Origin of the sequence: Streptomyces sp. NPDC057249 (assembly GCF_042669245.1) — a bacterium.
In the GTDB taxonomy this organism is placed as follows: Bacteria; Actinomycetota; Actinomycetes; order Streptomycetales; family Streptomycetaceae; genus Streptomyces.
The window spans coordinates 335,877-391,504 of sequence record NZ_JBHUXS010000003.1; the positions used below are offsets into that span (position 1 = coordinate 335,877).

The window sequence follows — 55,628 nt, forward strand, 5'->3', positions numbered from 1 at the left end:
GCGAAGAACCTGCTGGAGTCCGTCCGGCTGCTCGCCAACGCCTCCCGGCTGCTCGCGGACCGCACGGTGGACGGGATCACCGCGCACGCCGAGCGGGCCAGGGAGTACGCCGAGTCCTCGCCGTCCGTCGTCACCCCGCTGAACAAGTACATCGGGTACGAGGAGGCGGCCAAGGTCGCCAAGAAGGCGCTCGCGGAACGCCGGACGATCCGTGAAGTCGTCCTCGCATCGGGCTACGTGGAGCGCGGAGACCTGACCGAACAGCAGCTCGACGAGGCCCTGGACGTGCTGCGCATGACCCGCCCCTGACGGGCGCCGCCGTGCCCGGGCGGCGCGCTCCGTAAGATCTCTCCATGACGGGTACCGGAGAGACCGAGCGCTGGGCGCCGGGTGACCAGATCCTGTGGCGCTACCGGGGCAACGGCCCCAGACGGCCGGATTCCGCCGCTCACGCGTTCCACATCTGCCGCCCGGTCACGGTCGTCCAGGACACCGAGGACCTGCTCGCGGTGTGGGTGGCGCCCGGCACCGAGTGCGTCAAACCGGTCCTGGCGGACGGCACCGACGTGCACGCCGAACCGCTCGCCACCCGGTACACCGCCCCGCGCACGACGGCCCGTTCGCTCTGGCTGGGCAACGGCGTGCTGAAGCTGGCCCGGCCCGGCGACCCCTGGTCCGTCTGGCTGTTCTGGGAGCGCGGCTGGCAGTTCCGCAGCTGGTACGTGAACCTGGAGGAGCCGCGCAGCAGGTGGGCCGGGGGCGTCGACTCCGAGGACCACTTCCTGGACATCTCCGTCTACCCGGACCGCAGCTGGCTCTGGCGCGACGAGGACGAGTTCGAGCAGGCCCAGCGGGTGGGCCTGATCACACCGGACACGGCGCGCCGGGTGCGTGAGGCGGGGCGCGCGGCGGTCGCGCTGATCCGCTCCTGGGGGTCGCCGTTCCAGGACGGCTGGGAGGACTGGCGGCCCGATCCGGCGTGGCCGGTGCCCGAACTCCCGGACGACTGGGACCGCCGGCCGGACGGCTCGGACCGTACGGCTTCCGCCATGCCGTCGTGAGACCCTTGATGCACCCCAGGGGGGCAAACGTAGGATCGTGCCGAGGAGCGCGGCTCGGCCCCAACCGGCAGGCGGGGTGCAGAACCTGACCGCAAGTCATCGGCTCGTCGCGTGGACCGCGCCCTCATGGGCCGCATCGGCGTCACGAGTCGCACGAGTTGCCCGCATCGCTTGAGCCACTACGAGGGGGTGGAGACGTGTCCGCTGACCGCTGCCGCCCCCGCGGAAACGTTGTCACCGGCATCCTGATCGGACATCGCGTTTCGGCCCCGTACGACGGGGAAGGCGATGTCAGCCGTTGTTATTGCCGCTCCTGCCGGGGCACAGTAGCGCCCCACAAGGTGATTGCCTCATACAACCGGCCCGGACGGACGGAATCCCACGCGTGACGGAGCACCCCACCTCCCACGAAGGCCGGCAGCCTCTGGCCGCCCGGCCGCAGGAACGCACCCGGCCGCGGCAGCGGGACGCCGCCGTGGCGGCCGCCGCTGCCGCCACGGCGATCCCGGCCCCCGCCAAGGGCCCCGCGGCCGCGGCCCCCGACCCACAGGCGGCGACGCGGCGCGAGGGCGACCGGCTGCGCTTCGTGGGGGCCGCGACCCGGCGGATCGCCCGGGGCATCGACCTGGACGAGATCGTGCTCGGGCTGTGCCGGGCCAGCGTGCCGACGTTCTCCGACGCCATACTCGTCTACCTCCGCGACCCGCTGCCCGTCGGCGACGAGCGGCCGGTCAGCCCGTTCGTGCTGCGGCTGCGCCGCTCGGACCGGCTGCGGCTGACCGACGAGGAGACCGAGAGCCTGTCGGAGACGGAGCGGCTGCGGCTGCCCGCCGTCGACCCGCAGGCCGACCTGATGCCCGCCGCCGAGCTGTGCGAGGTGCGGCCCGGGAGCGCGCTCGCCGAGGTGCTGCGCGGGGTGCGGCCGGTCTTCGGCGACTCCGCGGCGGCCCGCGTCGCGCTGCCCGAACTACTGGGCGCCGACCGAACGGTCCCGTCGGGCCACCGGGTGATCCTGGCCCCGCTGCGCGGCCGGCGGCGGGTGATCGGGGCGGCGGTCTTCCTGCGCGGCGCCGAGCGCCCGGCCTTCGAGGCCAACGACCTCCTGGTCGCCGCCCAGCTGGCCACGCACACCGCCCTCGGCATCGACAAGGCCGTGCTCTACGGGCGCGAGGCGTACATCGCGGACGAGCTCCAGCGCACCATGCTGCCCGACTCGCTTCCCCAGCCGACCGGCGTGAAACTCGCCTCGCGCTACCTCCCCGCCGCCGAGACGGCCCGGGTCGGCGGCGACTGGTACGACGCGATCCCGCTGCCCGGCAGCCGGGTCGCCCTGGTCGTCGGGGACGTCATGGGCCACTCCATGACCTCCGCCGCGATCATGGGCCAGCTCCGGACCACCGCGCAGACCCTGGCCGGGCTCGACCTGCCCCCGCAGGAGGTCCTGCACCATCTGGACGAGCAGGCCCAGCGCCTCGGCAGCGACCGCATGGCCACCTGCCTGTACGCGGTGTACGACCCCGTCGCGCACCGCATCACCGTCGCCAACGCGGGCCACCCGCCGCCCGTGCTGCTCCACCTGGGCGGCCGCGCCGAGGTCCTGCGGGTGCCGCCGGGCGCCCCGATCGGCGTCGGCGGAGTGGACTTCGAGGCCGTCGAGCTGGACGCACCGGCCGGTGCGACGCTCCTGCTGTACACCGACGGGCTGGTCGAGTCGCGGCTGCGGGACGTGTGGACGGGGATCGAGCTGCTGCGGGAACGGCTCGCCGCGACCGCCCGGCTGACCGGCCCGGACCACTCGCCGCCGCTGGAGGCCCTGTGCGACGACGTGCTGGACATGCTGGGGCCCGGTGACCGCGACGACGACATCGCGCTGCTCGCCGCCCGCTTCGACGGGATCGCGCCGAGCGACGTCGCCTACTGGTTCCTGGACCCGGACGAGTCCGCCCCCGGCCGGGCCCGCAGGCTGGCCCGCAGGGCGCTCGGCCGGTGGGGCCTGGACGACCTGTCGGACTCGGTGGAGCTGCTGATCAGCGAGGTGGTGACCAACGCCGTGCGGTACGCGGAGCGCCCGGTCACCCTGCGGCTGCTGCGCACCGAGACGCTGCGCTGCGAGGTCGGCGACGACTCCCCGCAGCTGCCCCGGCAGCGCCGCGCCAAGGACATGGACGAGAACGGGCGCGGCCTGTTCCTGGTCAACCGGCTGGCCCGGCGCTGGGGCGCGACACGGCTGTCGACGGGCAAGGTGGTGTGGTTCGAGATGCCGGTGCGCGGGTAGCGCCCCGGCCCCGGGAGACGCGAACGGGCGGTGTACGAGGCTCCTCCTCGTACACCGCCCGTTGCCGTGGCCGGCGGCGGCCGGTCAGCCGGTCACCTGTCGTCGTTGTCGTCGCTGTTGTCCGGCCGCTTGTTCCCCGAGAGGTCCGGGAGCTCCACGGAGGACGAGGGGTCCGGGTCCGGCCGGTTCGAGGGGCTGGGCGGCGGTTCGCTCGACGCGCCGCCCGAGGGCGAGGCGGGCGGGGAGCTCTGCGGGGACTCGCTGGCCGGCGGCGACTCGGACGAGGGCGACGTGGACGGCGAGTGGGAGGGCGAGGGGTCGTCGGAGGGCGAGGTGCTCGGGCTCGGCGAGTGGGACACGGGCGGCGGGCTGACCGCGGCGCCCATGTCGGTGTCGAGGTCGAACTTGCGGGCCTTGCCGACGGAGTGCCCCATGTAGTCGGCCCAGATCTCGGCCGGGAAGCCACCGCCGTTGACGCGTCCGCCGCCGCCGGCGCCCTGGAGGGTCACCTGCGCGGTCTTGTGGATCTTCTTGCCGTCGTCGCCGGTGCGGTCGAAGGCGGCCTCGCCGAACAGGCCGACCGAGGTGACCAGGTCGGGGGTGTAGCCGGTGAACCAGGCCGACTTGTTGTCGTCGGAGGTACCGGTCTTGCCGGCGATCTCCCTCTTGGCCAGCCCTTCGGCGTTGCGGACCCCGCGGGCCGTTCCGTCATCCACCACGCCCGTGAGCACCGAGGTCACGGAGTCCGCGGCCTGGCGCGAGATCACCTGGTCGCCGATGGCGTCGGGCAGGTCGAGCGGGGCGTCGCCCTGGTGCACGGCCGACTTCACGAGCTGCGGGGTGACCTCCTTGCCGTGGTTGTCGAAGGTGGCGTAGACCCCGGCCATCTCCATCGGGCTCGCGCCCATGGAGCCGAGGGTCATCGCGGGCGTGGCCTTCAGCCCTTCCACGTCCATGCCGAGCTTGCCGGCGGTCTTCATCACCTCGTCCATCCCGACGTCCACGCCCATCTGCGCGAAGACGGAGTTGACGGACTTGTTCATCGCGTCCTGGACGGTGATCTGCCCGTAGTTCTGGTCGTCCTCGTTCTCCGGGTTGAACGGGATGTCGCTGCCGACGACCGGGCGCTTGCTGGTGCCGTCGTAGCGGGTGTTCGCCGTGATCCGCTCGCCGTCCTGCGTCTTCGACTCCTCGTCGAGGGCGGCGGCGAGGATGACCGGCTTGAAGGTGGACGCGGGCTGGAAGTCCGAGCGGGTGGCGTTCGACGTCCAGTGGACGTTCTGGCCGCGCCCGCCGTACAGCGCGACCACCGCGCCGGTCTTCGGGTCGACCGAGACCGCGCCCGCCTGGACGTCCTGGTCGAGCTTGCGCTTCTTGGTGTCCAGCTTGTCGAGCAGCTTGGCCTCGACCGACTTCTCCAGCTGCTGCTGCTTCTTCTTGTCGATGTTGACGGTGATCGTCCAGCCGCCGCGGTCGAACTGGTTCTCGGTGAGGCCCGTCTGTTCGAGCACGGCCTTGCGGGCCGCCTCGACGATGTAGCCCTTCTGGCCGGCCGTCCCGTTGAGCGGCTTGGGGTCGTGCGGCACGGGGAACTTCAGGCCCTGCCGCTTTCCGGCGTCGAGCCAGCCCTCCTCGACCATGTTGTCCAGGGTGTAGGCCCAGCGCGCCTTGACGAGCCGCTTGCCGTTCGGACCGGCGACGGCCCAGTCGTACTGGCTCGGTGCCTGGAGCAGCGCGGCGAGGTAGGCGCCCTGGGAGACGTTCAGGTCCTTGGCGTCCACGCCGTAGTACGCCTGCGCGGCGGCCTGGATGCCCCAGGCGCCGCGGCCGAAGTAGCTGGTGTTGATGTAGCCGGCGAGGATTTCCTTCTTGGTCTTCTTCTGGTCCAGCTTCAGCGAGATGACCAGCTCTTTGAGCTTCCGGGTGACCGTCTGGTCCTGGTCCAGGTAGTAGTTCTTGACGTACTGCTGCGTGATGGTCGAGCCACCCTGCTTGCCCTTGCCGGACAGAGTGTTGAGCAGGCCGCGCGCGGTGCCCTTGAAGTCGACGCCGTGGTCCTCGTAGAAGGACTTGTTCTCGGCGGCGACGAAGGTGTCCTGCACCTCCTTGGGCACCTCCGCGAGGCTCACGACCTCGCGGTTGACCTCGCCGGTCCTGGCCAGCAGGCTGCCGTCGGCGTACTTGTAGACGTTCGCCTGCAACTCCATCTCGGGGTTGCCCTCGGGCACGTCCACAACCATGTAGAGCACGGCGAAGGCGCCCATGCCCAGCAGGATCACCCCGAGGGCGGTGCCCAGTAGTTTGCGCCAGGTGAAGAGCCTGCGTATGCCGCCGCTCTTCGCAGCCCGCCGCTGGGCTCGTCGCGCTTCCGCTCGACCCATCGCTTGGTCGCTCCCGTTTCTCTGCTCTGCTCTGCCGAATCAGCCCGGACCTGCCAGCTAACACCGTTGGCAAGGCCGAAAAGCCGACGTTCCGAGGTTTTACGGACGTGACAATCAGCACCCGCCCCCGATGGAACCGACTCCTGAGGGGTGCGCAAGGTTGCGAGAACCGTTAATGTGTAATCACATTGCTAGCGACCGGCTAGCTGACCATCACGGGGGCCACCATGACCGATCCGCACGACCTCGACACCACCGCCCAGCCGTCCGCCGGACTTGCCCCGGACGCGCCGGAGATGCCGGAACCGCAGGTCCGGGAGGTGAAGGCGCACAGCATCGCCGGCGGCCTCGGGCTGCTGCTGACCGTGCTCGGCGTGATCGCCGGCATCGCGCTCGCCATCGTCGGGGGCGTCATCGGCAGCGGCGGGAACAACGCCGTGGGCATCCCGGTCTGCATCCTGGGCGTCCTGCTCGCCATCGCCTCGTTCTTCTGCATGGGCGGTGTGAAGATGGTCGCACCGGGCGAGGCTCGGGTGATCCAGCTGTTCGGCCGGTACGTGGGCACCATCCGGACCGACGGACTGCGCTGGGTCAACCCGCTGACCTCCAGCCGGAAGATCTCCACCCGCGTCCGCAACCACGAGACCGCCGTCCTGAAGGTCAACGACGCCTACGGCAACCCGATCGAGCTCGCCGCGATCGTCGTGTGGAAGGTCGAGGACACCGCCCAGGCGCTCTTCGAGGTGGACGACTTCCTGGAGTTCGTGGCCACCCAGACCGAGTCCGCCGTCCGGCACATCGCCCTGGAGTACCCGTACGACGCCCACGAGGAGGGCGGCCTCTCCCTGCGGGGCAACGCCGAGGAGATCACCGAGAAGCTGGCCGCCGAGCTGACCGCCCGGGTGCAGGCGGCGGGCGTGCGGATCATCGAGTCGCGCTTCAGCCACCTCGCGTACGCCCCCGAGATCGCCTCCGCGATGCTCCAGCGCCAGCAGGCCGGCGCGGTCGTCGCGGCCCGGCAGCAGATCGTCGAGGGCGCGGTCGGCATGGTCGAGATGGCGCTCACCCGGATCGCCGAGCAGGACATCGTGGAGCTCGACTCGGAGCGGAAGGCGTCCATGGTGAGCAATCTGATGGTGGTCCTGTGCGGTGACCGCGCGGCCCAGCCGGTCCTCAACACGGGCACGCTCTACCAGTGACCGAGGAGAGCCCGGGGGAAGCGCCCCGCGCCCGGCCGCGGCAGCGCAAGCAGATGCTGCTGCGGCTGGACCCCGCCGTGCACGACGCGCTGGCCCGCTGGGCGTCGGACGAACTGCGCAGCGCGAACGCGCAGATCGAGTTCCTGCTGCGGCGGGCGCTCGCCGAGGCGGGCCGGCTGCCGGGCGGGGCCGCGCCCATCCCCCGCCGGGGACGCCCGCCGAAGGCCGCGCCGGAGTCGCCGGGCGAGGAGTGAGACGGCCGGGGCCCGTTCCGCGAGGGACGGGCCTCTCACGTGCGCCGTTCGGGTGTACCCCCTGCGTATACACGGCAGGTATACACACCATGTAGAGTGCCGGGCATGTCTATCGGCCACACCCTGCTCGGACTCCTGGAGTCCGGCCCACGCCACGGTTACGACCTCAAGCGGACGTTCGACGAGAAGTTCGGGCACGACCGCCCCCTGCACTACGGGCAGGTCTACTCGACCATGTCCCGGCTGCTGAAGAACGGCCTCGTCGAGGTCGACGGCGTGGAGAGCGGGGGCGGCCCCGAGCGCAAGCGGTACGCGATCACGGACGCCGGCATCACCGATGTCGCCGCCTGGCTCGCCCAGCCCGAGAAGCCGGAGCCGTACCTCCAGTCGACCCTGTACACCAAGGTCGTCCTGGCCATGCTCACCGGCCGCAACGCGGGCGACGTGCTGGACGCCCAGCGCTCCGAGCACCTGCGCCTGATGCGCATCCTCACCGACCGCAAGCGCCGCGGCGACCTCGCCGACCAGCTGATCTGCGACCACGCCCTGTTCCACCTCGAAGCCGATCTGCGCTGGCTGGAACTGACCGCCGCCCGCCTCGGCCAGCTCCAGAAAGTGGTGGCCCCGTGACCCCCGCCGGCTCCCTCCTCTCCGCGCACGACCTGCACAAGACCTACGGGTCGACCCCCGCGCTCGACGGCGCCTCGTTCTCCGTCCACCCCGGCGAGGTCGTCGCCGTGATGGGCCCGTCCGGCTCCGGCAAGTCCACGCTGCTGCACTGCCTCGCCGGAATCATCACCCCGGACTCCGGCACCATCACCTACGACGGCCGCGAGCTGTCCGCGATGTCCGACGCGGAGCGCAGCGCCCTGCGCCGCAGCGACTTCGGGTTCGTCTTCCAGTTCGGCCAGCTCGTGCCCGAGCTCACCTGCGTGGAGAACGTCGCCCTGCCGCTCCGCCTCAACGGCACCCGCCGCAAGGACGCCGAGCGCGCCGCCCGCTCCTGGATGGAGCGCCTGGAGGTCGAGGACATCGGCGCCAAGCGCCCCGGCGAGGTGTCCGGCGGCCAGGGCCAGCGCGTCGCCGTGGCCCGCGCGCTCGCCGCGTCCCCGAAGGTGATCTTCGCGGACGAGCCGACCGGCGCGCTGGACTCGCTCAACGGCGAGCGGGTCATGCAGCTGCTCACCGACGCCGCCCGCTCCGCCAACGTCGCGGTGGTCCTGGTGACCCACGAGGCCCGTGTGGCCGCCTACTCCGACCGCGACGTCACCGTGCGCGACGGCCGGGCCCGCGACCTGGAGCACGCCGTATGACGCTCCTGGACGAGAAGCGGACCCCGGCGCCCGCGCCCGCGCCGCCGCCGGCCCGCCCCTCCCGCACCGCCCCCTGGCTGCGCGACCTCGCCCTCGGCGTCCGGTTCGCCGCCGCCGGCGGCCGTGAGGGCTGGATGCGCACGATGCTCACCGCCGTCGGCGTCGGCCTCGGCGTCACGCTGCTGTTCCTCGCCGCCTCCGTGCCGCACGCGCTCGACGCGCGCAACGACCGCGACACGGCCCGCAGCGAGACCAGGATCTCCGAGAACCCGGACGCGCAGGGCGAGAAGTCCGACACCTCGGTCCTGCGGATCGGGGCGGACACCGAGTATCACGACCGCAGCATCACCGGCTATCTGATGCGGGCGGAGGGCGCCCACCCGGTGCTCCCGCCGGGCATCGACGCCCTGCCCGCGGCCGGTGAGATGGTCGTCTCCCCCGCCCTGAAGAAGCTGCTGGACGACCCGGACAACGCCCTGCTCAAGGAGCGTTACCCGTACAAGATCACCGGCACCATCGCGGATGAGGGACTGCGTTCACCCAACGAACTGTGGTTCTACGCCGGCAGCGACACCCTGACCCCGGCCTCGGGCGGCCACCGCGTCACCGGATACGGCGACCCCGAGCCCACCCCGCCGCTCGCCCCGCTGCTCGTCGTACTCGTGATCATGGGCTGCGTGGTGCTGCTCGCGCCCGTCGCCATCTTCATCGCCACCGCCGTCCGCTTCGGCGGCGACCGCCGCGACCGCCGGCTCGCCGCGCTGCGCCTGGTCGGCACGGACATCAGGTCGACCCGGCGGATCGCGGCGGGCGAGGCCCTGTTCGGCTCCGTGCTCGGCGTGCTCATCGGCCTCGCCCTCTTCCTGGTGGGGCGGCAGTTCGTGAGCCACATCGAGGTGTGGGACGTCAGCGCCTTCCCCGCGGACCTCGCCCCCGACCTGCGGCTGGGCCTGCTCATCGCGGTCGCCGTCCCGCTGACCGCCGTCCTGGTCACGCTGTTTGCCATGCGCTCCGTGGTCATCGAGCCGCTCGGGGTGGTACGCAACGGCCGGGCCCGGAAGCGCCGCCTGTGGTGGCGGCTGGCGCTCCCCCTCGCGGGGCTCGGCGTGCTCGCGCTCAACGGCCAGTCCGGCGAGTACGAGGTCGTCAACCCTTACGCCATCACCATCGGCGCGATCCTGGTCCTCCTCGGGCTCGCCCTGCTACTCCCCTGGTTGGTCGAGGCGTGCGTGAACCGGCTGCGCGGCGGCTCGGTGCCCTGGCAGCTCGCCACCCGCAGGCTCCAGCTGAGCAGCGGAACCGCCTCCCGGGCGGTCAGCGGGGTCACCGTGGCGGTGGCCGGCGCGGTCGCCGTGCAGATGCTGTTCGCCTCGATGAACGCCGACTTCAACAAGGCCACCGGGCAGGACCCCAGCCGCGCCCAGTTCTACGCCGCGTCGCAGCAGGTGGGCGGCAACGCCGCGGTCGAGACCATCCAGCGGTTCCGCGCCACCAAGGGCGTCACCCAGGTCATCGGCATGGTCGAGGCGTACGTCAGCAAGCCCGGGAAGTACGCCGAGGACGACATCCAGCCCACCACCTCGCTGAGCGTCGGCGACTGCGCCACCCTGCGCGAGGTCGCCCGCATCGATTCCTGCCAGGACGGCGACACCTTCGTCGTGCACCCCAGGAACGACAAGGAGATGACCGGCTGGATGGACAAGACCGCCCGCAAGGGCAAGGAGGTCGAGTTCGAGTCGGGGAGCGGCCGGAAGCTGCGCTGGACGCTGCCCGCCGACGCGAAGACCGTGGTCAGCCGCAAGGACCCGGTCGGTGAGGACCGCTGGGGGATCATGGTCACCCCGGGGGCGATCGACGCGACCACCCTGCCGGGCGCGACGACCGTCTCCCAGATCCGCATCGACGAGAGCGTCCCGGACGCCGCCGAGTACGTGCGCAACACGGCGGCCCGCATCGACCCCGGCATGCGTCTGGTCACCCTGACGTCCGTCGCACGCGACCGCCAGTACGCCAGCGTCCAGACCGGTCTCCAGGTCGGCGCCACGGTCACGCTGCTGCTGATCGCCGCCTCCATGCTGGTGTCCCAGCTGGAACAGCTGCGGGAGCGCAAGCGGCTGCTCTCGGTGCTGGTCGCCTTCGGCACCCGGCGGACCACCCTCGCCTGGTCGGTGCTCTGGCAGACCGCGCTCCCGGTGGTCATCGGGCTCGCGGTGGCGGTGGCCGGCGGCCTCTCACTGGGCGCGGCGCTGTGCTGGATGGTCGGCAAGGAGGTCGACGACTGGCTGGTGTTCCTGCCCCTCGCGGGAGCGGGCGGGGCACTCATCCTGCTGGTCACGCTGCTGTCCCTGCCGCCGCTGTGGCGCATGATGCGCCCGGACGGGCTGCGCAGCGAGTGACACCGCGGAGGGCGGCCGGGGCTTTCAGTTCCGGCCGCCCTCCGTCACGCGTACCGGCAGCGCCCCCATCGCCTCGCGCAGCGCCCCGGCCAGCTCCTCGAACTCCTCCTGCCGGGCCGCCCCGGTCCGCATCGCCAGCGCCACCCGCCGGGTGGGGGCCGGGTCCGTGAAGTATCCGGTGGTCAGCGCCTCGTTGCGGGCGGTCTCGACGGTGACCGCGGTGCGCGGCAGCAGTGTCACGCCGAGGCCCCCGGCCACCAGCTGGACCAGCGTGGAGAGCCCGGCCGCGGTCGTGGTGACCGGTGCGCCCTCCGTACGGCCGGCCTCGCGGCAGATGTCGAGCGCCTGGTCCCGCAGGCAGTGCCCCTCGTCCAGCAGCAGCAGCGGCAGTTTCCGCAGCGCGTCGCGGGGGATGTCGGCGCGCCCGCCGAGCGGGTGGCCGCGGTCCATGACGAGCACGAAGTCCTCGTCGAAGAGCGGGAGCTCGCTGACCCCGGGCACGCCGAGGGGCACGGCGAGCAGCAGCAGGTCGAGCCGTCCGGCGCCCAGCCCCTCGATCAGCGAGGAGGTCTGCTCCTCGTGCACCTGGAGGTCCAGGGCCGGGTAGCGCTCATGGACCAGCCGCAGCACGGCCGGCAGCAGATACGGGGCGACGGTCGGGATCACGCCGAGCCTGAGCACTCCGGTGAAGGGGGCGCGGACCGCCTCGGCCTCCTCCATCAGCTCGCCGACGGCGTCGAGCACGACGCGCGCCCGCACCGCGAGCCGTTCCCCGGCGGGCGAGAGCAGCACCTTGCGCGTCGTACGCTCGATGAGCTGGACACCCAGTGCCTCCTCCAGTGCGGACACGGCCCCGGAGAGCGCGGGCTGACTCATCCCGATTGCGGCCGCCGCGTCCCGGAAGTGCAGATACTCGGCGACGGCGGCGAAGGCGCGCAGCTGCGAGAGGCTGGGCTGTTTGAGGCGGTTGCCCGGATTGCTCTGCGCCACTGATAGGTACCTCCGATCATCACGACCGAGTGTAGCTATTTCCGCGATCAATGCACTCTGTGCCATGGTGGAGATCGTCCAACCCCCAGGAACTCCCTCAAAAGGGGAGAACCTACGCTGCAAGGAGAGCGCGTGCTCACTGTCGGTGACAAGTTCCCCGAGTTCGACCTGACCGCCTGTGTGTCGCTGGAGAGCGGCAAGGAGTTCGAGCAGATCAACCACAAGACCTACGAGGGTCAGTGGAAGATCGTCTTCGCGTGGCCGAAGGACTTCACCTTCGTGTGCCCCACCGAGATCGCCGCCTTCGGGAAGCTGAACGACGAGTTCGCCGACCGCGACGCCCAGATCCTCGGCTTCTCCGGCGACTCCGAGTTCGTGCACCACGCCTGGCGCAAGGACCACCCGGACCTGACCGACCTGCCCTTCCCGATGATGGCCGACTCGAAGCACGAGCTCATGCGTGACCTCGGCATCGAGGGCGAGGACGGCTTCGCGCAGCGCGCCGTCTTCATCGTGGACCAGAACAACGAGATCCAGTTCACGATGGTGACCGCCGGTTCCGTGGGCCGTAACCCCAAGGAGGTCCTGCGGGTCCTCGACGCCCTGCAGACCGACGAGCTGTGCCCCTGCAACTGGACCAAGGGCGAGAACACCCTGGACCCGGTCGCGCTCCTCTCGGGCGAGTGAGCTGATACCACCATGGCTCTCGACGAACTGAAGTCCGCCATACCGGACTTCGCCAAGGACCTGAAGCTGAACCTCGGTTCGGTCATCGGCAACAGCGAGCTCCCGCAGCAGCAGCTCTGGGGCACCGTCCTGGCCTGCGCGATCGCCTCGCGCTCGCCGAAGGTGCTGCGCGAGCTGGAGCCGGAGGCGAAGGCCAACCTCTCCGCGGAGGCGTACACCGCCGCGAAGTCGGCCGCCGCCATCATGGCGATGAACAACGTCTTCTACCGCACCCGCCACCTGCTCTCGGACCCCGAGTACGGGAACCTGCGCGCGGGTCTGCGGATGAACGTCATCGGCAAGCCGGGCGTGGAGAAGGTCGACTTCGAGCTGTGGTCGCTCGCCGTCTCCGCGATCAACGGCTGCGGCCAGTGCCTCGACTCGCACGAGCAGGTGCTCCGCAGGGCCGGCGTGGACCGCGAGACCATCCAGGAAGCCGTCAAGATCGCCTCGGTGATCCAGGCGGTGGGTGTGACCCTCGACGCCGAGGCCGTGCTCGCCGAGTAGGCGCCGTACCCTGAATACGAGAAGGGCCCCGAGGACGACCGACCGTCCGAGGGGCCCTTCTTCTCGCGTACGCGCTACGAGGCGTCCGGCGGCGGCTCGTCCCCGCCCTTGTCCGCCTTCTCCGGCGGGCCCCCGGAGGCCGCGGCGGGCGCCGCGTCCAGCGCGGTCGACCCGTGCGGGGGCGGCGAATGGCGGCGCGACTCCTCCTGCCCGTACGACCGCAGGTAGCCGACCACCGTGTTGGTCACCGCGACCAGCGGCACCGCCACCACCGCGCCGCCGATCCCGGCGATCATGCCGCCGGCCGCGACCGAGAGCACCACGGCCAGCGGGTGCACCCGCACCGCCCGGCCCAGGATGAACGGCTGGAGGACGTGGCCCTCGATCTGCTGCACGGCGAGGACGACGGCCAGCACCATCAGCGCGGTGAACACGCCCTCCGTGACCAGGGCGACGACCACCGCCAGCGCCCCGGAGACCACCGCGCCGACGAGCGGGATGAAGGCGAACAGGAAGATGAAGACGGCCAGCGGCACCGCCATCGGCACATTGAGGAAGTAGATCCCGAGCCCGATGAAGATCGCGTCGATCAGGGCCACGATGACCGTGCCGCGCACATAGGCGGTCAGCGTCCGCCAGGCGCGCGGACCGGCCCCGGCGACCCCGGGCCTCGCCTGCGCCGGTACCAGCTTGAGCACCCACTGCCAGATGCGCGCGCCGTCGTAGAGCAGGAAGAGCGTCGAGAACATCGCGAGCAGCGCGCCGGTCATGAACTCGACGACCACGGTCACGCCTTGCAGGCCCGCGGAGGTGATCGCCTCGGTGTTGGTGCCGACGGTGTCGCTGAGGTTCTTGGCGATGTCGTTGATCTGTTTGTCGGTCACATGGAACGGGCTGGCCAGGAGCCAGTTCTTGAGGTCGTCGATCCCCTTCGTCACCTTGTCGGACAGGGTGTCGATGTTGTCCATGACCTGCCACACCACGAACCAGCCGACCAGGCCCATGATGACGAAGCCGGAGATCGCGGTGACGGCCGTCGCCAGGCCCCTCGGAAGCCCGTGGCGCCGCAGCCGGGCCACGGTCGGCTGGAGCAGCGCGGTGACGAGCAGCGCGGCGACGAAGGCCAGCACGACCAGCTGCACGGCGCTGATGACCCGCATCAGCACCCACAGGGTCCCCGCCAGCACCAGCAGCCGCCAGCCCGCCTCGGCCGCGACCCGCATCCCCCACGGGATCGCCGCGACCGGATCGGGCCGCGCGGCCACGGTGGGGGCGTAGGTGGGCGGGGCGGGCACCTGGTCGACGTGGGCCGCCTCGTCCTTCCCGGCCCCCGCAACGGCCCGCGCCGACGCGTCCGTGTCCGTGTCCGCGAGAAGGGGGTCGTCGGCGTCCGACTCGGCCCGCCGCTCATCGAGACGCTCGCTCAGCCTGCTCAGCTCAGCACCCAGTTGTCCGAGCCACCCCGGCAGTTTCGACATAGCTGTTCCTCTACCCCCGTCCGCTCTCCCCACCGCTCCCCCGGGAGCGTTCCGCACGACCGTACACGCGTGAAGCCCCCCACCGAAGGACGGCGGGGGGCTTCACGGGGTTGAGCTTGTGAACCCTGGTTCTAGTACCAGTGGTTGGCCTGCCAGAAGGACCAGGCACCGCAGGGGCTGTCGTAACGGCCGTTCATGTAGCTGAGGCCCCACTTGATCTGGGTGGCCGGGTTGGTCATCCAGTCGGCGCCGGCCGAGGCCATCTTGGAGCCGGGGAGGGCCTGCACGAGACCGTAGGCGCCCGAGCCCGGGTTGCTCGCCCGGTAGTTCCAGCTCGACTCGTGGTTCACGATGTTGCTGAAGCACTGGAACTGGTCGGCGGGCACGATCTGCCGCGCCATCGCCTGCACCTCGGCCACGGTGTACGAGCTCTGCACGGCGAACGAGGTGGAGCGGACCTCGGAGCGGCTTGCGCGCTCCTTGCGGTCCTTCTCCGCCTGACGCTGGCGCTCCAGCCGGTCCTCGGCGGCCTGCTTCTTGGACTTCGCGTCCTTGGCGGCCTGCACGCGGGCGGTCTCTTCCGCGGACTTCTTCGCGGCGGCGTCGGCGGCGGACGCCTGGGCGTCGGCCTGCTGCGTCAGCGAAGCGGTCTGGACCTGGGCCTGCTGGCCCGCGGGAATGTCTGCGAGCAGCGTGGTGTCGGCTGCGGTCGCCTCGAAGTTGTTGTCGTCGGCAGCAGGGGTGCTGCCCGATGCAACGCCTACGACGGCGCCTACGGTGGTGACCGCGGTGGCGGATGCCACGGCGAACCCCCGGACCGAAATCCGGCTCACACGGTGTCCTTCCAGCATCGCCCGCTTAGGTGACCTCGCGGGCGCAATCGTGCCCCTGGCACTGGCCTCCCTACTGCTTGGGTCACGGGAAGGCACGGGCCCGGTGGGCGACTCCCCGGAAGGAGCGCCGCGTGGTGCTCGCGGGCGGCATACGGACGGCGGTTGTTGAGTTGTGTGGTGCGTGGCGCCTCTGGAGGTGCCGGTGTGCCGTATGCGGGGCCTGACGGAAGCAAGACTCTGCCGGAACCGGACCGGGGGAAGCAATTCTCCGTTGCGTGGGAAAGGTCACACCCCGTTTGGCGGACCTGAATCACGGAAAAGGCACCGCAACACGCCGCCGCCCGGCTAGGCTGCTTGGCCCGCCGGGCGGCGTCAACGTCCCAACCCGTATCAGATCTGACCTTCCTCCAGCATTTCGGTCACCAGCGCGGCGATGCGGGAACGCTCCGAGCGCGTGAGCGTGACATGGGCGAAGAGCGGGTGCCCCTTCAGCTTCTCGACCACGGCGACCACACCGTCGTACCGGCCGACCCTGAGGTTGTCCCGCTGGGCCACGTCATGCGTGAGCACGACCCGGGAATTCGTGCCGATCCTGGACAACACGGTCAGCAGGACGTTCCGTTCGAGCGACTGGGCCTCGTCGACGATCACGAAGGCGTCGTGGAGGGAGCGGCCCCGGATGTGGGTGAGCGGCAGGATCTCCAGCATGCCGCGCCCCAGCACCTCCTCGATCACCTCGCGCCCGGAGACGGCCGAGAGGGTGTCGAAGACGGCCTGCGCCCAGGGGCTCATCTTCTCGGCCTCGCTGCCGGGGAGATAGCCGAGCTCCTGCCCGCCCACCGCGTACAGCGGGCGGAAGACCATCACCTTCTTGTGCTGCCCGCGCTCCAGCACCGCTTCGAGCCCCGCGCAGAGCGCCAGCGCCGACTTACCGGTGCCGGCCCGGCCGCCCAGCGAGACGATGCCCACCTCCTGGTCGAGCAGCAGGTCCAGGGCGATGCGCTGCTCGGCGCTGCGGCCGTGGATGCCGAACGCCTCCCGGTCGCCGCGGACGAGCCGCACCGTGCCCTCGGGCGTGACCCGGCCGAGCGCCTTGCCGCGTTCGGACTGGAGGACCAGGCCGGTGTGCACGGGCAGTTCGGCGGCCTCGGGGACGTACAGCGTCTCCTCGGCGAAGAGCAGGTCCACCTGGTCGGCGGCGAGGGTCAGTTCGGACATGCCCGTCCAGCCGGAGTCCGTGATCGCTAGCTCCGCGCGGTACTCCTCGGCGAGGAGCCCGACCGATGACGCCTTGATGCGCAGCGGGAGGTCCTTGGAGACCACCGTGACGTCGTACCCCTCTGCCTGGAGGTTGCGCGCGACCGCGAGGATGCGTGAGTCGTTGTCCCCCAACCGGTAGCCGGCGGGCAGCACGCCGGGATCGGAGTGGTTGAGCTCGACGCGGAGCGTCCCGCCGAGGTCCCCGAGGGGGATCGGCGCGTCCAGCCGGCCGTAGCGGACCCGGAAGTCGTCCAGCAGGCGCAGGGCCTGGCGGGCGAAGTAGCCGAGCTCCGGATGGTGCCGTTTGGCCTCCAGTTCCGTGACCACGACGACCGGGAGCACGACTTCGTGCTCGTCGAAGCGGGCCATGGCGTTCGGATCGGCCAGCAGGACGCTGGTGTCGAGAACGTAGGTGCGCCTGTCGGGCAGGCGGCGCTTTGTGCTGGTCACCACGGAAGGACGTACCCCCTCGGAAGAGGTCGGGGTGCGACGGCGGGCGTCGCGTGGCATCCCACTTGTCATCGGCGCCCACCTGGCTGGTGACCGGGCGCCGGCCTGTCAGGGATATGCCCTCATACCCGGCCGGCCATGCCGACCGGATCTCTTCCGGGGGGCGGCGGGGCGGACCCCGCCCGCCTCAGCCTCCGTAGCGGCGGTGGCGGGCGGCGTAGTCGCGCAGCGCCCGCAGGAAGTCGACCCGGCGGAAGGCCGGCCAGAAGACCTCGCAGAAGTAGTACTCGGAGTGCGCGCTCTGCCAGAGCATGAACCCGGAGAGACGCTGCTCGCCGCTGGTGCGGATGACGAGGTCGGGGTCGGGCTGGCCGCGCGTGTAGAGGTGTTCGGAGATGAGGTCGGTGGAGACGATCTCGGCCAGGTCCTCGAAGGAGGTGCCCTTGGCGGAGTGTTCCAGGAGCAGGGAGCGCACGGCGTCGGCGATCTCCTGCCGCCCGCCGTAGCCCACGGCGACGTTGACGAGTATGCCGTCGACCCCGATCGTGGCCTGCTCGGCCTCCTTGAGGACGGTCTGGGTGTGGGCGGGCAGCAGGTCGAGCGTGCCGACGTGGTGGACCCGCCAGCGGCCGTCCGCGGCCAGGCCGCGCACCGTGTTCTCGATGATGCCGAGCAGGGGCGTCAGCTCGGACTCGGGCCGGTCGAAGTTGTCGGTGGACAGCATCCACAGCGTGACGACCTCGACGTCGGTCTCGCTGCACCAGCCCAGGAGTTCCTTGATCTTCTCGGCCCCGGCCTGGTGGCCCTCGGCGGCCGTGCCGCCGGACGCCTTGGCCCAGCGCCGGTTGCCGTCGAGGATGACGCCGATGTGCTTGGGCACCTGGGAGTGGTCGAGGCGGGCCTCCACCCGGCGCGCGTAGAGCCCGTACACCAGGTCGCGCAAGTTCACTGAGTCCACCTCTCGGTTCCGTGCGGGCCCGCCGGCCCCGCGTCAGGGGTCCGGGGTCGTCCCCTGGGGATCGGATCGCCGCACTGGAAGGGGGCGGATCGCCCCGCCGTGTCATGGCAGTCCCGTCAGGCCACATTACTGCGCGGGCCCCGCACCCACCCAACCCGGCCTGTCACAAGTCCGTGATAAGGAGAGAAACGTGACTGATTCCTCCTCTCCCTACCAGGCCGCCGCGACCCGCTACGACTCCATGGAGTACCGGCGCAGCGGACGCAGCGGTCTCAAGCTGCCGGCCGTCTCGCTCGGCCTCTGGCACAACTTCGGCGACGACCGGGCGCTCGGCTCCCAGCGGGCCATCCTCCGCCGCGCCTTCGACCTCGGTGTGACCCATTTCGACCTGGCCAACAACTACGGCCCGCCGGCCGGATCGGCCGAGCTGAACTTCGGCAAACTCCTCCGCCAGGACTTCGCCCCGTACCGGGACGAACTGCTGATCTCGACCAAGGCGGGGTACGAGATGCACCCCGGGCCGTACGGGGAGTGGGGGTCGCGCAAGTACCTGCTGTCGTCGCTGGACGCCTCGCTGAAGCGGATGGGCCTGGACTACGTCGACATCTTCTACTCGCACCGCTTCGACCCGCGGACCCCGCTGGAGGAGACGATGGGGGCGCTGGCCTCCGCCGTGCAGCAGGGCAAGGCGCTGTACGTGGGGGTGTCCTCGTACAACTCGGCGCAGACCGCCGAGGCGGCGCGGCTGCTGCGCGAGATGGGCGTGCCGGCCCTGATCCACCAGCCGTCCTACTCGATGATCAACCGCTGGACCGAGGAGGACGGGCTCCTCGACACGCTGGAGGCGGCCGGGATGGGCTGCATCTCCTTCGTACCGCTGGCCCAGGGGCTGCTGACCGGGAAGTACCTGAACGGCATCCCGGCGGGTTCGCGCGCCACGCAGGGCAAGTCGCTCGACCCGGACCTGCTGTCGCAGGAGGTGGTGCGCCGGCTGAACGGGCTGAACGACATCGCGCGCCGCCGGGGCCAGTCGCTCGCCCAGCTGGCCCTGAAGTGGGTGCTGCGCGACAGCCGGATGACGTCCGCCCTGATCGGCGCGTCGAGCGTGGGTCAGCTGGAGGAGAACGTCGCGGCACTGGCGGGCCCGGAGCTGTCGGCCGAGGAGCTGAAGGAGATCGACGTCTTCGCCGTCGACACCCAGGGCACCAACATCTGGGCCGCGCGGGGCTGAGCGCCCGCGGGTGCCCGGCGCCGGGCACAAAAAACGGGCCGGTCCGTGGGGGGGGGTTACGGACCGGCCCGAGGGGGGGTTTCCACCATAACCCTTCGTAAGTGATGCTGGGTGCCGCGACGCGAAATAATTACTCTCCGAGAGTGAGAGGCTTCGCTCCGGTCATCGGCCGGCCCTCGCCGTACGCCTCTGACCTGCGGGGACACCGCCCACCCCGGGACGGGCACCGGAAACACGCCCGAGACGTCCACAGGATGTCCACATTCCGCTCGTCAGTGGCCGCCCCGGGGCTTCACACAGCCGGTTCCCTCCATGTAGCGACCGTGCGCCTCCGCGTTGACGAGACCGTTGACCACACCGTCCAGCGAGCCGTGCACGCAGAGGGCCCCGAGGGACACGGTGAAGGAGGTGCGGTGCGTCCCGAAAGAGCTCGTGGTGACCGATCCGTCCGGGTATCCGAGGGCGTGCAGGGCCTGGAAGACCGTGTCCTCGGTGGATGTGCGCCCCTCCGCGAGCGCGGCGAGCCCCCGCTTCACCCGCTTCACCTCCGCCTCGCCCCGGACGCGGTCCGCGTCGGACAGGTCGGCGGTGGCCTGGAAGGCGTGGTTCTCGGCGTAGTGCGGGTTGGCGTCGCCGCCCTGCGCGGGCCCCGGGCCGGCGCCCGGCTCGGTGCCCGGCCCCGCGGGGACGGAGACGGCGGAGGCCGGGGGCGGCGCCGCGTCGCCGGGGGTGGCCAGAATGTGGCCGCAGCCGGCGAGGGCGGAGGCGGTGAGGAGCACTGCGGCACCGGCGCGGAGCGGGGCCGTACGTATCGCGGAGGTCATGGCTACGAGTGTGGAACGGGAACCCGGGGTGGAGCGGCGGGAGTTGACCTCCGACGCCGTTACGTTACGTCGGGGCCGCGGCGCCCCGGTGGCCCCGGGTGAAGCGCACGCCCACGGTGTCCCCGCCGACGACCACGAAGCGACCGCCCTCGCAGCGGATCACGGCCTCGTGGACCTCGCCCCGTTCGTCCCGGCGCTCGTCCGTGCTGAGCACCGTCCAGCCGCCCTCCGGCGCCTCCGGCAGACCGGCCAGCGCGGCGAACTCCCACTGGGCGGCGGGCACACACCAGTCGGGCAGCCGCGGCCAGGTGCCGGCGCCCACGTGCAGGGTGCCGTCGGAGGCGCAGGTCAGGCGCACCGACTGGCCGTCGTCCAGCACGAACGAGACGGCCTCCGGCTCGCCCATCCGGCCCTCGGGGCGGTAGAAGATCCCGAGCACGCCGACGATCCTGGCCCCCTTGAGCCACTCGGCGCCGCCCCGGCGCGGGCCGTGCGCGGCGTCCCCGTCGGTGCCGAGGTCCATGGCCTGCTCCTTCCACGAGCGCTCGCGACCAGAGTGCCATCCTTCGGGCCGTATGGGGGCGTTGCCCTCACGCGGGCTTGCGGGCCTCGATCAGGAAACGGGTGGTGTGGGCGACGAACGGGCCCTCGGTCTCCAGCCGGTGGTGCAGCGCGGCGAGTTGGGGCCGGTACCGCTCGACGGTGAAGCCGGGCACCATCCAGATCACCTTGCGCAGGAAGTAGACGACGGCCCCGATGTCGAAGAACTCGGTGCGCAGCCGCTCCGCCCGCAGGTCCACGACGTCCAGCCCGGCCGCCTCGGCGTCGGCCCGCGCCCGCTCCGGGTCACGCGCGGCGCGCGTCTCCGGGGGCTGCGGCCCGAGGAAGTACTCGACCAGCTCGAACACGCTCGCGGGGCCCACCTGTTGCGAGAAGTACGTACCACCGGGCGCCAGCACCCGGGCGATCTCCCCCCACCACGTGGTCACCGGATGCCGGCTGACCACCAGGTCGAAGGCCCCGTCCCCGAACGGCAGCGGCGGCTCGTCCGCGTCCGCGACGACGGCCACCCCGCGCGGGTGCAGCAGTGCGGTCGCCCGCGCGATGTTCGGCGGCCAGGACTCGGTGGCGACGGCGAGCGGCGGCAACTCCGGCACGGCCGCCAGCACCTCGCCCCCGCCCGTCTGGACGTCGAGCGCGGCCCGGGCCCGCCCCATCCGCTCCCCCATGGCCCGCGCATACCCCCAGGAGGGCCGCTCCTCGGTGGCCCGCCCGTCCAGCCAGGAGAAGTCCCACCCGTCGACGGAGACACGGTCCGCCTCCGCGACGAGGACGTCGAACCGGTCGGCTTCACGGGAGGCGGGCGGGGTGGCGTCGGATTCAGCGGGCATGGGCTCATCGTCCCAGCCGGAGCGGGGGACGGCGACCGCATTACGGACGGGCACCGCGAGTGCCCAGGCGTGCCCGAACAGCGGCGTACAGGCCACTGTCCTCACCCAGGATGGGGCCGAGCATCGCCAAGAGTTCCTGGCCGGTCGCGGCACTCTCCTGGGTTTCGTGGGGGCTGTTCAGCCAGAAGTGGGCGGCACGCAGTACCGAGCCGTGGGTGAGCCTGTGGTCTCTCCCCCAGAGCTGAGCCCGGAGGCCGGCTGTGTGCAGGCACCAGCGGACGGCCACGCTCGCCTGACCCTGCTGGTAGGCCAGTTGTCCCCGCAGTTCACGGAGGTTGATGGTGTTGAGGTGCCGTTCTCCGTACCGCTGCGTGAACTCCTGGTCGAGTCGACCGGCGGCGGTCGCCGCGTCGGCGAGCGTGGCAGCTTCCTGAGGCGTTTCGAGCGCGGCGATGATGGCGTCGATCCGGTCTTTGTACTCGGCGGGCGGTCCACTCGGCACGTCGCCGTCGGCAGCGGTCTCAGAGGCCCCAGCGACCGCTTCCAGCCGCGCCGTGCTGTCACGCGACCACTGCGCATCCGCCGACGGTGCGGAGACGGCTCGCTCGCGCCGGGCCCCGGTCTCCCAGAAGTCGGGCGTGACCTCGCCCCATGGTGCGTATTGCTCGTGCTGCTCTTGCATGCGGCGTCCTTGATGATGGTGCGGGTGTTCGTCGGTCAAATGCCGATGCCCTTCTTCCGCATATACGGCAGGGGGGCTATGTCGGTGCCGTACTCCGGGCCGGTGCGGATCTCCAGGTGCAGGTGGGGGCCGGAGACGTTGCCGGTGGCGCCCGAAAGGCCGAGGACGGTCCCGCCCTGGACTGTGGCGCCGACAGACGTTTTGATCTTGCTCATGTGTGCGTACTGGCTGTACATCCCGTCGGCATGCCGGATGACGACCTGGTTTCCGTACGGCCCGCCCGGCCCCGCTGCCACGACCTTTCCGGGACCGATCGCGTGGACGGCAGCGCCGGTGGATGCCACGAAGTCGATGCCGGTGTGGTAGCCGCTCGACCACATACCGCCCGCCTGGTGGTACGGCGTGCCCAGCGGCGCCTTGACCGGCAGCCCCCAGCCACCGGAGGTTTCAAGGCCTCCGGAGACGTCCGGTGCGGTCAGACGGGACACGTTGGCCATGATGGTCTGCACGTAGTCGTACGTCTGCCCGTCGGCGAATTCACGTGGCGGCACTCCGCGGTACTGCTCGACGCGTCCCCACCCCGCGTTGTATCCGGCCAAAGCAAGTTCGACCGGTGATCCCCTGTACCCCGGATGTTTCTTCGCCGTCTTGAGCAGCTTGCACATCATCCGCCCCTGGGACGGAATCGCGTCTTCCGGGTCCCAGACGTCCTTCTTGCCGTCACCGTTGCCGTCGATTCCCGACGATGCCCATGTGCCGTCGATGAACTGGGCGATGCCTTTGGCGAGGGGCCGTCTGACTCTCTTCCCGGTCTTCGGGTCCTTCTTGTACTCCCAGGACTGGGCGTCGGGATTGAAGCCTGACTCCTGAGCGATCTGGGCCGCCAGCACGGCCGCCGACAGACCCGCGTCGCAGTCCGCAGCCGCGTCCTCGATCAGACCCGCGTACTTGACGGGTACAAAGCCCTTCCCGACACGCAGCGAGCCTGCGGTGAGCTCAATGCCCCCGCCTGCCCCCTCATCCTCGTCCGACATCGCCACGAGCATGATGACGCCGAAACCCAGCGCCAGTGGACTGACCATCACGGCCGCCACCAGCGCCGCAACCCCCCCTTTGGCTTTCAAGCCGCCCCCTGCCGTAGTTCCGTCACCCCACCGCCACGGACCCCGACTCCGCGACCGGCCGCCTGCAGGGCCGGTCACCCGTGGTGGCACGGCAGCCACACTGCCATACGGCGTTTGCTCCCCCAAAGCATGCGCCGCAACTCGCACGCTCGTCACCCCTGCGAGGCGCAACAGATGCCGCAAACCATCGTTAAAGACAACGAAAGTCTGCAACTTAGCGATTCAACAGAGGACTTGACTAGCATTCCGTACCGAGAGCATCACCGCTGGGTCACCCGTCCGGCATAGACTTCCGGACGTTCACAACGGGGTGATCTCTGATGTGGTTACAGTTGCAATACGGGGGAGCGTTGAACAAGAAGACGCAACTGGGTGTGCCACTGTCCGCCCAGAACCGCTTATTCGTCCCGGTTCTGGGTGCCAGTGGGGGGTGCGGCCGCTCCACCACCGCGGGACTTCTGGCCTGCTTCCTGGCGGCGGTCGGGTCCAGCGTGGTGCTCGATACCGCGCCACGGCTGACGTCGCCGTGGCCCTCCTGGCCGACGGAGCACGGGGCCGGACTCGCCTCCGTGCCCCCAGGCCGGCCGTTGACCCGGGACCAGACGCATGCAGCCGCCTCCCGTTCAGACGGTCCGGCCGGCAGGTGGAGTGTGCTCACCGATCACCAGGATTGGAGCCACGGACCTCTGGACCTGCCCACCGACCCGGCTGCCTGGTACCAGTTGGCAGCCACAGGGGCCTGGCAGGCCGTGGTCGCCGACACCTGCCATCCGGTGGCACACGACATCGTCGCCGCTCGCACGCAAGGACAGCGCGGACTGACGGCTGCCTGGTGCGCCCTCCCCTTCGCCGTCCCGGTGCTATGCGCCCCAACGTCCGGAACAGGCGTGGCGGCACTCCAAACCGCCGTCAAGGCCCTTACGGCTGAAGGGCTGCCGCTCCAGCGCATGGTCGTGGTTCTCACCTCCACCGGCGAGGGGCGAACGCCGCCTGTCGTGAAGGCCGCAGCCACGATGCTCCAGTCCCAGGTCTCGGCAGTCGTCCAGATGCCGTTCGACCCGCACATCCGCGTCCACGGCCTCGCCGACGCGGACCGCCTCGCACGCCAGACCGTGGCGACCGGGTCCGCTCTGGTGGCGGCGGTCCTGGCATCCGCTAAGCGCTCATGGGGCGACCCGCTCCCCCCAGCTCCCGTGCCGGCGGCACTGCCCGGCACGGTCGCCAGCCTTCGTCCCGCTCGACCCTCCCATCAAGAAGGGGTTCTCACGTGAGCCAGTTGCTCCACACCATGCACGATGTCATCACGCTCGCCGACGGGAAGGCGCCGGCATCCACGGCACCGGTCATCCCTGGCTTCTCTCCGTCCCTGCCCGGCTCCCTCCAGAATCCGACGGGCAAGATTCTGGGCTGGACCGCGGGTATCGGGCTCTCCCTGGCGGTGCTGGGTGGACTGACCGGCTGGGCGTGCGTCGCCATCGGCCACAACACGGAGCGGGCCCAGCTCGCTTCGCGCGGCAAGTCGGCGATCCTGTGGTCGGTCATCGCTGCTATCGGCATCGGTGTGACCTCCGGGCTGGTCTGGGGCTTCTACACCATGACGCAGGGCCCTTCGTCGTGATGGCCGCCTCCTACGAGGGCAGGGCCCGACGGGCACGGCTGCGTCTGGCCGTACTCGGTGTCGCCGTCGTAGCCGCCCTGGCGGCGGGCGGAGCGGTTGCCGTCACCATGCTCGATGATGACGGCGGCCCGTCACGTACGGATTCGAAGACGGCACCGAGCCCGTCCATTAGCGCCTCGCCCACGCCATCGGCCTCGACTCAGTGGCGCACCCCCGCCACGGCTCCCCGTATCTCGCTGGTCAGACCGAAGTCCCACGAGAACGGGATCGGGACCGGATTCCCTCACAACGGTCTGGGGGTGGTGTCGGCGGCCGTGTCCTACTGGGAAGACCTCGATCTGCTCGACGATGCGATTGCCCGTCAGCAGTGGACCCAGATCGCCGCTTCCCCGGCCACCGTCGACGAGGGGGTGAGCGAGGTCCGCAAACTCCGGGAAGGGGTGGGCCTGCCCCCGTCTGGCGGTACACCTGACGGCCTCTCCTTCAGTACCAACGTCAACGCCCTCCTCGTGCGCTCACTAGACCGCACCGGGGACCCGGTCGTCGTGTGGATGTCCTACGACCGGTTCGCCACGTCCAATGGGAAGGGAGCCGACGACAACCCGCTTCGGAACGAGACCACCAATCTGATCCTCACGTGGCAGGACGGCGGCTGGAAGGTGACCACCGACCCGAAGTACACGGCCAAGGTCAAGGGCCCGTCCGCATACGACCCCGACAGCAAGTACGCGTGGGCGGAGGGGTGGCGGCAGGTGACCGATGGCTAGAACCGTCGCACGCCTCGGCGCGCTGATCTCCGTCATTCTCATCCTGATGACCGCCGGAACGTCGATGGCCCTGGCCGGCGCCAAACCGCGGGACCCCTATCCGCCCAAGTTCAGCGACCTCGCAGTTGTCGGTATCGATACGCAGACCGGCGAGTACTGCGACTTCTTCAAGGTGGACAACGAAAAGTTCTGCCGTAGCCCCGTCGACTGCGACGACTTCCCCATGGGGTACCCCTGCCGAGGTGAGGACTCGTACGACAAGGACGAGCACCGCCGGTTCGAGCTCAATGAGCTGAAGCGGTGGGAGAAGGAAACCTCTACGAGCACACCCAACTACGCGAAAATTCATGCGTACCTAATTAAGTGCGTGAAGACCGACAGAAAGCCTTTCTCTGAATGTAAGGCCGATGCCGCGTACAAGTACCCACCTCCTGCCAAGACCCCCGTGGACTGGGTGGCTGGCAAGGTCAGCGAAATGGCGGCCAACGCGCTTGAGGAGGCTGCTGCGGCACTTGGTCACTCGGTGGTGTGGTTGTTGAAGCAATTCGCCGATGCGTTCAACTCGATCTCCACGATCGACCTGTACGAGACGGGCATCGGCCCTGTGCTGAGCATCAGTACTGGACTGTCGCTGGTGGTAGCAGCGTTCCTACTGCTGGTCCAGTTCGGTAAGCTCGCGGTCTCCCAACAGGGCGGGCCGCTCGTCACGGCGGGTGTCGGTCTCGCCAAATGGGGTGTCATCCTAGGCGTGTACTTCATGGCCACGCAGACAGCCCTCAAGTGGTCGGATACCTTGAGCACCGCGTTGATCAACTTCTCCTTCAACGGTGGCGGCACCGGCGGGACCGATGCTTCGAAGGCCATGGAGCAGCAGCTCGGCACGCTGTTCGCGAGCCTTGTCGGTGGGGGTGGAGCGGGTGCGGGCGCCGCGCTGATCGCGGGCTCCACAATTTCATCGGAAGCCGCCATTGGTTTCGTGATCGTCATTTCGATCCTGTGCATCTTGGCCATCGCCGCGTTGTGGATCGAGATGCTCGTACGGCAGGCCGGGATCATGATCCTGGTGGTGATGATGCCGCTGGCTCTGGCCGGTCAGATGTCGGATGCGACCAAGGACTGGTGGCCGAAGGCGCGCAACGCTCTGATCGCTCTGATCCTGATGAAGCCCACGATCGTCATCGTCTTCAGCATCGGTTTCTCCGCGATGTCGGGTGCGAAGGGCGTCCAGAACGTGATCGTCGGCCTGATCATTTTCGTTGTGGCGGCCACGAGCTGGCCGGTGCTGGCGAAGTTCATCGTCATCAGCCCCAACGGCGACGGGAATTCCGCGGCCTCCGGGATGATCAGCAGCATCGGCAGCTCCGTCGGCGGCATGTTCGGCGGAAACCAGCCCGCCATGAGCGGGGCGGGCACCTCGGGCGGCGGCGCCGCATACACCAAGGCACTGGAGGGCGAGAACTCCAGTACCGCCGACGGTGACGGCGGCGGGGGCCGCGGTTTCTGGTCGAAGGCCATGACCGGCGCCAAGAGCAGCGTGGGCAAGGCCAGCGGGGTGATCGGCGTCGGCCTCCAGCTCGCAGCCGTAGGGAAGGACATGGCCGAGAGCTCGCTCCAGAACGCGGCGGCTCACGCCGGCCTCGGCCATGCCGCTCAGGGAGGCCGACACACGGTCATCCCGCCCCGCAGCGGCACAGAGGGGCCCGGCGCTTCCGAGCCCGTTCCGTCGCCTGCCTCCCAGGAGGCCGCGCCGCCCGCGACCCGCGAGACGGAACCGCCCCCGGCCCATAGGCAGGAATCGCCGCCGGGGCCGACGCCTTCCCCACTGCCGTCCACCGAAGGGAGCTGACCGATGGCGCATTCCGAACCCGCCCTGTATGGCGGATGGCAGTCGGAACGCTCGGGCTTCATGGGCAACCTGAGCGGCCTGGGCTTCGTCCTGGTCGCGGCCGCCGCGACCACCGCCCTGATCCCCATCTACGCCCGCTCCTGGGGGGCTGCGGTCGTGGCTGTCCCCCTGGCCGTTCTCCTGCTCGTTCTCGCGTACGGGCGCGTACTCGGTCTCTCGGCAGACGAGTGGATCGTCCTCGCAGTAAGGCATCAGATCGCTGTGGCAACCAACCGCAACCTCTTCTTCTCCGGCCTCTTCGCGCCCCGGGCCAAGGACGGCAGCCAGCCGATGGACCTCCCCGGGCGCCTGGCCCGGCTGCACCTGCTCGAAGCACCCGATGGGCTCGGCGGACAGATCGGAGTGATGCACAACCCCATCGAGGGCACCTACACCGCTGTGTGCCAGGTGAAGTTCCCCGGCCTGGCCCTGATCGACACCGAGCGCCAGAACGCCCGGGTCAAGGGCTGGGCCGCGTTCCTGCGCGGCCACTGCAAGGAAGACGGCGCGATCACCCGGATCTCGGTCCACCAGCGCAGCCTCCCCGACGACGGCGCGGCCCTGCGCTCCTGGACGGAACGCCACACTTCGCCCGACGCCCCTGCGGTGGCCGTCCAGGCCCTCGATGAGCTGATGCAGGGCGCCGGGCCGACCGCCACCACCCGGGAGACCTATCTGTCCGTCACCCTGTCCGCGGGCCGGGCCCGGCTCGCGATCAAGGGCGCCGGTGGCGGGCAGATCGGAGCAGCCGCCGTTCTCGTACGCGAGATCAACGCGATGGCCGGTTCGATGTCGAGTGCGGGGCTCCAGGTCGTCGAGTGGCTCCCACCCCGCGGTCTCGGGCAGGTCATCCGTACAGCGTTCGACCCCGAGGCTCAGCTCGCGCTGTCCGCTCGTAACACGGCGGCGGGCGATCCGGAGTGGGCCGGCGCCCCTAAGGGCGTGGACCCCGAAGTCGCGGGTCCGGCGGCGACGGAAACCATCTGGGGTCTCTACCGGCACGACGGCGCATGGACCGTCAGCTACCAGGTCCGCGGCTTCCCTCACTCGGAGGTGTACGCCACCTTCCTCCAGCCGCTGCTGCGGCCCCGCTCGAACGCCCGGCGCTCACTGACCTTGGTCTACGAACCGATCGGCCCGGCCAAGGCACGGCAGGAACTGGCCCGCGAGAAGACGAAGCGGGACGCGGCCCGCAAACTGCGCGCGAAGACGGGACGCGCAGAGTCCGAGGACGAGCGTCGCGAAGCGATGACCGCCCGGTCCCAGGACGCCGCGCGGGCCAGCGGCCACGGAGTCACCCGGCTCATGGCCCTGATCGCCGTCACAGTGACCGACCTGGAGCAACTGGAGACGGCCTGCGCGGAGCTCCAGGCCGACGCCTCTTCCGCAGGCCTGGAGATCAGGCGGGTATGGGGCGCACAGGACGACGCGTTCACCATCGCGGCCCTGCCGTTGGGCCTGGGCCTCCCCGACCGAAGGGTGGGCATCTGATGGCATCACCCTTCCGTCGCGGCAACGACGGCGACACGAAGCTGAAGGCATCCCGGCTCGGGGACTTCCTCGACGAAGGAGACGGCCAGCCACTGCCGAGGCAGCTCTCGGCTCAGGAACGGCGCCGCTCCCGGCTGCTGGAGAGCGCGGAAGCGGCGATGCGGATCGCCCCGCGCAAGGGCTGGTCGCAGCCCTTCGCTGGCCGGGCCGCCTCGACCGTGAAGGCCGAGGTCTTCCGGGCCGACACCGAGCGCGCATCCGGCATCTATCCGTTCCTCCACGCGGCAAATCTGCCGCCCGTCGGCGTGTACATGGGGTGGAACACGCTCACGATGCAGGCCTTCTCCGCCCACCCAGCTGCATGGGTCCGCGAGGGCCTGTGCACCAACCCGAACGTCATGGTCACCGGCATCCCGGGCTCCGGGAAGTCGGCGCACATCAAGGCGCTGTGCTTCCGGCTCATGGCCCTGGGCCACCGGACGCTGATCGCCGGCGACGTCAAGGGCGAGTACAGGGCGCTGTGCGAGTACCTCGGAGTCGAGCCGGTCCGCCTCGGCCCCGGCCTCTCCGGCCGTCTGAACCCGTTGGACGCCGGCCCGCTGGGCTACGACCTGGAGCTCATCAAGGACCAGGCGGTCCTCCAGGCCCGGCTGAAGGAGATCCACCGCCGCAGGCTCACTCTCCTCAAGGCGCTGCTCGAACTCCAGCTCAAGCGCAACCTCAGGCCGCAGGAGGAGGAGTGTCTCGACGTCGCGGTCCGCGAGGTCACCGGCGAGCTGCACGGCCAGAGCCGGCTGAGCGTGCCCACGCTGCCCCTGGTGTACGCGAAGCTGAAGGACCCCACGACGGCGATGGCGCACGAGCTTCGCGTACGGGATGACGACATCCAGCTGGCCCGCGAGCACATGGCGTCCCTCCGCTCCGCGCTCGGCGGGATGATCACCGGACACCTCGGCGGCCTCTTCGACGAGCAGACCTCGATCGGGCTGGACTGGGACGCCCCGATCCAGTCCGTCGACATCTCGGCCCTGGAGCACTACGGGGACGAGACCGTGGCGATGGTGCTGACCTGTGTGTCCTCCTGGGCCCAGTCGGCGATCGACCGGCCCGGGGAGCGTCCGTGGATCGTCGTCCGTGACGAGCTGTGGCGGCAGATGCGCTCCGGCGGCGCGGCCATGGTCCGCAAGATCGACGCGGACCTGCGCCTCTCACGCGCGACCGGCACGATCCAGCTCCTGGCCACGCATCGCCTGTCGGACTTCGAGTCCGTAGGCGCCGCCGGCTCGGAGGCCGTGGCCATCGCCAAGGACCTGATCGCTTCGTGCGAGACCCGCATCCAGCTGGCCCAGGACACCAAACCCCTCGCCATCACCCGCGAGGCGATCGGCCTGACCGATGCCGAGTGCGAGCTGATCGGAAGCTGGGGAGCCGGCCAGCGCGGCCGCGCCTTGTGGAAGGTGGGCCGCGGTGGCGGCTCGCACGCCGTCCAGCTGATGCTCAGCCACATCGAGAAGTCATTGTTCGAGACGGACGAGCGGATGGTGGTCTGATGGCTGCGGGAAACGGTCCGTCCACCGCGGGGATGGACGACAGCACGCTGCTTGCCGCATACGCCTTCGGTGCGATTGTCTCAGTCTCGGGGGCTGTCCTGCTGGCGGCCCCCCTTGCCTCCGCCCTGTCCGGGCACGGATGGGCGACCCGTACGGGCAGCGTGCCCGCAACCGTACTGACCGCTCTCGTCCGCGGTCCTGGGGCGGCCTACTCCCCTGCCCCACCCGCCTGGCTGTTCTACGTCCTGCTCGTCGCCATCGTCGCCTGCATACTGCTCCTAATTGTCAGAGCCATCAGTCATCTGGCCCGCACGGGCAGCACGGGCGGGGCTCAATGGGGCGGGGCGAAGGTCGAACGTAAGCTTGCCGCCCCCGAGGACCCCCGCAAGCGGGCCAACAGGATCACCGCCGGGCGCGGAATGCGCACGAAGAAGATCGTGGCCGCCCAGCCCAACATCAGCGCGACCGTGTTCGGCGTGCCCGGCTCGTCGAAGACAACCGGGCTGGTTCTACCGAACGCCGCCGAATGGCAAGGCCCTTTGGTCGTCACGACCACCAAGGCCGCCGACCTCGACATCATCTACGCCCGGCGCCGCCATCTCGGACCGGTCTGGGTGATCGCCCCGGCCGGGATCCCTGGCCGCGCCACCCAGAAGTGGTCCCCGGTCGACTACTGCACCGATGCCAAGGCCGCGGACCGCATGGCCTCGTGGATGGCAGAGGCAGCTTCGTCCGGCGACGACAAGCGCGCAGCGCCCTGGATCGACCAGGCCAAGAGCGTCCTGAAGGGAGTGCTGCTCGCCTCGAACCTGTCCGGCGGCGACGTCGCCACGATGCGGCGCTGGATCGGACTGGGCAGGGACGCTGTCGACCACGTCCGTGCCGTTCTGCTGCAGCACGGCTACAACGAAGTGGCCGAGGACTACGCCTCTCCTTGGCTGCGCCTCCACGAGGATGGCGTCGGGTCGATCCAGTTCAGCCTGAACGTCCTGGCCCGGGTCTACGCCGATGAAGAGGTCCGTGAGACCTGCGCCGGCACCGACTTCACCGTCGACGACCTCTTGGATGAGAACGGCACTGTCTGCCTGATCGCGTCCGAGGCCGACGCCGAACGGCTCGCACCGCTCCTGACCTCGATCATCGCGTCGATCATTCACGGCGCCGAAGTCCGCTACAACGCCACCGGCAAGCCGCTCGACCCGAGCTTGGGCGTGCTCGTCGACGAAGCAGGCAACATGCTGCGCTACCCCCGGCTGCCGAACATCCTCACCACCGGGCGGGGCATGGGCATCGACATCCTGACCGTGTGGCACGACCTGTCCCAGCTCCGCGAGCGGCTCGGCACGCAGAAGGCCAACACCGTGCTCTCCGCCAGCGGCCTGCGCATGCTGCTGCCCGGCTGCGGCGACTTGGAGACCTTGCGCTACTTCTCCGGTCTGTACGGGCGGACCGAGGTGATGAAGGTGTCCCACGGCCGGTCGCGTGGCGAGTACTCCACCAACACCTCAGCCACCGAGACGGACCTCGCCCCGGTCCACTCCCTGCAGCAACTACCCGATTTCATCGCCATCGCCCAGTACTCCAATCAGGCGCCCATCAAGGTCCGGATGCGGCTGACCTTCCGGGACAAGGACCTCAAAAGACTGCTGGCCGCCCCTGTTGCGCCGACAGAGAAGGAAGGACCCCGTGTCTGATTTCGGCAATCCGGCCTCGCTGTGGCCCGCCCTCCCCGCTCAGGAACCGCTGGAGCCGCAGCGATGGGTGTGGGCGGCGATGGATCCCACCCACCGCCGGGCCCAACTCCGTGAGCTGGCCGTCTGGGTCAACTGGTTGCGCACCACCTTCGAACTGCACAACAGCATCCCGCAGTGCTGGTACCGGCACTCCGCTGTTGTGGAGCACCTCACGGCCCTCTACCTGGGCTGGGTACGCACGTACACCGGCATGCCGGGGTCCGGACGGGACCTCGCAGAAGCCGACTGGATAAACGTGCTGCACGCCCTCACTCCACGTCTGCAACTGGCCGCCTGCGCCACCGGGCGCCACGAGGCAGCGCCACTGCACGCACCAAACCGTCCTGGGGCGGCGGAGGAATTCGAGGACTACCTGCTCACCTCATCGGCCATGACGGATCCAGCCCAGCACCCGTCCCCGGTCGAGGTCAGCCGGGCTTCAGCACAGTTCGATGCACCGCTGTAGCGGTCCCGCATGCCTGACCGGCTCTGCCGCGACAATGCCGGCCCGCAATCATCGGGCGGACTTGAACTGGTGAACGAACGCCATCCATTGGCTGGTCGGCATGAGCAGCACCGGACCACTGGGGACGTTTGAATCACGGACACCTGTACGGTTGTCCGGGAACTGCGCTGTTTCCACGCAATAGCTGTCCTCGTTGAGGCTGTAGGAGCTCTTGTGCCATGGAGTGATCGGTTGCATCGGGGTTCTCCTCCGTAGTACGGGCTTCTGTCCTCAGTGTGCCGAAATCCGCAGCCCCATCAACGCGAATGCCGGAAAACAACGGGCGCGATTGTGCCGCGCCAACGAAAGGAGGGGCGAACTTCATGGACGAACCATTGCCCAGCAACCATGACCATGCCGCCGACCGGACAGCGGAGCAGGCCGTCGCATTCGGCACGGCCCGGGAGCTGATCAGCGCTGTCATCGCCGCCTACAGCGGCCGTGTCTCAGCAGCCGCATCCGCCCAAGAGACGGAAAAGCTACTCGTTGAGCAGCGAGCGTACGTAACTGAGCGTCGGGATTTGACGCCGGGGGACGACGAGGTAGTGTCCCGCATCCTCCGGGACTACCCGGAACTCTTGCGCCGGCTGAGGGACGCGGCGCAGTGAGCGACGCCCCTCTTTACCCGAGCCCTACGTCGGACCGGGAGAACGCCCAGTTATTCAATCAATTGGTCCGCCCCACACTCACCGGCACACGGCGAGAGAACCCCACCGTACTGTTCGTGGCAGGCCCACCAGGAGCCGGCAAGACCAGCGTTCAACGCAAGCTGGTCCAGCGCCTGGGACAACAGGATCCTTTTCCGCTCGACGGTGACGACCTGCTCAGTCTTCACCCACGCCACACGGCACTTGGGCACGACAATGACCTCACCGCAGCCTTCCTGACGTCCGAGGACCTCAAGGGCCGCTGGTGGACCCGCGCAGCCAGGCTGTTGCGCGCGCAGCATCTGGACCTGGTGATCAGCGCCCCTCTCGCCGGTCCTGATTGGGCCCTCGCGAGGTTCGAAGACTTCCGAAGAGCCGGTTACGGAGACGTCAGCGTCGCGTTCGTGGCCACGCACGAGGCACAAAGTCTGCAGGGCATCGTCACCCGGTTCCATCATGCGCGGCAGGCGATCGGCTACGGCCGGTGGGTTCCCCCTCAGTGGCACGATGCCGCGTATTCCGGCGTTCTGGACACTGCCGATCAGATCGACATCCGCACTTCGGTCCACAAGGTGTACGTGGCCCGTCGCGACGGCACCTTGGTCCACTCCAACCAGCGCGATCCCTCGGGCGCCTGGATGCTCGGCGGTGCGACGCGTCAGGCCATCGAGGCCGAGCGTAATCGGCCGTGGTCCGAGACGGAGAGCGCGCATTTCCTACGAGGGCAAGGGCAGCTGCGGGTCGAGATGAGCGCCGAGTGGACCTCGCTGCTCGACAGCATCGACCGCCGGGCCATCGAGGTCATCGCCCCGCTCACCGTGCACGACGACGCACAACTGGAAGTACGGCGTATCGAATCCGAACGACTCCTACGACGGTCGGAGCACGAATTCAAGGTGGCGCGAGATTTGGGAAAGCACCATCTCGAGCAACATCGGAGCGGGGCGAACGCAACCCACATCGAGGGGCTTCAAGCGGCCGGGACACCCCCTCCAGAAGTCCGCCGGATTCGTGACCGGATGCATCAGGAGCGCTGGGGCACGAACATCACCAGCTTCGACTTGCACCGCCGCTTCACAAGCGCGCAGCAACTCGTGGACGCGATCGATCGGGAGAAGCAGCGCCGCGCCGCCCTGACTCCTGAGCAACTCCGCCATGAAGAACACGCCCGGCGGCATGTACAGAAGATCGCGGCCGCCCAGAAACCACCCGTAATTACCCCTCGCACCGAAGGAAGGCGTCAAGGGGGCCCCGAACGTAAGGGCTCGCGGGGAGGCATGGGGCTCTAAGAACTCCTACGAAATGATCTTCGAGTGAGTCGGATCGCTCCGGGGCCGTTGATCCGGAGAGTGGGACGGTTCGGCGCAAGCCGTGCGATGTTGATGACGAGCACCTGCACGCATTCGCCCACACCCGCGCCGGATCCAACCGCCGGCCCAGGCCGAGGTCAACCGCCCGCCCCTCCAGCCGGAACAACGAGGCCAAATCGATGGCCTTCCCCTCGCGCGGCAGCGGCTGCTCAACGCCCATCGCCCCCATGCTGCCCGACAGCACCTCACGTCGGGCAACCGACCCCAACGAGTCACACCGCCCTGATGACTTTACGAAAGTAGGCACCGTCACGGCGGGCGTCCGACCTGCCCCGAGTCACCACCAGTAGACCGGATACGCCTGCCTGTTGACCCGGTTGCCGACCAGGCCCACCAGCACCAGGAGGACCGTCGCCGCTGCCAGCAGGGTGAGGAAGGGGACGGCGGAGGGGGCGGTGGCGGCCACGATCACGGCGGTCGCGGCGGCGGGTGAGTGGGCGACGCGGAGGAGCAGCATCGCGCCGAGCGCCAGGCCGCCCGCGATGCCGGAGGACCAGACGCCCTGGCCGAGGACGGCGAGGACCAGGAAGCCGGTCAGGGCGGAGACGAGCTGGCCGCCGATCACGCTGCGGGGCTGCCCGAGAGGCGTTTGGGAGGCGCCCGCGATCAACGCCATGCTGGCCGCCAGCGGCGGGATGAGCAGGACCTGGTGCGACCACTCCCCCACCGCCACCAGGAGGGTCAGGGCGATCACGCTGCTCGCCGTGGCGACCACCGTGGTCAGCGCCTTCGGCCGGGGCGGCGCCTGCGTCGCGTGCCAGGGGCGCGCGGGCGCGGGGGCCTCGGCCGGGGGCCTGGTCTGCGCCATCGTGTCGGGTTCCCTTCAAGGCCGACGCTAATGGCTTACCCATTAGCATCGATGAGGTGAATGTACCCGTAACCGCCCGATCGCGCGGCCGTTCGCGGAACCTGGAAGAATCCGCCTACGCGTGGGTCAGGGAGGGCCGGCATGACGACACACGGCAAGGACACGCTCGAAATCCGCCCCCTTGAGCCCCTGGCGGTCGAGTTCACCAGCTCCTGGCATTACGAGGCGGGCGCCCTGATCGACGAGATCGGCACCCCGCACGGGCTGGCCCACTGGATCGACGCGTACCGCCCGCGCCTCGGCATGGGCGCCGACGCCCGCGTGGAGGTGGGAGCGCCGGACGTCACGACCGCGCTCGCCGTCCGCGAGGCCGTACGGGACCTGCTCGACGCCCTGGTCGACCGGGGGCGTCCGCCCGCCGCGTCCCTCGGCCTGGTGACCCAGCGGGCGCGGGGCGTCCAGCATGCCGCGGTCACCTGGCCGGACACCGGGCCGCGGCTCGAATGGCCGGACGGGGTGCGGGTGATGGACGTCGTGGCCGCCCAGGTCTGCGCCTCGGCCACCCGGCTGCTGACCTCGCCGCGCCGCGAACTCCTCCGCCGCTGTCCGGCGCCCAGCTGCGTGCTGTTCTTCTCGGTCCTGCGTACGGGCCAGCAGTGGTGCGGCCCCGCCTGCGGGAACCGCGCGCGGGTGGCGCGTCACAGCGCGCGGACGCGCTGAGCCCCGACGGTCAGGCCGCCAGTCCGCCGAAGACCAGCCCCAGGAACGCTCCCGCGATCATGAACGGGCCGAACGGGATGCCCGTCCTGCGGTCCGCGCGGCGCAGCGCGACGAGCGCTGCCCCGTACACCGCGCCGAACAGGAAGCCCGCGAAGCCGCCCGCGAAGACGACGGCCCATCCGTACCAGCCGAGGACCGTGCCCAGGGAGAGGGCCAGTTTGACGTCGCCGAAGCCCATGCCGCGCGGGTTGATGAGGAAAAGCAGGAAGTAGAACGCGCCCAGGGCGAGCCCGCCGAGGAGGGCGGAGAGCCAGGAGCCCGCGTGTTCCGGCAGCAGTGCGGCCAGGCCCAGAAGTACGGCGGCGGCTGCGGCGGCCGGCAGGGTCAGTCCGTCCGGCAGCCGGTGCACGCGGTGGTCGATGCTCGCGAGGAGCACGGCGACCGGGGCGAGCAGCAGCCAGGCCGCCAGCTCGGGCCGCGTCCCGGTGGCCCAGGCGAGGGCGGCGCAGGCCAGCGCGGTGACGAGGGGGGCGAGGCGGTGGGGGGCGTAGCGGGGGGTGGGCGCGTCCTCGGCCGGGTCGGCGCCGGGGGTGCCGGTACGCACCGCCGCGACCGCCCCCTCGGCGCACCCGCCGCAGCGCGCCGCGCCCAGCCAGGCGCGGGCGGGGCCGGTGAGCGGGTGGCCCGCCGGGCAGGCGTCCCGCCGGGATTCGCCGGGCGGAACGGAGAACCGGTAGGCGGCGCGCGGGACCAGGAGCCCGGTCGCGGCGCCCCAGAGTGCGGCGACCCCTATCAGCATGGCGTACACCTCAGCGATCCTAATCGGCGTCGCCCGGGCGGGGGTTGTGCCGGTGGATTCCGGCCCGGCGGCGGACCGGCGCCGCTAACGTCGGGCCATGGCTCGATGGCGCGATGGCACGGGGACGCTGACGATCACGGACCGGGACGGGGTGACCGAGACCCGGGTGCCGCTGCGGATCGCGGCGTCCTACCGGCACCGGGCGCGCGGGCTGCTCGGGCGGGACGGGGTCGACGGGGCGCTGATGATCACGCCGTGCGGGAGCGTGCACTCCTTCCGGATGCGGTTCACCATCGACGTGGCCTACCTGGACCGGAAGTTCAACGTCCTGGCCGTCCACACGATGAGGCCGGGCCGGCTCGGTCTGCCCCGGCCGCGCGGCCGGCACGTGATCGAGGCGGAGGCGGGCGCGATGGCGGCGTGGGGGCTGCGGCCGGGGGTGCAGGTCCGGGTCGAGCAGTCTCCGTAGCGCGCCGCCCCGGCGGTCTATCGGCGGGGCACGTCACTGCCGTAGACGACCCACGGCGACTGCTGGAAGGAGTTCACGCCCGACAGCTGCGGCTGGGCGGCGGCCACTTCGGGCAGGAGCGCGAGCGTGTCCGGCCAGCAGTCGAAGTACACCGAACCCTTGACGATGAAGCCCGCCCAGTCGGTGGCCTCCGACGCGCCCTCGCGGTCGAGCACGAAGCCGACGCAGAGCAGCGAGGCCCGCCCGATCGCCTCCCGCACCGCGCGGACCACCCGCTCCCGGGCGTCACGGTCCAGCGCGCCCAGGCCGAAGCGCAGCTCCACCGTGCCGTCGTCGCCCCGGCCGATCCCGGCCCGTATCTCCTCGCCGCCGGGCAGCCAGAGCAGGAAGTCGACCCGGTCCAGGCGTTGCAGCCCGGCGAGCAGCACGAGTTGGTCCCGGCTCACCCAGGACTGCGTACCGGACGGGTCGGTGCCGGGGCTGATCAGGGTGATGCGCCGGGTGACCGGGTGGTCCGCCCGCACCCCCGCCGCCTCCAGGTCGCCGAGCAGCGACTCGGCGTCGGGCCGGCTCCAGCACAGGTGGTACGAGCAGAAGAAACCGTCACTCATCGGCGCGTCACCTCGGTACTCGTGGTGGCTGCCCGCCCCGCCCGCGACACCGCGCGGGGCGGCGGCGTGGGGGGCCGGCGGGTGGTCGGTCTCCGAGCGTACGGGCAACCCCTGGTCCTGGCCCGGGTCCAGGGGCCCTCACCTCGGGGCATAAGCGGTGGACAACCCCGTCCCGCGCCGGGAAGCTGTGCGGCGATGACACGCACCGACACGCCTCCCTCATGGGACGAGCGCACCCAGCTGACCACGTTCCTCGACTACGCCCGCGCCACCGCGCTCGCCAAGTGCGAAGGGCTCTCGCAGGAGGACGCCGTACGGGCGCCCCTGCCCGGCTCCCCGCTGATGACCATCGCAGGGGTGGTCAACCATCTGCGCTGGGTCGAGTACTACTGGTTCGAGGTCGTCTTCCTCGGCGGCGAGGACGAGGGTCCGTGGACGGACGAGGACCCGGACCGCGAGATGCGGATCGCCGTCGACATGCCGCTCGCCGATGTGCTGCGGGAGTACGAGGAGCAGTGCGCCCGCTACCGGGAGCTGGTCGCGGCCCACGGCCTGGACACGCGTGCCGAGCGGAAGCGCTCGAACGGCACGAGCCCCGATCTGCGCTGGATTCTGCTGCACCTCGTCGAGGAGACGGCCCGGCACAACGGCCACATCGACATCATCCGCGAGATCGTGGACGGCACGACCGGGGACTAGCCGCCCGGGCCCGGTCCAGCTCGACGTTGAACTGGGCCCCGGACAGGAGCGCCAGGTTGGTGAACCACACCCAGATCAGGAACACCACGAGCCCCGCCAGGGAGCCGTACAGCCGGCTGTAGGAGCCGATGTACGTGGCGTAGAGCGCGAACCCCGCCGACGCGGCCAGCCACAGCAGCGCCGCGAGCACCCCGCCGGGCAGGGCCCGGCGGGCCCGGCGGGCCGGCTCCGGGCCGGTGCGGAAGAGGACCGTGATCAGTCCGGCGACCAGGCACAGCAGCAGCGGCCACTTCAGCACCGCCCACACCGCGTCCCCCACATGGGTCACGCCCAGCCGGTGCCCCGCCCAGCGCGCCAGCGGTCCGGTGAGCACGAGGGCGAACGCGCTGGCCATCATCAGCAGGAGCAGCCCGGCCGCCCACGCCACGATGATGTGCGCCTGGCGCAGCGCGGGCCGGGTGTCCCGCACCCCGTGCATGGCGTGCAGCGCCCGCCGGAACACCGCGAGATAGCTGGACGCGGACCACAGCGCGCTGACGGACCCGGTCGCGACGAGCAGCCAGACGGCGGTGCGCTGCTGCGTGGCGGCTTCCAGCGGTTCGCGCAGCGCGGCGGCGGCCTCGGCGGGCGCGAAGGCGGTGATGTCGGCGATCAGCGCACCGGTGGCACCGGGGCTGGCGAGTCCGATGACGGACACGGTCACCAGGAGCGCGGGCAGCAGGGCCAGGATCGCGTAGTACGTGAGGGCCGCGGCCCAGTCGGATAGGTCGTCGTTCCACAGCGAGACGGGCGTGCGGCGCAGCGCGAGCGGCCAGCGCCGGGCCCTTCCGGGGGCGGGGGCGGCCGGCGGGGTTCTGCGCGGGTGGGGCGGGGCCCCGGCGGCGGTACCGCTGGACTGGCTGGACACGGTTGCGGCTCCGGGGACGTGAGCGGGGTGGGGCAGGGACGGCGTCGGGACACGGGCCGGGCCCGCCCCCGCCTCTCCTCTTCTGCTCGGGTTCCCGCCCGGTACACCCCGTCCCGCACCGGGAGGCGCCTTCGGCCCCTCGTTGTCGTACCCCGCCCGTACGCTCCCCCCATGAGCGTCTCCCTCTACTACACCGCGCGCCGCGCGACCCCGCTGACCGGGTCCGAGTCGGGCGCCGTCACCCGCGTCGTCACCGCGCGCCAGGCGTCGTTCCCGTACGAGGACGAGGAGAGCCTGTACCTGTACGACGCCGGGGCGGCGGAGCCGGGGACCGTCCTCGACGGCTCCACCAAGATGCCGTTCGACCCGGGCCGGCTGCTGCCGGTGGTCGCCCATGTGCTGGACTCGGTCACCGAGTTGCGCCGGACGCTGCCGGACGCCGACTGGCACGTGCACATGGACGACCTGGACATCGAGTGGGACGAAGTCGGGGGGTACGAGCTGCCGGGGATGCGCGATCCGGACCTCCTGGCGGAGCTCGCGGCGGAAAGCGATCGTTGAGCGACCGAAAGTGATCGTTGAGCGACCGAAAAGCGCTTGCCGACGCCCCGGCCCCCGCCTACCTTGGTGCGCATGGGTTCTCTGTGACATTCCCCCTGCGCCTGCGTTGAGCTCGACTCCGCAGCGGCGCATTCTCCTGCGCATCCGCGTTCTCATGCCTTTGTGACTCCGTGACGCCCGCCTGCCCTTCCGACACGCGGCCCCGGTGTGCCGTCGGCGTGCGCGGACGCGCCCCACCACCGCGCATCGATCGGCACGGGCCGAGAATCAGGGGCTTTTCATGCACACCGGACAACTCACACTTCAGAACGTCACCCGCCGCTACGACGACCGCGTCGTGCTGGACGACGTCACGTTCACCGTCAGGCCCGGCGAGCGGGCCGGCATCATCGGCGACAACGGGGCGGGCAAGTCCACGCTGCTCCGGCTGATCGCCGGGCTCGACCGGCCCGACAACGGTGAGCTGACCGTCGTCGCGCCCGGCGGCACGGGCCATCTCGCCCAGTCGCTCGCCCTGCCCGCCGGGGCCACCGTCCAGGACGCGGTGGACGCTTCGCTCGCGGGGCTGCGGGACCTGGAGGCCCGGATGCGCCGCGCCGAGGCCGGGCTCGCGGGTCTGACCGGGGCGGAGCTGACCGCCGCGCTGGAGGCGTACGCGCGGCTCGTCGCCCGGTACGAGGCGCGGGCCGGTTACGAGGCCGACGCGCGGGTGGACATCGCCCTGCACGGTCTCGGGCTGCCCGGACTGGACCGGGACCGGCCGCTGTCCACGCTGTCGGGCGGCGAGCGGTCGCGGCTGGCGCTGGCGGGGACGCTGGCTTCCCGGCCGGAGCTGCTGCTGCTCGACGAGCCGACCAACGACCTGGACGACCGGGCGGTGGACTGGCTGGAACACCACCTGCGGGCGCACCGGGGCACCGTGCTCGCGGTGACGCACGACCGGGTGTTCCTGGAACGGGTCACCACGACGATCCTGGAGGTCGGCGAGGGCCGGGTGACCCGGTACGGGGACGGCTACGAGGGGTACCTCGCCGCGAAGGCCGCCGATCGCCGGCGCCGGCTGCGGGAGTACGAGGACTGGCGCGCCGAGCTGGCCCGCAACCGGGAGCTGGCCGCGTCCAACGTGGCCCGGCTGGACGCGATCCCGCGCAAGGTGCCGCTCAGCGTGTTCGGGCACGGCGGGTTCCGGGCGCGGGGGCGGGGGCACGGGGCGATGGTCCGCATCCGCAACGCGAAGGAGCGCGTCGAACGGCTCACGGAGCGGCCGGTCGCGCCGCCGCCCGATCCGCTGGTGTTCGCCGCCCGGGTGACCACCGCCGGGGCGTCCGCTCCCCCGGTCGCGGCGGAGCTGGCCGGGGTCCGCGTCGGCCGCCGCCTCTCGGTACCCGCGCTGCGGATCGGGGGCACCGAACGGCTGCTCGTCACGGGGGCGAACGGGGCCGGCAAGTCGACGCTGATGCGGGTGCTCGCGGGTGAGCTGCGGCCGGACGCGGGGAGCGTGCGGACGCGGGGCCGGGTCGGGCACCTGCGCCAGGAGGAGACGCCGTGGCCGGCCGGTCTGACGCTCCCGGAGGCGTACGCCCACGGGCGGGGCGGTGACCTCGACGCCCATACGGAACACCTGCTGTCGCTGGGCCTGTTCGGCCCGGCGGACCTGCGCCTGCGGGTGGGTGAGCTGTCCTACGGGCAGCGGCGCCGGATCGAACTGGCCCGCCTGGTCGGCGAACCCGCCGACCTGCTCCTGCTGGACGAGCCGACGAACCACCTCTCCCCGGCGCTGGTGGAGGAACTGGAGGGCGCGCTGGCCGGGTTCGGGGGTGCGGTGGTCGTGGTCACGCACGACCGGCGACTGCGGGACCGTTTCCGCGGGAAGCGGCTGGAACTGGACGCCGGGCGAGTGGTGGAGCGTGCGGAGGCGGCGTGAATGGCCGATAGTCCATCAGTTTGATGGCTGAAACCTGGCCCCTCCGGAGGGGCCAGGCATCAGTCATATGAACACCAGCTGATTTACCACTGAACAACTTCTGTCCCGCTGGTCACACACTCATGGACCACCCCTGGGGGGGCTTTGCACCTGTCTTCACTGAAATCCGGCCGCACCGGCCACGCGCGGTCGAAGCGCGCGAGCCGGGTCGCGGCCTGCACCGCGCTCGTCCTCTCCGCCGGCATGCTGCTGGCGGCCCCGGCCTCGGCCGACGACGCGAAGGGCGCCGACGCGCCGAAGGCCGCCGACGCGCCCAAGGCCGTCGGCTCGACGCCGCGCATGGACATCACCGGCGACGGCAAGAGCGACATCCTCTACCAGACGCGGGAGGGGTACCTGTTCCAGTCGGTGGGCGGGACGGTGGCCGACTACCCCGTCGGGTTCCGCGACCCCGCCGACCCCAATGAACGGTTCGTCTACAAGGACGTCATCGCGCCGGGTGACCTGCAGGGCGACGGCATGCCCGAGCTCCTCACCCTGACGGCGTCCGGCACGCTCACCCTGCACCCGATGGTGGGCATGGACCCGACCGGGGGCACTCCCACCTGGTCCGGAACGGGCTGGCAGAAGTACAACAAGATCGTCGCGCCGGGCGACCTGACCGGGGACGGGCACAACGACCTGATCGCGCGCACGCCCGCCGGTGACGTCTACCTCTACGTCTCCACCGGACGCATCGAGGGCCAGCCCTTCGAGCCCGCCGTCAAGGTGGCCTCCGGCTGGAACACGTACGACCAGATCGTCGGCCTGAACGACTCCACCGGCGACGGCATCGGCGATGTCGTCACCCGGACCCCCGCCGGTGACCTGTACTTCCACATGGGTACCGGGGACGCGTCGAAGCCCTTCAAGGCCGCGTCCAAGATCGGCTACGGGTTCGACACGTACAACCAGCTCGTGGGTGTCGACGACATCAACGGGGACGGCAACGGCGACCTCATGGGCCGCACGCCGAACGGCGACACGTACCTCTACCGCTTCTCCGGCTACGGTCACTACCGGGCGCGTATCCACGGCACGTTCGGGTGGCAGAAGGCGGCCATGTTCGTCGGGGCCGGCGGTGTCCCGGACTTCGGCAAGCGCAGCGTCATGGGGGTCACCGCCGAGGGCTCCGGGTACGTGTACGACTCCAGGAACAACGGCGAGTTCTTCGCCCGCGAAAGCCGGTTCGCCTTCCCCGAGGGGTGGGTGCGGGTCGCCTCCTCCCTCGCGGACGACGGCCGTGCGGACAACCTCTGGGTACACGAGGGCGTGCTCTACATCGCGGGCCAGCGGATCGGCGGCGGCTGGGACGTCTACAACGACCTGATCGGCCCCGGCGACCTGAGCGGTGACGGCGCGGGCGACATCCTCGCGCGCGACGGCAAGGGCGACCTGTACCTGTACCAGGGGAACGGCAAGGGCACCGCGCTCGCGGCGAAGGTCAAGGTGGGCTACGGCTACGGCTCGTACCGCCACATCGTCGGCGCCGGGGACCTCACGGGGGACGGCCGGGCGGACGTGGTGGCGATCGCCAAGGACGGCACGCTGTACCTGTACGAGGGCACGGGCAAGGCGTCCGCGCCGCTGAAGGCGCGGGTCGAGATCGGTTTCGGCTTCGACATCTACAACAAGTTCGCCGCCGTCGGCGACCTCAACGGGGACGGCAAGGCCGACCTGGTGGGGGTCAACGGCTACGGCGACCTGTACCGGTACACGTCCACCGGGACGGGCGAGCTGAACAAGCGGGTACGGATCGGGTACGGCTTCAACACGTACAAGGCCCTGTACTGATCCCCCGTGCGGCGGCGGCCCGGTCGCGGGGCCGCCGCCGCACGGTGCGGGTCAGCTCTGCGAGCCGGACTCGCCGCGCTGGAAGGAGACCTCCACGCGGCGGTTCTTCCGGCGGCCCTCCTCGTCCTCGTTGCTGGCGATCGGGTAGTCCTCGCCGTAGCCCCGGATCTCGAACGTGATCCCGGAACCGCCGAGCGCCTCGTCCAGCACGTTGTGGACGGCCTCGGCGCGCTTCTTGGACAGCACGTCACCGTGCTCGGAGGAGCCGAGGTCGTCGGTGAACCCGAACACCCGGACCTTCTTGGCGTCCTGCCGCTCGATCTCCTCGGCGATGGCGTTGATCCGCCCCTTGGCCTCACCGCTGAGCTTGGCGCTGTCCTTGCCGAAGAGCACCTCCGCCTGGAGGGCGAACTTGATGTCGGCGTTGGTGTCCTCACGGCGCTCCTCGCCGCCGAGGTCCTCGATGACGGACTTGATGTCGAGGACTTTGGGCGGGGCGAGGGTGGCGCCTTCGGGGAGCTTCAGATCGGTGTCGTGGGGGTCGATCTCGACGGGGGGTTCGGCGGACGCGGAGGGGTAGGGACTGTCACCGGCAACCGCGTGGGGGGCCACGACCCCGACGACCCCCAGGGCGACCACCCCGGCGAGGAGGGTTGTTGTGACGCGGCGGGGGGTCATCCGGAGATCTCGATCGTGGCCGAACTGAAGCCCGGAAACTGAACGCTCACCTCGGAAGTCGTCGGAGCGGGTGCCGGGAACTGTGCGAAGAAGGGCAGGCTCGCGCCCGCGTCGATTCCGGAGTCATAGTTCGTCGTGGTCAGTGGACGGTCGTTGGTGTCCCGAAGCACGTAGTAGCGCTTCTTGGCCTGGGAATCGACCAGCGTCATCGCCGCCAGGGAGGGGCCCGTCGCGACAACCGCTTCTTCCTTGCCGCTCCACTCGACAGGCGTGACCACACGGCTGCCGGAGGTGTTCCTCAGCTCGCCCGTCAGCGTGAGGAAGCCGCCCTGGTCCCGCTCGGCGGTACGGATCACCATGTCGACGCCCATCCCGCCCTTGACGGTCGCCAGGACCTTACTGCTGTCCGGATCTGCTTCGCTCTCCCGGGAGGGTTTCTTGTCGCCGGCCTCGGACTCCGCGGACGAGCGCGAAGGTGCCTTGTTCCCTCCGTCGTCCTTGTCGCCACCGCCACAAGCGGCCGCGGAAAAGGTCAAGGCCCCGATCAGCAATGCTGCGGCACCGGTTCGGCGCATGCTTCTCACGTACCGAATACTCATTGCTCCAGTTCCTTTGCACTCACTCACGACCGGTCACTTTTCAGCCAGATGAACGGAGAAGAAATCGGCCATGTCAGGCATGGGTTCCGTTCCCTCGGGATCGATCCCCCATTCCAAGCCACCCTCACAGCGAACCTTGCCTATCGGCCCATCCGGTGTATCCGGTCCTTCCGGCGCGTCAGGGGCCGGCTCGGGATCTTCGGCCGGGTCCCTGTCCGGGACCGGGATGAACGTGCAGCGTGGTTCGACAACGGCCACGGCCACGGCCTCCGCCTTCTTTCCACCGATGCCCGGCACGACGTTCGCGCTCATGCCCTTGTCGGACCTCAGGCTGACCTCATAGCCCCACCTGCCGTCGGACAGTGGCCGGCACTGGACACCGCTTGCCTTGTTCAGGGCGGCGAACTCCGACGCCTTCCCGCATGCTTCGCCGGGCACTCCGGCGAAGGCGGCGTTGAACACGGAGTCGAAGTAATCGGGGTCCGTGAGGTGGGCCTCCAGATCCGGTGCGAGCAGGCTGCGCGATTCCTTGGCCGCTGCCAACGCGGCGGCATCGGCCGCACTCTGCGCACCATTGCGCTCGATATCGGCTTCACCGAACGCCAAGAAGATCAACGCGACGAAGAGCACGCCCGTCACCGCTGCGATGTACAGCGGTGTGGCCTGCCCCGATTCGCGCTTCACCCCTTCGATCCCCCGCCCGACCCCCCACCCGATCCCCCGTTGAGGACGGAATCGATCTTCGCCTTGAACTTCGTGGCGATCGTCGTACCGAGGTTCGTACTCATCAGAGCGATCACGATCGCGACCACGAGGATGGTGATGCCGACATACTCGATCGCACCCTGCCCCTTGTCGCTGCGGCGCTTTACCGCCTCCATGACGGTGTTCTTCCAGCCGTCGACGTACGTCCGCGTGACGACAACAGCTTGCAACATCATGTCCGTCATGGTGCCCCCTTCGATTTCGACCGACCGGGAATCGGTCGTTGGCCGATGTTGATGAAACAAACTGCGGTGATCCGCAAATGGGACGCGCCCGACGCGTTCACGTCCATCGCCTTCACCTCCCGCCCACTCAGCTCCGAATGTCCCACAAATGGCCCTCCCAGGAAGCCGCTTCGTGGTGTCAGCTGCCGAAGATCTCGTTGATGTTCACGTTCGCCGCGTAGTAGAACCCGACCGCGATCAGGATGATCGTGCCCGGGAGCATGAAGCTCGTGACGATCAGCGTGGCCTTGGGGACCGCCTTGGACGCCTTGCGGCGGGCGTTCTGGGCGTCGGTGCGGCGCATGTCGTTGGCGATCTGGATCAGGGTGTCGACGATGGGCGCGCCCAGCTCCTCGCCCTGCTGGAGGGCGGAGACGAACATGGAGACCTGTTCGGACTCGTTGCGCCGGCGGAGCTGGTCGAACGCTTCGCGTCTGCTGACGCCCATGTCCATCTGGCGCAGGGTGATGCGCAGTTCGTCGGACCACGGGCCCGTGTACTTCTCCGAGACCCGTTCCAGCGCCTGCCGGAAGCCGAGCCCGGCGGAGACGACCACCGCGAGGACGTCCAGGAAGTCGGGCAGGGTGCGCTCGATGTCGTCCTTGCGGCGGCTGATGGCGGCCCGGATGATCACGTCCGTCCAGAACAGGCCGTAGACGAGCAGGATGACCGCCAGCACCACCTGCCCGTTCATCAGCATGGCCAGGGCGGCCAGGACGCCGAGGCCGCCGAAGACGGCGCGCCGGGCGGCGTAGCGGTCGACGGTCAGGCCGCGCGGGTTGCCGGCCATGTCGAGCTTCCGGCGGATGCGGTCGACGCGACGGGGTCCCATCAGCGACAGGACCCGCGGTGCGTACCGCATGCCGATGCGGTCGACGGCCGAGCCGGCGGCGCTGGTGCGGCTGGCGCCGATCTCCAGGGCGACGGCCAGGTCGCCGGGGAGCTTGGCGTCCGCGCGGTACATGCGGATGCCTTGGAAGACGCCGAGGACGGCGAGTCCCATGACGACGGCGAGCAGGAGTTCCATCTGTGTCTCCTCGTCCCTTTCCGGCCGTCAGATGCGGACGCGGGTGAGGCGGTTGATCAGGAAGAAGCCGAGGCCGTAGAGGCCGACGGCGACGACGATCGCGATGCGGCCGGTCGTCGCGGCGGCCATGTCGTCCAGTGCGCCGCCCCTCATGGTGTTGATGAGGAGCAGGAAGAGCAGCCCGAGGACGGGAACGGCGACGGCGGTGACCTTCACCTGCGAGAGGAGGGTGGTCACCTCGCGCCGGGTCTCCTTGCGTTCCTCCAGCGTGTTGGTGAGGTTGCGCAGCGAGGAGACGATGGTGCCGCCCGCCCGGTTGGACAGGATGAGCGTGGAGACGAGGACGGTCAGCTCACGGGAAGGCAGCCGTTCCACGAGTTCGTTCAGGGCGTCGTCCAGGGAGTGCCCGATCGCCAGGCGGTCGGCGACGCGGCGCAGTTCCTCGTGGGCGGGGTCGTCCAGCTCCTCGACGGCCATGGAGATCGCGGTGCGCAGGGCGAGTCCGGCCTGGGTGGCGTTGGCGAGGACCCGGGTGAGTTCGGGGAGCTGGCCGATGAACGCCTCGGTGCGTCTGGCGCGCTGCCAGTTGAGGAAGGCGTTGCCGCCCCAGGCGCCGATGAGGACGGCGAGGAGCCCGAAGAACGGCGCGAAGACGGCCGCGGTGACGAGGTAGAGCCCGAGCAGGGCGCCCACGACGTACACGGCGTACTCGCCGGGCGTGAGGTCGAGGCCGGTGACCGCGAGCTTCCGTTCGATGCGCTTGCCGAGCCGGGTCCGGCGCAGCCTGCGGTCGACGGACCGGAAGCGCCGGGCGCGCCCCGCGATCGCCGGGGGGCCGGTCCGGGAGAGGCGGTCGATGAGGGCCCGCTGCTGTTCCCTGCCGGCGGCGAAGACGTGCAGGCCGACGACGGCGAGCACACCGGCGAGCAGGGTCACGCCGACCGTCAGGAGCGGGAGGTTGTCCATGTCGGGAAGCGCCTTCCGAGCGGGGGTGGAGGGGTCAGGCCGTGGGCGTACGGGTCAGCAGCTGCTCGTCCGTGTGGGCGATGCCGAACGCCGCCGGCACGGTCTCGTTCGCCATGTAGAAGCGGTCCGCGACGCGGCGGGGCACGGGGAAGTACGCGAACTGCCCGTACACGCGCCCGTCGGCCGCCATCGGGAGGGCGTCGAAGCGGCAGACGGAGACGATGCGGTAGTCCTCGCGGCCGTACGAGTCCACGACGGCGATCTCCGTGACGCGGCGGGAGCCGTCGCCGTGCCGGGTGAGCTGGATGATCACGTCGACGGCGCTGTTGATCTGGTCGTGGATCGCGGCGAACGGGATCTCGACCTCGGACATGGAGCTGAGGGTCTGGAGCCGCATCAGCGCGTCCTCCGCGCTGTTGGCGTGCACGGTGGCGAGGGAGCCGTCGTGGCCGGTGGACATGGCCTGGAGCATGTCGAGGGTCTCGCCGCCCCGGACCTCGCCGACGATGATGCGGTCGGGCCGCATGCGCAGGGAGTTGCGGACGAGGTCGCGGATGGTGACCCGGCCCTTGCCCTCGACGTTGGGCGGCCGGCTCTCCAGCGTGATGACGTGGGACTGCTGGAGCCGGAGCTCGGCGGAGTCCTCGATGGTGACGATGCGCTCGCCGTCGGGGATCAGCCCGGAGAGCGCGTTCAGGAGGGTGGTCTTGCCGGTGCCGGTGGCGCCGGAGACGATCACGTTGAACTTGGCGCGGACGAAGCCGGCGAGCAGCAGCAGCATGTGCTCGTCCAGCGAGCCGAGCGCGATCATCTCCTGGAGCGTGAAGGCCCGGGGGAAGCGCCGGATGGTGAGGATCGGGCCGGACAGGGAGAGCGGTGGGATGACCACGTTGACGCGCTCGCCGGAGGGGAGGCGGGCGTCGACCATGGGGTTCGACTCGTCCACCCGGCGGTTGACCGTGGAGACGATGCGTTCGATGGTCTGCATCAGCTGCTCGTGGGACGAGAAGCGCATCGGGAGGAGTTCGAGGCGGCCGCCGCGCTCCACGTAGACCTGCTCGGGGCCGTTGACCATGATCTCGCTGATGGAGGCGTCCTCCAGGAGCGGTTCGAGGATGCCGAGGCCGAGCGCCTCGTCCACGACCCGGCGGATGAGCTGTGAGCGCTCCACGGAGGACAGGACGGGGCCCTCGCGGCTGATGATGTGGCCGAGGACGCGTTCGAGCCGGGCCCTGCGGTCGGCCGCCGCGAGGGCGGACATCTCGGCGAGGTCGATCTCCTCCAGCAGTTTGGCGCGGTAGGCGCCGACGAGCCGGCTCTCCTCGCTCATCCCGTTCACGGGTTCGGGGCTGGTGATGCGTGCCCGCAGGCTCATGTGCTCAACTCCTTCGGTTCCGGTCGGCGCCGCTTCGGTCGGGGTCAGTCGCGGGGCATGGTGGCGCTCTTCTCGACGGAGCCGAAGGAGAGCATCGGCAGCAGGCCGGGGATGGAAACCCGCACCCGCACGGTCACGGCGTCACCGCCGGTCTCCTCGGTGACCGAGGCCCCGTCGGCCAGCCAGCCGCTCATGGACTGCTTCGCGACGGCGGCGGCCCGGCCCTCTTGGTCCTCGGTCGACGCCACCCGGGCCGCGGTCCGCGCGGCCGTACCCGCCTGCTGGGCGGCGTAGACGGCGATGCCGAGCTGCGCCACGGCGAGCGCGACGAGGAGGAGCAGGGTGAGCACGCCCACGTACTCGACGGCGGCCTGCCCGCGCTGCCGGGGGCCGGAGCGGCGCCGGGTCACCATGCGTCCCGCCTCTCGTTCCTGGCCTTGGCCTCGCCCGTGGCGTGCATGGGCACGCTGAACGCCCCGGGGAACAGCAGCGGTACGTCGACGCGCACCTGCACGGTGACCAGCTCGCCGGTGCCGCCGCAGGCCTCCACGACCGCGGACCAGCCGCCGGGGACGTCCTCGTGGACCGCTCGCTCGCAGGCCGCCCCGGGGTCGCCCGCCGCGACGGCGGCGGCCCGGACGGCCTTGTCGGCGGCGTTCCCGGCGAGGATGTACGCGTAGCAGACGAGCCCCGCCTGCCAGAGCAGGGCGAGGGTGAGGAGGATCAGGGGCAGGGTGCCGACGAACTCGATGGCGGTCTGGCCCCGGTCGGAGCGGACGTCGCGGCCCGCCGCCGCCCGGCGCCGGTGCGCGGGTAAGAGGTTCATGGCGCTCCACTCCCCCTCGGTGTTCATTTCGCCCGCGCCCGCCGGCCGCCCGGCCCGCCGCGCTCACCCTTCGGCCTGCCCGCCCGGGCGGCCGCCTCCGCGTTCTTGACCAGACCGAGGTCGCCGGCCAGCCCCCACAGGGCCTGCTTCACGGTGGACTTGGCGTCCAGGTCCTGGAGGCGCCCGGCGTCCACGACCGCCTGGAGCTCCTTGAAGTTGGCCGGCACGGCGATCCGGGCGACCTTGGTCGCGGTGATCTTCTCGATCAGCGCGGGCTGGATCTCCGTGTGGCGGGTATGGCGGTTGACGAGGGTGATGGTCTCCTCGGCCTTGCGGATCTGGAGCCGGTCCCAGAGGCGGACCATGCGCTTGGCGGCCCGGACGGCGACCACGTCCGGGGTGGTGACGAGCACGGTGCGGTCGGCCATCTCGACCGCCGCGGCATTGGCCGAGTTCAGGTACGTACCGCAGTCGAGGACGACGACCTCGTAGCGGTGGCGCAGGGCGCTGACGGTCTGGCGTACGACGCGGTCGGTGACGTCCTCGCCGCGCTCGCCGTCGGCCGGGGCGAGGAGCAGGGCGACGCCGGTGTCGTGGTTGTACAGGGCGTCCTGGAGGACTCGGGGCGAGATGTCCTGGATGGTGGCGAGGTCGACCACGGACCGGCGGAACTGCACGTCGAGGTAGGAGGCGACGTCACCCGACTGGAGGTCCAGGTCGGCCAGCGCGACAGTGTGCCCGGAGGCGGCGGCGGCCAGGGCCAGCTGGACGGCGGTGACCGTGGTGCCGACGCCGCCCTTGGCGCCGCTGACGGTGACGACGGTGCCTCCGGGTCCGGTGTGCAGCTCGGCGCCGGCCCCGAGGTGGCGGCGGACCCCGACGGACCAGCCGGACGCGGCCTGGACGCGCTGCGCCAGCTCCTCGTACGACAGGGGCAGGCCGACCAGGCCGCGGGCGCCGGAGTCCATGGCGGCCGAGTAGAGCCCGGGGCTGGTGTCGGCGGTGAGGAGGACGACGCCGACGGCGGGGAAGCGCAGGGCCACCTCCCGGATCAGCTCCAGGGCCGGGACCGGGCCGATCCGTTCGTGCACGAGGACGACCTCGGGCAGCTCGTCCAGGGATTCGGCGGCGAGCCGGGCGAGGGTGTCGAGCAGGGAGGTCGAGTCGCCGAGCGGGGCGGCCGGCTCCGCGTCGGGGAGCTGGCCGAGGAGCCCGGAGACGGCGCGGGCGGCGTCGGCGTCACCGACGGCCGGGAGGATGCGTGTGCTCATCCGGTGCTCACCTGTTCTTGTCTTCGTCGAGGTTGTAGCTGCCCTCGCCCGGGCTCAGGGTGGTGGGGCTGTCGGCGGGGAGCAGGGCGAGGCGTACGTGTTCGGCGAAGGACTCCGCGTAGGCGACGCGCTGGGCGTCGTCGGTGTCCAGGGCGAAGGTGATCGGCACGGCCTCGGTGGGGCCGTCGCCCCGGTCCTCCGGCTTGGGTTCGAGGGAGGTGAGCCGGCCGACGTCGATGACCCGGGCGTTGGCCACGATGACGCGCGAGGTGGGCTTCTCCTTGTCGGTGCGGCCGGCGAAGGTGGCGTAGATGTTGACGAGGTTGCCCGGCCGGATCTTGCCGGCGACGCCGGTCGCGGCGTCGATCATGATGGCGATCTCCTGCTGCCCGCTCTTCAGCTTCGGGCGGTCGACCAGCATGTCCTCCTGGAGCAGCGAGCCCGGGTGCAGCTCGGTGACGGCGATCTTGCCGCGGAGGGCCGAGAGGTCGGTGACGGCGCTCTTGGAGAGCCAGCGCTCGGGCATCGAGATCTTCTGGAACTGGTCCGCCTCCAGGGGTTTGTAGGGCGCGATGGTGGTCCTGACCCGGTACGCGGTCACCTCGGGGCCCACCTTCGAGTTCACGTCACCGATCACCCAGATCACCCCGGCGAAGGCGGCGAGGGCGCACAGGACCGACAGGAGGAGCAGGATGACGCCGCGGCGTTGCCGTGAATTCATGGGCTGAGCAACCTCGTTGGGGTGTGTGGGCCGACGGGCGGTACGGGGCGGGGCTCGCGGGGGGCCTCAGGGGTTCAGGGCGGCGGGGCCGCGGGTGCGGTCCTCGGGTGGGCTCAGGGGGGCGTTGCAGAGGCCGCAGCGGTCGCCGATGAGTTCGTTGCCGCACCAGGTGCAGACCTCCCTGCGCACCGAGGAGACCAGTTGGTGGATCAGCGAGATGTCGGGCAGGTAGGCCGCGAACTCGATCATCTTCGGGGTGCCCCACCAGGCGGCGGACTCGTCGGGCAGCACGGCCTCGTGGACCGCCTGCACCTGCCACGCCCGGGCCAGTGTGCCGGTCACCCACTCCGACGGGGACTGCCCCCGGGCGACGAGGAGGTGCGTGGCGAAGCGGGGGCCGTTCAGCTCCCCCGTACCGACCCTGACGAGCTGGGGTTCCGGGTTGGCGAGCACGCCGAACTGGGAGCCGGGGACCCAGGACTTGGCGTGCGACTTGAGGCTGACGGGCACCCGGTCGAGCCGGGTCACGGAGTGGAGCAGCGCGCCGGCGTGCACGTAGTGGGACAGCAGCCTCGCGGCGGAGGCGATGACCCCGGCGCTGAAGTCGCAGACGGACAATTGCCGTAACTGGCGCACCAGGACGGCGACGCCGAGCGGCGGCAGGTCCGACTTGAGCAGGGCGATCCGGTCGCTCTCCAGGACCGAGCGGACGGTGTGCAGCCGGCGCTCGTGCGCGGCGGGGAGGCCGGCCGGGTAGACGGCGATGACGTGTCCGTGCTGCTCCAGGAGGAGCCGCATGTCGTCCACCGCATGGTCCAGGGACTGCTCGCCGGGGGCGCGCAGGACGACCGCCGGGGGCGTCTGGCGGTCCTGCGGAGGCAGCGCGAGACCGGGACCGGTCACTGCTATGGCTGTCGGCACGCCGCTCCCCGTTCCTCGGGCCGCCGCGTACCGCCGGCCGCACTCGCTCCCGCCGGGTGCTTCCGCTCGGATGCTCCCGCCTGAGCACTTTATCCACGTACGGCAGGACAGAGAACACTTTCAAGAAGCCCGTGGAGCACGGGTGATGGGGCATCGGGCGGCTCCGGGGGGACCGGAGACCGCCAGAGGTCTTGACAACTTGATTGGTCTGGACCAGTTTATCGGCCAGCGGTGGCCACCGTTCCTCGATTCCACACCCCCCGGCACCCCCCGTGTCGCCCCCCGCCATCCCCGACTCCTCCCGGAGGCAGCAAGTGGATCGTTCCCCCGCCCCGAGCCGCAGACGACGCCGCACCCGTCCGGTGCTCGGCTCCGCCATGGCCGTCGTCGCGGCCGGCGCCCTGACCCTCACCGGGCTCGTGACCAGCGCCGAGGCCGCCGACGTCAACGTCGCCAAGAACGCCGGCTTCGAATCGGGCCTCGCCGGCTGGACGTGTACCGGAAACTCCGGCACCGCCGTCTCCTCCCCCGTGCACGGCGGCACCTCCGCCCTCCAGGCCGCCCCGGCCGGCCTGGACAACGCCAAGTGCTCGCAGACCGTGGCCGTCAAGCCCAACTCGACGTACCAGCTCAGCTCCTGGGTCCAGGGCAGCTACGTCTACCTGGGCGCCAGCGGCACCGGAACCACCGACGTCTCGACGTGGACGCCCGGCTCCACCGGCTGGACGCAGCTGAAGACCAGCTTCACGACCGGTGCGAACACCACGTCCGTCACCGTGTACACGCACGGCTGGTACGGCCAGGCCGCCTACTTCGTGGACGACTTCTCGGTGACCGGCCCCGACGGCGGCGGCGGCACCGACCCCGGCCCGTCGATCCCCGGCGCCCCGGCCGGGCTCGCGGTCGGCTCGACCACCACGTCCTCCATCGCCCTCTCCTGGAACGCGGTGTCCGGCGCGACCGGCTACACCGTCTACAAGGACGGCGTGAAGGCGACCACCTCCACCGGGACCTCGGCCACCGTCACCGGTCTCGCGGCCGACACGGCGTACCAGTTCGCGGTGACCGCCACCAACGCGGCCGGTGAGTCCGTGAAGTCGGCGACCGTCAGCGGCCGGACCGCCAAGTCCGGTGGCACCGAGCCGAATCCGGGCACCTCCGTGCCGAAGCACGCGGTCACCGGCTACTGGCAGAACTTCAACAACGGCGCGACCGTCCAGAAGCTCAGCGACGTGCCCGCGAACTACGACATCATCGCGGTCTCCTTCGCCGACGCGACGACCACGCCCGGCGCCGTCACCTTCAACCTGGACACGGCGGGCCTGAACGGCTACACCGTCGACCAGTTCAAGGCCGACATCAAGGCGAAGCAGGCGGCCGGCAAGAACGTCATCATCTCGGTCGGCGGCGAGAAGGGCTCGGTCTCGGTCAACAGCGACGCGTCCGCGACCAACTTCGCCAACTCCGTCTACGCGCTCATCCAGGAGTACGGCTTCAACGGCGTCGACATCGACCTGGAGAACGGCCTCAACTCCACCTACATGACGAAGGCGCTGCGCTCGCTGTCGCAGAAGGCGGGCTCCGGCCTCGTCATCACGATGGCCCCGCAGACCATCGACATGCAGTCCACCGCGGGCGAGTACTTCAAGACGGCGCTCAACATCAAGGACATCCTGACCGTCGTCAACATGCAGTACTACAACAGCGGTTCGATGCTCGGCTGCGACGGCAAGGTCTACTCGCAGGGTTCGGTGGACTTCCTCACCGCGCTCGCCTGCATCCAGCTGGAGGGCGGCCTCGACCCGTCGCAGGTCGGCCTCGGCGTCCCCGCCTCCACCCGCGGCGCGGGCAGCGGCTACGTCGCCCCGTCGGTCGTGAACGCGGCGCTGGACTGCCTGACCAAGGGCACCGGCTGCGGCAGCTTCAAGCCGTCGAAGACGTACCCCGGGCTGCGCGGCGCGATGACCTGGTCGACCAACTGGGACGCCACGGCCGGCAACGCCTGGTCGAACGCGGTCGGCCCGC

At 70.5% G+C, this 55,628-nt stretch carries 56 protein-coding genes (2 of these 56 cut by a window edge); 28 read left to right on the top strand and 28 right to left on the bottom strand.

The window, feature by feature from the left end; genetic code table 11:
• From ACFUJY_RS08040 to ACFUJY_RS08050, 3 genes are all read left to right on the top strand, one after another.
• Positions 1-309, top strand: partial view of a class II fumarate hydratase gene (locus tag ACFUJY_RS08040; RefSeq protein ID WP_383296134.1) — the final stretch only. The gene continues 1,095 nt to the left of window position 1, outside the view; the window shows 309 of its 1,404 coding nt (coding positions 1,096-1,404); its start codon lies beyond the left edge, outside the window; it ends in the stop codon at positions 307-309.
• A gap of 44 nt (positions 310-353) precedes the next feature.
• Positions 354-1,061, top strand: a complete 708-nt coding sequence (locus tag ACFUJY_RS08045) for a DUF402 domain-containing protein (RefSeq protein WP_383296137.1) — start codon at positions 354-356, stop codon at positions 1,059-1,061.
• A gap of 385 nt (positions 1,062-1,446) precedes the next feature.
• Positions 1,447-3,336: a SpoIIE family protein phosphatase gene (locus tag ACFUJY_RS08050; protein ID WP_383296140.1), complete on the top strand. Its 1,890-nt coding sequence runs from the start codon at positions 1,447-1,449 to the stop codon at positions 3,334-3,336.
• Between the two features lie 92 nt (positions 3,337-3,428).
• Here ACFUJY_RS08050 and ACFUJY_RS08055 read toward each other — a convergent pair whose 3' ends face one another.
• Entirely contained in the window at positions 3,429-5,717 is a 2,289-nt protein-coding gene (locus ACFUJY_RS08055) for a transglycosylase domain-containing protein (RefSeq protein ID WP_383296143.1), read from the bottom strand.
• 227 nt (positions 5,718-5,944) lie between these two features.
• Here ACFUJY_RS08055 and ACFUJY_RS08060 point away from each other — a divergent pair, with 227 nt between their 5' ends.
• The 5 genes from ACFUJY_RS08060 (at position 5,945) to ACFUJY_RS08080 (ending at position 10,879) form a co-directional block, all read left to right on the top strand.
• Positions 5,945-6,916: an SPFH domain-containing protein gene (locus ACFUJY_RS08060; protein WP_383296146.1), complete on the top strand. Its 972-nt coding sequence runs from the start codon at positions 5,945-5,947 to the stop codon at positions 6,914-6,916.
• Positions 6,913-7,170 (top strand): hypothetical protein, encoded by a 258-nt coding sequence (locus ACFUJY_RS08065; protein ID WP_383296149.1) that lies wholly within the window; start codon positions 6,913-6,915, stop codon positions 7,168-7,170. The genes ACFUJY_RS08060 and ACFUJY_RS08065 overlap by 4 nt, the downstream gene beginning before the upstream one ends.
• A 105-nt stretch (positions 7,171-7,275) precedes the next feature.
• The gene (locus ACFUJY_RS08070) at positions 7,276-7,800 is read left to right on the top strand and encodes a PadR family transcriptional regulator (RefSeq protein ID WP_383296152.1); all 525 of its coding nucleotides are present in this window, start codon (positions 7,276-7,278) and stop codon (positions 7,798-7,800) included.
• Positions 7,797-8,483 carry an ABC transporter ATP-binding protein gene (locus tag ACFUJY_RS08075; RefSeq protein WP_383296155.1) on the top strand — a complete coding sequence of 229 codons (687 nt, stop codon included), beginning with the start codon at positions 7,797-7,799 and terminating at the stop codon, positions 8,481-8,483. Before ACFUJY_RS08070 ends, ACFUJY_RS08075 begins: the two co-directional genes overlap by 4 nt.
• Complete coding sequence (locus ACFUJY_RS08080; protein ID WP_383296158.1) at positions 8,480-10,879, top strand: ABC transporter permease; 2,400 nt, start codon at positions 8,480-8,482, stop codon at positions 10,877-10,879. Before ACFUJY_RS08075 ends, ACFUJY_RS08080 begins: the two co-directional genes overlap by 4 nt.
• A 24-nt stretch (positions 10,880-10,903) precedes the next feature.
• On the opposite strand, the gene ACFUJY_RS08085 is transcribed toward ACFUJY_RS08080, so the two are convergent.
• On the bottom strand, positions 10,904-11,869 hold the full coding sequence (locus ACFUJY_RS08085) for a hydrogen peroxide-inducible genes activator (RefSeq protein ID WP_383296161.1): 966 nt from the start codon (positions 11,867-11,869) through the stop codon (positions 10,904-10,906).
• A gap of 132 nt (positions 11,870-12,001) precedes the next feature.
• Between ACFUJY_RS08085 and ACFUJY_RS08090 the strand changes: the two genes are divergently transcribed.
• Both ACFUJY_RS08090 and ACFUJY_RS08095 read left to right on the top strand, forming a co-directional pair.
• Entirely contained in the window at positions 12,002-12,556 is a 555-nt protein-coding gene (locus ACFUJY_RS08090; RefSeq protein ID WP_037688641.1) for a peroxiredoxin, read from the top strand.
• Positions 12,557-12,568: 12 nt separating this feature from the next.
• Positions 12,569-13,102: an alkyl hydroperoxide reductase gene (locus ACFUJY_RS08095; RefSeq protein WP_383296165.1), complete on the top strand. Its 534-nt coding sequence runs from the start codon at positions 12,569-12,571 to the stop codon at positions 13,100-13,102.
• Between the two features lie 74 nt (positions 13,103-13,176).
• Here the strand turns inward: ACFUJY_RS08095 and ACFUJY_RS08100 are convergent, their stop codons facing one another.
• The 4 genes from ACFUJY_RS08100 to ACFUJY_RS08115 form a co-directional block, all read right to left on the bottom strand.
• On the bottom strand, positions 13,177-14,580 hold the full coding sequence (locus ACFUJY_RS08100; RefSeq protein WP_383296167.1) for an AI-2E family transporter: 1,404 nt from the start codon (positions 14,578-14,580) through the stop codon (positions 13,177-13,179).
• 131 nt (positions 14,581-14,711) lie between these two features.
• Positions 14,712-15,413: a transglycosylase SLT domain-containing protein gene (locus tag ACFUJY_RS08105; RefSeq protein WP_383296170.1), complete on the bottom strand. Its 702-nt coding sequence runs from the start codon at positions 15,411-15,413 to the stop codon at positions 14,712-14,714.
• A gap of 390 nt (positions 15,414-15,803) precedes the next feature.
• Positions 15,804-17,126 carry a PhoH family protein gene (locus ACFUJY_RS08110; RefSeq protein ID WP_383296173.1) on the bottom strand — a complete coding sequence of 441 codons (1,323 nt, stop codon included), beginning with the start codon at positions 17,124-17,126 and terminating at the stop codon, positions 15,804-15,806.
• A gap of 184 nt (positions 17,127-17,310) precedes the next feature.
• Positions 17,311-18,072 (bottom strand): isoprenyl transferase, encoded by a 762-nt coding sequence (locus ACFUJY_RS08115; protein ID WP_383296177.1) that lies wholly within the window; start codon positions 18,070-18,072, stop codon positions 17,311-17,313.
• Between the two features lie 199 nt (positions 18,073-18,271).
• On the opposite strand from ACFUJY_RS08115, the gene mgrA reads away from it, so the two are divergent.
• Positions 18,272-19,312 carry an L-glyceraldehyde 3-phosphate reductase gene (gene mgrA, locus ACFUJY_RS08120; RefSeq protein ID WP_383296179.1) on the top strand — a complete coding sequence of 347 codons (1,041 nt, stop codon included), beginning with the start codon at positions 18,272-18,274 and terminating at the stop codon, positions 19,310-19,312.
• A 272-nt stretch (positions 19,313-19,584) separates the two neighbouring features.
• On the opposite strand, the gene ACFUJY_RS08125 is transcribed toward mgrA, so the two are convergent.
• The 5 genes from ACFUJY_RS08125 to ACFUJY_RS08145 all read right to left on the bottom strand — a co-directional run bounded on the left by ACFUJY_RS08125 (position 19,585) and on the right by ACFUJY_RS08145 (position 23,291).
• Complete coding sequence (locus ACFUJY_RS08125) at positions 19,585-20,136, bottom strand: hypothetical protein (protein ID WP_383296181.1); 552 nt, start codon at positions 20,134-20,136, stop codon at positions 19,585-19,587.
• A 64-nt stretch (positions 20,137-20,200) separates the two neighbouring features.
• Positions 20,201-20,659, bottom strand: a complete 459-nt coding sequence (locus ACFUJY_RS08130) for a hypothetical protein (RefSeq protein ID WP_383296184.1) — start codon at positions 20,657-20,659, stop codon at positions 20,201-20,203.
• A 67-nt stretch (positions 20,660-20,726) separates the two neighbouring features.
• Complete coding sequence (locus ACFUJY_RS08135; protein ID WP_383296187.1) at positions 20,727-21,527, bottom strand: class I SAM-dependent methyltransferase; 801 nt, start codon at positions 21,525-21,527, stop codon at positions 20,727-20,729.
• Positions 21,528-21,567: 40 nt separating this feature from the next.
• On the bottom strand, positions 21,568-22,209 hold the full coding sequence (locus tag ACFUJY_RS08140) for a hypothetical protein (protein WP_383296190.1): 642 nt from the start codon (positions 22,207-22,209) through the stop codon (positions 21,568-21,570).
• 35 nt (positions 22,210-22,244) lie between these two features.
• Positions 22,245-23,291: a peptidoglycan DD-metalloendopeptidase family protein gene (locus ACFUJY_RS08145; protein ID WP_383296501.1), complete on the bottom strand. Its 1,047-nt coding sequence runs from the start codon at positions 23,289-23,291 to the stop codon at positions 22,245-22,247.
• Between the two features lie 929 nt (positions 23,292-24,220).
• Here ACFUJY_RS08145 and ACFUJY_RS08150 point away from each other — a divergent pair.
• The 8 genes from ACFUJY_RS08150 to ACFUJY_RS08185 are packed head-to-tail and all read left to right on the top strand — an operon-like array spanning position 24,221 to position 32,843.
• A complete protein-coding gene (locus ACFUJY_RS08150) occupies positions 24,221-24,604 on the top strand; it encodes a hypothetical protein (protein ID WP_383296193.1) in 384 nt (127 codons plus the stop codon).
• Positions 24,601-24,951, top strand: coding sequence for a hypothetical protein (locus ACFUJY_RS08155; protein ID WP_383296196.1), 351 nt, complete (start codon positions 24,601-24,603; stop codon positions 24,949-24,951). Before ACFUJY_RS08150 ends, ACFUJY_RS08155 begins: the two co-directional genes overlap by 4 nt.
• Positions 24,951-25,718: a hypothetical protein gene (locus ACFUJY_RS08160; RefSeq protein ID WP_383296199.1), complete on the top strand. Its 768-nt coding sequence runs from the start codon at positions 24,951-24,953 to the stop codon at positions 25,716-25,718. The genes ACFUJY_RS08155 and ACFUJY_RS08160 overlap by 1 nt, the downstream gene beginning before the upstream one ends.
• On the top strand, positions 25,711-27,564 hold the full coding sequence (locus tag ACFUJY_RS08165; protein WP_383296201.1) for a hypothetical protein: 1,854 nt from the start codon (positions 25,711-25,713) through the stop codon (positions 27,562-27,564). The genes ACFUJY_RS08160 and ACFUJY_RS08165 overlap by 8 nt, the downstream gene beginning before the upstream one ends.
• A gap of 3 nt (positions 27,565-27,567) precedes the next feature.
• Entirely contained in the window at positions 27,568-29,094 is a 1,527-nt protein-coding gene (locus ACFUJY_RS08170) for an SCO6880 family protein (RefSeq protein ID WP_383296204.1), read from the top strand.
• Positions 29,094-30,644 (top strand): type VI secretion protein, encoded by a 1,551-nt coding sequence (locus tag ACFUJY_RS08175; RefSeq protein WP_383296206.1) that lies wholly within the window; start codon positions 29,094-29,096, stop codon positions 30,642-30,644. Before ACFUJY_RS08170 ends, ACFUJY_RS08175 begins: the two co-directional genes overlap by 1 nt.
• 32 nt (positions 30,645-30,676) lie before the next feature.
• A complete protein-coding gene (locus ACFUJY_RS08180; RefSeq protein WP_383296209.1) occupies positions 30,677-32,338 on the top strand; it encodes a type IV secretory system conjugative DNA transfer family protein in 1,662 nt (553 codons plus the stop codon).
• Positions 32,331-32,843, top strand: coding sequence for a hypothetical protein (locus ACFUJY_RS08185; protein WP_383296212.1), 513 nt, complete (start codon positions 32,331-32,333; stop codon positions 32,841-32,843). The genes ACFUJY_RS08180 and ACFUJY_RS08185 overlap by 8 nt, the downstream gene beginning before the upstream one ends.
• A 48-nt stretch (positions 32,844-32,891) precedes the next feature.
• Here the strand turns inward: ACFUJY_RS08185 and ACFUJY_RS08190 are convergent, their stop codons facing one another.
• A complete protein-coding gene (locus tag ACFUJY_RS08190) occupies positions 32,892-33,080 on the bottom strand; it encodes a DUF397 domain-containing protein (RefSeq protein WP_383296214.1) in 189 nt (62 codons plus the stop codon).
• 125 nt (positions 33,081-33,205) lie between these two features.
• Between ACFUJY_RS08190 and ACFUJY_RS08195 the strand changes: the two genes are divergently transcribed.
• A complete protein-coding gene (locus ACFUJY_RS08195; protein ID WP_383296217.1) occupies positions 33,206-33,490 on the top strand; it encodes a hypothetical protein in 285 nt (94 codons plus the stop codon).
• Positions 33,487-34,818, top strand: coding sequence for a zeta toxin family protein (locus ACFUJY_RS08200; RefSeq protein ID WP_383296220.1), 1,332 nt, complete (start codon positions 33,487-33,489; stop codon positions 34,816-34,818). The genes ACFUJY_RS08195 and ACFUJY_RS08200 overlap by 4 nt, the downstream gene beginning before the upstream one ends.
• A 358-nt stretch (positions 34,819-35,176) precedes the next feature.
• Here the strand turns inward: ACFUJY_RS08200 and ACFUJY_RS08205 are convergent, their stop codons facing one another.
• Positions 35,177-35,707 carry an HPP family protein gene (locus ACFUJY_RS08205; RefSeq protein WP_383296223.1) on the bottom strand — a complete coding sequence of 177 codons (531 nt, stop codon included), beginning with the start codon at positions 35,705-35,707 and terminating at the stop codon, positions 35,177-35,179.
• Positions 35,708-35,848: 141 nt separating this feature from the next.
• Here ACFUJY_RS08205 and ACFUJY_RS08210 point away from each other — a divergent pair, with 141 nt between their 5' ends.
• Positions 35,849-36,427, top strand: a complete 579-nt coding sequence (locus tag ACFUJY_RS08210; RefSeq protein WP_383296226.1) for a CGNR zinc finger domain-containing protein — start codon at positions 35,849-35,851, stop codon at positions 36,425-36,427.
• Positions 36,428-36,437: 10 nt separating this feature from the next.
• Here ACFUJY_RS08210 and ACFUJY_RS08215 read toward each other — a convergent pair whose 3' ends face one another.
• On the bottom strand, positions 36,438-37,235 hold the full coding sequence (locus tag ACFUJY_RS08215; RefSeq protein WP_383296229.1) for a prepilin peptidase: 798 nt from the start codon (positions 37,233-37,235) through the stop codon (positions 36,438-36,440).
• A gap of 88 nt (positions 37,236-37,323) precedes the next feature.
• Between ACFUJY_RS08215 and ACFUJY_RS08220 the strand changes: the two genes are divergently transcribed.
• Entirely contained in the window at positions 37,324-37,695 is a 372-nt protein-coding gene (locus ACFUJY_RS08220) for a DUF192 domain-containing protein (RefSeq protein WP_383296232.1), read from the top strand.
• Between the two features lie 17 nt (positions 37,696-37,712).
• On the opposite strand, the gene ACFUJY_RS08225 is transcribed toward ACFUJY_RS08220, so the two are convergent.
• Positions 37,713-38,306 (bottom strand): hypothetical protein, encoded by a 594-nt coding sequence (locus ACFUJY_RS08225; protein WP_383296234.1) that lies wholly within the window; start codon positions 38,304-38,306, stop codon positions 37,713-37,715.
• A 195-nt stretch (positions 38,307-38,501) separates the two neighbouring features.
• Here ACFUJY_RS08225 and ACFUJY_RS08230 point away from each other — a divergent pair, with 195 nt between their 5' ends.
• Positions 38,502-39,005, top strand: a complete 504-nt coding sequence (locus ACFUJY_RS08230; protein ID WP_383296237.1) for a DinB family protein — start codon at positions 38,502-38,504, stop codon at positions 39,003-39,005.
• Here ACFUJY_RS08230 and ACFUJY_RS08235 read toward each other — a convergent pair.
• Complete coding sequence (locus ACFUJY_RS08235) at positions 38,968-39,912, bottom strand: YihY/virulence factor BrkB family protein (RefSeq protein WP_383296239.1); 945 nt, start codon at positions 39,910-39,912, stop codon at positions 38,968-38,970. The genes ACFUJY_RS08230 and ACFUJY_RS08235 overlap by 38 nt on opposite strands.
• 171 nt (positions 39,913-40,083) lie before the next feature.
• Here ACFUJY_RS08235 and ACFUJY_RS08240 point away from each other — a divergent pair, with 171 nt between their 5' ends.
• From ACFUJY_RS08240 to ACFUJY_RS08250, 3 genes are all read left to right on the top strand, one after another.
• Complete coding sequence (locus ACFUJY_RS08240; RefSeq protein WP_383296242.1) at positions 40,084-40,473, top strand: hypothetical protein; 390 nt, start codon at positions 40,084-40,086, stop codon at positions 40,471-40,473.
• Between the two features lie 280 nt (positions 40,474-40,753).
• On the top strand, positions 40,754-42,397 hold the full coding sequence (locus ACFUJY_RS08245) for a TlrC/CarA/OleB/SrmB family ABC-F type ribosomal protection protein (protein ID WP_383296245.1): 1,644 nt from the start codon (positions 40,754-40,756) through the stop codon (positions 42,395-42,397).
• A gap of 144 nt (positions 42,398-42,541) precedes the next feature.
• Entirely contained in the window at positions 42,542-44,230 is a 1,689-nt protein-coding gene (locus ACFUJY_RS08250) for an FG-GAP repeat domain-containing protein (RefSeq protein WP_383296248.1), read from the top strand.
• A gap of 51 nt (positions 44,231-44,281) precedes the next feature.
• Here the strand turns inward: ACFUJY_RS08250 and ACFUJY_RS08255 are convergent, their stop codons facing one another.
• The 12 genes from ACFUJY_RS08255 to ACFUJY_RS08310 form a co-directional block, all read right to left on the bottom strand.
• A complete protein-coding gene (locus ACFUJY_RS08255) occupies positions 44,282-44,908 on the bottom strand; it encodes an OmpA family protein (RefSeq protein ID WP_383296251.1) in 627 nt (208 codons plus the stop codon).
• Positions 44,905-45,507, bottom strand: coding sequence for a hypothetical protein (locus ACFUJY_RS08260; protein ID WP_383296254.1), 603 nt, complete (start codon positions 45,505-45,507; stop codon positions 44,905-44,907). Before ACFUJY_RS08260 ends, ACFUJY_RS08255 begins: the two co-directional genes overlap by 4 nt.
• Positions 45,508-45,540: 33 nt before the next feature.
• Positions 45,541-46,191, bottom strand: a complete 651-nt coding sequence (locus ACFUJY_RS08265) for a pilus assembly protein TadG-related protein (RefSeq protein ID WP_383296257.1) — start codon at positions 46,189-46,191, stop codon at positions 45,541-45,543.
• Positions 46,188-46,457, bottom strand: coding sequence for a hypothetical protein (locus ACFUJY_RS08270; RefSeq protein ID WP_383296260.1), 270 nt, complete (start codon positions 46,455-46,457; stop codon positions 46,188-46,190). Before ACFUJY_RS08270 ends, ACFUJY_RS08265 begins: the two co-directional genes overlap by 4 nt.
• A 178-nt stretch (positions 46,458-46,635) precedes the next feature.
• Complete coding sequence (locus ACFUJY_RS08275) at positions 46,636-47,523, bottom strand: DUF5936 domain-containing protein (protein ID WP_383296262.1); 888 nt, start codon at positions 47,521-47,523, stop codon at positions 46,636-46,638.
• 27 nt (positions 47,524-47,550) lie between these two features.
• Complete coding sequence (locus ACFUJY_RS08280; RefSeq protein ID WP_383296265.1) at positions 47,551-48,489, bottom strand: type II secretion system F family protein; 939 nt, start codon at positions 48,487-48,489, stop codon at positions 47,551-47,553.
• 34 nt (positions 48,490-48,523) lie between these two features.
• The gene (locus tag ACFUJY_RS08285) at positions 48,524-49,864 is read right to left on the bottom strand and encodes a CpaF family protein (RefSeq protein ID WP_383296268.1); all 1,341 of its coding nucleotides are present in this window, start codon (positions 49,862-49,864) and stop codon (positions 48,524-48,526) included.
• A 44-nt stretch (positions 49,865-49,908) separates the two neighbouring features.
• Complete coding sequence (locus tag ACFUJY_RS08290; protein ID WP_383296270.1) at positions 49,909-50,277, bottom strand: TadE/TadG family type IV pilus assembly protein; 369 nt, start codon at positions 50,275-50,277, stop codon at positions 49,909-49,911.
• Complete coding sequence (locus tag ACFUJY_RS08295) at positions 50,271-50,690, bottom strand: TadE/TadG family type IV pilus assembly protein (RefSeq protein ID WP_383296273.1); 420 nt, start codon at positions 50,688-50,690, stop codon at positions 50,271-50,273. Before ACFUJY_RS08295 ends, ACFUJY_RS08290 begins: the two co-directional genes overlap by 7 nt.
• A 23-nt stretch (positions 50,691-50,713) precedes the next feature.
• Complete coding sequence (locus tag ACFUJY_RS08300; RefSeq protein WP_383296276.1) at positions 50,714-51,961, bottom strand: CpaE family protein; 1,248 nt, start codon at positions 51,959-51,961, stop codon at positions 50,714-50,716.
• A gap of 7 nt (positions 51,962-51,968) precedes the next feature.
• Positions 51,969-52,682 carry a Flp pilus assembly protein CpaB gene (gene cpaB / locus ACFUJY_RS08305; protein ID WP_383296278.1) on the bottom strand — a complete coding sequence of 238 codons (714 nt, stop codon included), beginning with the start codon at positions 52,680-52,682 and terminating at the stop codon, positions 51,969-51,971.
• Between the two features lie 66 nt (positions 52,683-52,748).
• Positions 52,749-53,585, bottom strand: a complete 837-nt coding sequence (locus ACFUJY_RS08310) for a hypothetical protein (protein ID WP_383296503.1) — start codon at positions 53,583-53,585, stop codon at positions 52,749-52,751.
• 395 nt (positions 53,586-53,980) lie between these two features.
• Between ACFUJY_RS08310 and ACFUJY_RS08315 the strand changes: the two genes are divergently transcribed.
• Positions 53,981-55,628, top strand: partial view of a chitinase gene (locus ACFUJY_RS08315; protein WP_383296506.1) — the 5' portion only. Its footprint extends 20 nt past the window's final position; only the first 1,648 of its 1,668 coding nucleotides appear in the window; it begins with the start codon at positions 53,981-53,983; its stop codon lies off the right edge, out of view.

Excerpts from the sequence above, each read along its gene's own strand:
- ACFUJY_RS08045 (WP_383296137.1), top strand. The coding sequence starts at position 354 with ATGACGGGTACCGGAGAGACCGAGCGCTGGGCGCCGGGTGACCAGATC.
- ACFUJY_RS08055 (WP_383296143.1), bottom strand. The coding sequence starts at position 5,717 with ATGGGTCGAGCGGAAGCGCGACGAGCCCAGCGGCGGGCTGCGAAGAGC.
- ACFUJY_RS08060 (WP_383296146.1), top strand. The coding sequence starts at position 5,945 with ATGACCGATCCGCACGACCTCGACACCACCGCCCAGCCGTCCGCCGGA.
- ACFUJY_RS08070 (WP_383296152.1), top strand. The coding sequence starts at position 7,276 with ATGTCTATCGGCCACACCCTGCTCGGACTCCTGGAGTCCGGCCCACGC.
- ACFUJY_RS08080 (WP_383296158.1), top strand. The coding sequence starts at position 8,480 with ATGACGCTCCTGGACGAGAAGCGGACCCCGGCGCCCGCGCCCGCGCCG.
- ACFUJY_RS08095 (WP_383296165.1), top strand. The coding sequence starts at position 12,569 with ATGGCTCTCGACGAACTGAAGTCCGCCATACCGGACTTCGCCAAGGAC.
- ACFUJY_RS08100 (WP_383296167.1), bottom strand. The coding sequence starts at position 14,580 with ATGTCGAAACTGCCGGGGTGGCTCGGACAACTGGGTGCTGAGCTGAGC.
- ACFUJY_RS08125 (WP_383296181.1), bottom strand. The coding sequence starts at position 20,136 with ATGACCTCCGCGATACGTACGGCCCCGCTCCGCGCCGGTGCCGCAGTG.
- ACFUJY_RS08130 (WP_383296184.1), bottom strand. The coding sequence starts at position 20,659 with ATGGACCTCGGCACCGACGGGGACGCCGCGCACGGCCCGCGCCGGGGC.
- ACFUJY_RS08135 (WP_383296187.1), bottom strand. The coding sequence starts at position 21,527 with ATGCCCGCTGAATCCGACGCCACCCCGCCCGCCTCCCGTGAAGCCGAC.
- ACFUJY_RS08140 (WP_383296190.1), bottom strand. The coding sequence starts at position 22,209 with ATGCAAGAGCAGCACGAGCAATACGCACCATGGGGCGAGGTCACGCCC.
- ACFUJY_RS08145 (WP_383296501.1), bottom strand. The coding sequence starts at position 23,291 with ATGGTCAGTCCACTGGCGCTGGGTTTCGGCGTCATCATGCTCGTGGCG.
- ACFUJY_RS08160 (WP_383296199.1), top strand. The coding sequence starts at position 24,951 with ATGGCCGCCTCCTACGAGGGCAGGGCCCGACGGGCACGGCTGCGTCTG.
- ACFUJY_RS08165 (WP_383296201.1), top strand. The coding sequence starts at position 25,711 with ATGGCTAGAACCGTCGCACGCCTCGGCGCGCTGATCTCCGTCATTCTC.
- ACFUJY_RS08170 (WP_383296204.1), top strand. The coding sequence starts at position 27,568 with ATGGCGCATTCCGAACCCGCCCTGTATGGCGGATGGCAGTCGGAACGC.
- ACFUJY_RS08175 (WP_383296206.1), top strand. The coding sequence starts at position 29,094 with ATGGCATCACCCTTCCGTCGCGGCAACGACGGCGACACGAAGCTGAAG.
- ACFUJY_RS08180 (WP_383296209.1), top strand. The coding sequence starts at position 30,677 with ATGGACGACAGCACGCTGCTTGCCGCATACGCCTTCGGTGCGATTGTC.
- ACFUJY_RS08190 (WP_383296214.1), bottom strand. The coding sequence starts at position 33,080 with ATGCAACCGATCACTCCATGGCACAAGAGCTCCTACAGCCTCAACGAG.
- ACFUJY_RS08195 (WP_383296217.1), top strand. The coding sequence starts at position 33,206 with ATGGACGAACCATTGCCCAGCAACCATGACCATGCCGCCGACCGGACA.
- ACFUJY_RS08205 (WP_383296223.1), bottom strand. The coding sequence starts at position 35,707 with ATGGCGCAGACCAGGCCCCCGGCCGAGGCCCCCGCGCCCGCGCGCCCC.
- ACFUJY_RS08210 (WP_383296226.1), top strand. The coding sequence starts at position 35,849 with ATGACGACACACGGCAAGGACACGCTCGAAATCCGCCCCCTTGAGCCC.
- ACFUJY_RS08220 (WP_383296232.1), top strand. The coding sequence starts at position 37,324 with ATGGCTCGATGGCGCGATGGCACGGGGACGCTGACGATCACGGACCGG.
- ACFUJY_RS08225 (WP_383296234.1), bottom strand. The coding sequence starts at position 38,306 with ATGAGTGACGGTTTCTTCTGCTCGTACCACCTGTGCTGGAGCCGGCCC.
- ACFUJY_RS08230 (WP_383296237.1), top strand. The coding sequence starts at position 38,502 with ATGACACGCACCGACACGCCTCCCTCATGGGACGAGCGCACCCAGCTG.
- ACFUJY_RS08240 (WP_383296242.1), top strand. The coding sequence starts at position 40,084 with ATGAGCGTCTCCCTCTACTACACCGCGCGCCGCGCGACCCCGCTGACC.
- ACFUJY_RS08245 (WP_383296245.1), top strand. The coding sequence starts at position 40,754 with ATGCACACCGGACAACTCACACTTCAGAACGTCACCCGCCGCTACGAC.
- ACFUJY_RS08255 (WP_383296251.1), bottom strand. The coding sequence starts at position 44,908 with ATGACCCCCCGCCGCGTCACAACAACCCTCCTCGCCGGGGTGGTCGCC.
- ACFUJY_RS08260 (WP_383296254.1), bottom strand. The coding sequence starts at position 45,507 with ATGAGTATTCGGTACGTGAGAAGCATGCGCCGAACCGGTGCCGCAGCA.
- ACFUJY_RS08270 (WP_383296260.1), bottom strand. The coding sequence starts at position 46,457 with ATGACGGACATGATGTTGCAAGCTGTTGTCGTCACGCGGACGTACGTC.
- ACFUJY_RS08275 (WP_383296262.1), bottom strand. The coding sequence starts at position 47,523 with ATGGAACTCCTGCTCGCCGTCGTCATGGGACTCGCCGTCCTCGGCGTC.
- ACFUJY_RS08280 (WP_383296265.1), bottom strand. The coding sequence starts at position 48,489 with ATGGACAACCTCCCGCTCCTGACGGTCGGCGTGACCCTGCTCGCCGGT.
- ACFUJY_RS08285 (WP_383296268.1), bottom strand. The coding sequence starts at position 49,864 with ATGAGCCTGCGGGCACGCATCACCAGCCCCGAACCCGTGAACGGGATG.
- ACFUJY_RS08290 (WP_383296270.1), bottom strand. The coding sequence starts at position 50,277 with ATGGTGACCCGGCGCCGCTCCGGCCCCCGGCAGCGCGGGCAGGCCGCC.
- ACFUJY_RS08295 (WP_383296273.1), bottom strand. The coding sequence starts at position 50,690 with ATGAACCTCTTACCCGCGCACCGGCGCCGGGCGGCGGCGGGCCGCGAC.
- ACFUJY_RS08300 (WP_383296276.1), bottom strand. The coding sequence starts at position 51,961 with ATGAGCACACGCATCCTCCCGGCCGTCGGTGACGCCGACGCCGCCCGC.
- cpaB (WP_383296278.1), bottom strand. The coding sequence starts at position 52,682 with ATGAATTCACGGCAACGCCGCGGCGTCATCCTGCTCCTCCTGTCGGTC.